This window comes from Azospirillum sp. B510, assembly GCF_000010725.1.
GTDB classification, from domain to species: Bacteria; Pseudomonadota; Alphaproteobacteria; order Azospirillales; family Azospirillaceae; genus Azospirillum; species Azospirillum lipoferum_B.
On record NC_013854.1, the window covers coordinates 3215001 to 3270670 of the forward strand.

Below are 55670 nucleotides of genomic sequence, written 5' to 3' on the forward strand. Positions count from 1 at the left end.
GGCGGGCGGTGTTCTCGTCCTCCAGCATCTTCTGCAGCCTCTCCCGGATGATCATCGCCTTCGGCCGCTGTTGCATCGCGCGTTCGATGGCGACATCGGCTTCGCCGGGCTTCAGGGGTTCAAGGTCTGACATGGCGGGAAATCCCATGCGGATAAGGATGCGTTCGGTCGGCGCGCAGGTAAGGATAGCCCGAACCGCTCCGGCCATCATCAGGCAAAGCGCATCGGCGGCACGACGTCAGCGATATTGACCGACCGTTTCCACCGCCTCGCCGCCGGTGCCGAGCTTGAACTCCGTGACGCCGGGGGCTGTTTCGGGATTGATGCCGCCAAGGTCGAGCGCACGGACGCCGCGCCGCTTCAGCTCCTGCATCGCCCTCCACAGCACCAGCCGCGTGGCGCCGTTCTTGCGGCCGGCTTCGCTGGCCCAGCTGATCTGGCTGGTGGCGCAGACGCCATGGCGGAAGAACAGCCAGCAGGCGTCCGGTGTGCGCCCGTCGAGCGCCGTCACCATCAACGCCCCGTCGTTGTGGCCGCCGCCCTTGACCATGGCGTTGCGCAGGCGGACGGCCAGCGACCCGGTCATGGCGCGAAAGCCTTTGTCGAGCGCCTGGTCATGTTCCCGCTTCATCAACCAGGGGAGATTGTCGGCCTTCCAGTCGACGTCGAGAACAAGGCCGGCCTTCTCCGCCCCCCGCAGACGCTTGCGCCAGTCGCGGGCAAAGCCGGCATGCATCGCCTCCTCGCTGCGGGTCAGGTCCAGCCAGACGGTCCGGTAGCCGGGACCGACCTTGCGGAAACCGCAGCGGGCGAGCAGTGCCTCGTTCTCCGGTCCGGCGGGAAGTTCCGGCAAGACGCTCGCCCGGTTGAGCGGGTTGCGCGGACAGGCGCGGCGCAGCAGGCGGAATACCGACTCCAGCGTGTCGGCATCGGGAATCACCCCGTCCAGCCACAGCGGGCCCCGGTGGCATTGGCGGTCGTGGAACAGCTTCAGCAGACGGCGGTCGAGCGTCTGGAGGAGGCCGATCGCTTCGCCGTCACGGCGGATCACGCCGAGGCGCGGGACATGGCCATGGGTGCGGCCCATGGCGCGGCCATAGGCGAAGCTCTGCAACAGGGTGGAGCGGGGAACGCGGGCGAACAGCGCATCCCAGTCGCCGACCGTGCCCTCGTTCCAGGCGATGTCGATGTCGGGCATTGGAAAACGGACCGGAGGATCAGGCCGGCGGCAGGGCGGAGGTCGCCTCTTCCACCTGGGCGAAGGTCGGGCGGTATTCCGGTTCCAGAACGTTGCGCGCATATTCCACCGAGATGGCCGGCGCATAACCGGAAAGATGGGCGATCAGGCCGGTTTTCATCGCCTGATAATATTTTCCCTCGGCGTGATAGATGTTCTTCAGGCCGCTGGCGATGGGGGCGAGGAAGCCGTAGGCGACCAGAATGCCGGTGAAGGTGCCGACCAGCGCGCCGCCGATCAGCTTGCCCAGCACCTCCGGCGGCTCGGTGATCGAGCCCATGGTGTGAATCACGCCCAGCACCGCCGCCACGATGCCCAGCGCCGGCACCGCATCGGCCACCGCCTGGATGGCGTCGGAGATGCGCTGATGCTCGTGGTGCATCGTCTCGATGTCCTCGTCCATCAGATCGACCAGTTCATGCGGGTTGTCCGCGCCCAGCGACATCAGACGGAGATAGGTACAGAGGAAGGCGATGGCGTGATGATCGCCGTAGAATTTCGGGAACTGCTGGAAAAGCGGCGAGTCCTCAGGTTTTTCGATATGCTGTTCGAGCGCCAACAGGCCCTTGGTCTTCGCGATCTTGAAGACCTGATACATCATGGTGAGGACTTCCAGGAAGTCCTCCTTCTTGTATTTCGGCCCTTTGAACAGGTGGCCCAGCTCCTTGCCGGTGTGGGTGACCACTGATTTTGGATTGGCGATGAAGAAGGCCCCCGCACCCGAACCCAGGATGATCATGAACTCGAACGGCATCCACAGCACGCCCAGGTGGCCACCGCCGAGAATATAGCCACCGAACACGCTGAAGATCACGATGCCGAAGCCGATCATCACGAACATTCGGTCTTTCCCCTTCCGATACCGGTCACGGGCCGCAAGATGCCCCCGGCCGACAGATGGCCGGAATAGGTTGAGTTTCCGTGAATCACCCGAACGGCATACCGCCTTCGCGGCAGGCCGGGCGATCCTACCGGCGCGGGCCGGTCCTGTCACGAAAGGACTGGCCAGTCGGGGTTTCCAACGGCTGCGCGGCGGCACCGCGCGCCGGCGCGCCGAAGGACGCCGTCGGGGTGCGGCGGAAAGGCACAGGATGGTCACGGCCGGAGGGGTCAGGACGGAGTCCGTGGGAAATCGGCCGGAACTCCCATGATCCGGTGGGCCGCGGATTTCGTATCAGTTATCATAGCAGGAAAATCCCCTCAACGCCGAGCCACGCCGATGACCGTCCGAGCCCGCCTTCGCACCGTCGCCCTGGCGGCGGTCCTCTCCTTGATGGGAACCGCCAGCGCCATGGCCGCAAACAGTGCCGCCCCGGGTAGCGCCGCCCCGGGTAGCGCCTACGACTTCACCTTCCAGGGCATCGACGGCAAGCCGCTGCCGCTGTCGCAGTTCAAGGGCAAGGCGATCCTGGTGGTCAACACCGCCTCGCAATGCGGCTTCACCCCGCAATACAAGGGGCTGGAGGCGCTGTGGCAGCGCTACCGCGACCGCGGGCTGGTGGTGGTCGGCGTGCCGTCCGACGATTTCGGCGGGCAGGAGCCGGGAACCGCCGGCCAGATCAAGGATTTCTGCGAGGTCAATTACAGCATCGACTTCCCGATGACCGACAAGACGGTGGTGTCGGGCGATGGCGCCCACCCCTTCTACCGCTGGGCGGCCGACGAGCTGGGCTTCCTCGCCAAACCGCGCTGGAACTTCCACAAATATCTGGTGGGACCGGACGGCAAGCTGGTGTCCTGGTTCTCCACCATGACCGACCCCGAGGCCGACAAGGTGCGCGAGGCGATCGAGACGCTGCTGCCGGAGAAGGCGCCGAAATCGTAGGGGGCGGCGACGCGCTCGCCCCCCTACTCCACCGCCTGGCGCAGGGCGGCGGCGCTGGCCCAGGGGGCGAGCGGCAGGGCGGCGGCGAGGATGCCGGCGAGCAAAAGCAGATGCGGGCGCGGGGTCAGGCCGTTGATGGCGGCGTCGATGGCGCCGGCGCCGAAGATCAGCACCGGGATGTAGAGCGGCAGGATCAGCAGCGACAGCAGCACACCACCGCGCCGCGCCCCCAGCGTCAGCGCCGCCCCGATCGCGCCGATCAGGCTCAGGATCGGCGTGCCGAGCGTCAGCGTCAGCACCAGGACGCCGAATCCCTCCGCATCCATATTCAACAGTACGGCCAAGAGCGGGGCGGCGACGATCAGCGGCACGCCGGTGACCAGCCAATGGGCCAGCGTCTTCGCCAGCACCGCGGCCTCCAGCGGCAGGGAGGACAGCGACAGAAGCTCCAGCGACCCGTCCTCGTAATCGGTCTGGAACAGCCGCTCCAGCGACAGCAGCGAGGCGAGCAGCGCCGCCACCCAGATCACGCCGGCGGCGATGCGGGCGAGGATGTTCGGCTCCGGCCCGACGCCGAAGGGGAACAGCACCACGCACAGCACGAAGAACATGACGGCGATGGTGGCGTCCGACCCCTGGCGCAGCGCCAGACGCAGATCGCGCCCGACAAGGCGCAGGAAACGGTTCATGGCGCGGCCCCCTCCTCCTCATGCTCCTCCTCGTCCTCACCATCGCCGGCATAGGGAGCGAACTCGTCGAGATGGAGCTCCCCGCCACCTGGGGTGGCGATGTCGGTATGGGTGGACAGGACCACCATGCCGCCGCCGGCGCGGTGTTCGGCGATCAGCCCCTCGAACAGGGCGATGGCGGCACGGTCGAGCGCCACGGTCGGCTCGTCGAGCAGCCACAGCGTCGCCGGCGCCGCCAGCAGCCGCGCCAGATTCAGCCGGCGCTTCTGCCCTGCCGACAGATAGCGGCCCGGCACCCCGGCGATGTGCGGCACCCCCAGCCGGTCAAGCGCCGCCCGCGCGTTGGCGGCCGGATCGGCCGCCCCGGCCAGCGCCGCCCAGAAGGCGAGATTCTCCGCCGCCGTCAGCACCGGCTTCACCGCGTCGAGATGGCCGACATATTGCACCCGCGAGCGATGGCCGTCGGGATCCTCGACAACCGGCACGCCGTCCCAGCCCAGCGTCCCGCGCAACGGCTTCAGCAATCCGGCCATCACCCGCAGCAGGCTGGACTTGCCGCTGCCGTTGGGGCCGAGCAGCACCAGGGCGCCGCCCGGAGCGATGCGGAATTCCAACCCGGTGAAGACCAGCCGGTCGCCCCGCAGGCAGGTCAGCTCTGATCCGGCAAAGACGGGCATGGTGACGGGTCGCGTTTCCGGTTGAAGGAGGCGCTGCTATAGCACAGGGCGGCGGAAAAGCCGGAACGAGAATGCCGTCCCCCGTCGCCGCAGCCGCCAGAAAGAAAGTCACCCCGAAGAAAAAGGCCACCGCGAGGGGGTTCTCGCGATGGCCTTGCGTCCGGCCGGGTCCGGCCGGTCGATACCGTATTGAACGGCTTCGTTCATCGCGGCTGTGGCGTAAGGGGGGACGCCTGTGCGCGCGACCTGCGGGGCCGGTTGCTTGGGTTATCGTGTAAGGGAAGAAAGTGGCAAAATTTGGATGGCGTTCGACGCATGGGACGCGTCGCCGAGGGGAGCCGCAAGGGCGGCGGCCCTCCCAAGCGTGCCCCGCGGTTCCGGATAAGTTCCGAATACGGGCCTGTCGCGGCTAAAGGTCGCTCCCTTGTTCTGAATCAACGCCTTGCCCGCCGCCCTGCCGCATCGTGGCGCCGTCATGTCCCCTGTTGGAGGGGGATCGCCGTTCCTTTCCCCCATCCCTCGGGACGGGAACGGCGATGTGCCCGGTTATGTTCAGGAAGCGAGTTCTCCCATGTCGGCTTTCGCAGACATCCTCCAGGCCATGCCGCCGATCGCGCGGGTGGTCCTCATGCTCGGCCTCGTGTCGGCGGCGGGCGTGGCGCTCGGCCATGTCAAGATCCGCGGGGTCGGGCTCGGCATCGGCGGCGTGCTGTTCTCCGGCATCGCCGGCGGCCACATCGCCAAGCAGGCGGGCATCACCTTCAACCCCGAGATGATGGACTTCATCCGCGATTTCGGGCTGATCCTGTTCGTCTACACCATCGGCATCCAGGTCGGCCCCGGCTTCTTCGCGGCACTCCGCCGCACCGGGCTGGCGCTGAACGGGCTGGCCCTGCTGATGGTGGTGTCCAGCATCCTGCTCACCGCGGCGCTGGTGTCGTCGGAGGCGCTGTCGCTGGGATCCTCGCTGGGGGTGTTCGCCGGCGCGGTGACCAACGCCCCGGCGCTCGCCGCCACCCAGCAGGTGCTGACGGAGGTCGGCGCCGACGCGGCGGTGATGGCCCTGCCCGGTCTCGCCTTCGCCGTCACCTACCCGTTCGGCATCGCCGGCAACCTGCTGGCGATGGCCGCCGTCCGCATCCTGTTCCGCATCGACCCGGAGGCCGAGGCCGCGCGCTTCGAGGAATGCCGCCGCGCCGAGGTGTCGACGCTGGAGACCATGGATCTGGCGGTGCGCAATCCGGAGCTGGCCGGTCGGCCGCTCGGCTCGATCGAGCTGCTGTGCGGCCAGGGGGTGGTCGCCTCGCGCCTGCTGTGCGACGGCAGGCTGTGCGTCCCGCATGACGACACCCGCCTGAAGCTGGGCGACGTGCTGCATGTGGTCGGGCCGCGGCCGAAGCTGGAACAGGTCCGGGCCTTGCTGGGGCAGGAGTTCGACCGGCCGCTGACCACCAAGGGCACCGACCTGAAATGGGAACGCATCGTCGTCACCAGCAACGCGGTGCTCGGCAAGTCGATCGCCGCGCTGAACCTGCCGGACGCCCATGACGTGGTGGCCAGCCGGGTCAACCGGTCGGGCGTGGAGCTGGTGCCGACCCCGGCGCTGAAGCTGCAGTTCGGCGACATCCTGACGGTGATCGGCCGACCGGAGAGCCTCGCCGCCGTCGGGCAGGTCTTCGGCAACTCCGCCCGCAAGTTGCAGCAGGTGGAGATGATCCCGATGTTCCTCGGCATCGCGCTGGGGGCGGCGCTCGGCGCCATCCCGATCTTCCTGCCGGGGATGCCGGCGCCGCTGCGCCTTGGCCTGGCCGGCGGGCCGCTGATCGTGGCGCTGATCCTGGGCCGCGTCGGCCATGTCGGGCCGCTGGTCTGGTTCATGCCGCCCGCCGCCAACCTGGCCCTGCGCGAGATCGGCATCGTCCTGTTCCTGGCGGTGCTCGGCATCGCGTCCGGCGACCGCTTCGTCGCCACGCTGGCGAGCGGCGCCGGCTGGCCCTGGATGATGTGGGGCGTGCTGGTGACGCTGGTCCCGCTGCTGCTGGCCGGGCTGGTCGCGCGCGGGCTGATGCGGCTGAATTTCCTGACCATCTGCGGCGTGCTGGCCGGCGCCCAGACCAACCCGCCGGGCCTGGCCTATGCCAACGCGCTGGTCGCGTCGGAGGCTCCGGCGCTGGCCTACGCCACCGTCTACCCGCTGGCGATGTGCCTGCGCATCCTGGGACCGCAGATTCTGGTCCTTTTGTTGTGGTAAGGCGGGATTTTCCGACACAAGAGAGAGAACGTTCATTTCATGTGAAATCTGCGTTGCGGAACGCGCATGCCCCGGTCTAGCCTATGCCCCATTGGTCAGACCACGACCCATCCCCTCCAACCCAGCCGGTTCCTCCGCATGCACCGTCATCCGCCCGTCAGCGACTCCGCATCCGCCGCCGTCATCGTGGAGGGTTTGCACAAGCGGTTCGGCGAGCTGGAGGTGCTGAAGGGCGTGTCGCTGACCGCCCGCGAAGGCGACGTGATCACGCTGATCGGCTCGTCCGGCTCGGGCAAGAGCACGCTGCTGCGCTGCATCAACATGCTGGAGATCCCCGATGACGGCCGCATCGTCATCGGCGGCGAGGCGATCGCGCTGAAGAAGACGCGCGGCGGCACCGTTCCCGCCGACACCCGGCAGGTGGAGCGCATGCGCACCCGGCTCGGCATGGTGTTCCAGAGCTTCAACCTCTGGACCCACATGACGATCCTGGAGAATGTGATCGAGGCGCCGGTGCATGTGCTGGGCGTGCCGAAGGCCGAGGCGGTCGACCGCGCCCGCGTGCTGCTGGACAAGGTCGGCATCCTGGCGAAGGCCGACGCCTATCCGGTCCAGCTGTCGGGCGGCCAGCAGCAGCGCGCGGCCATCGCGCGGGCGCTGGCCATGCAGCCGAAGGTCATGCTGTTCGACGAGCCGACCTCGGCGCTGGACCCCGAGCTGGTCGGCGAGGTTCTGCGCGTCATCCGCCAGCTGGCGGACGAAGGCAACACGATGATCCTGGTGACGCACGAGATGGGCTTCGCCCGCGAGGTGGCGTCCAAGGTGGTTTTCCTGCACCAGGGGCGGATCGAGGAGGAGGGGTCACCCGACAAGGTGCTGACCAACCCCGACTCGGACCGGGTGCGGCAGTTCCTCTCGCGCCATCTGTCCGGCGCGGCGTGAGGGGACGAGGCAGAGGGCGGGACCGGACCGTCACAAACAGCCCGGCCCCGGAAGGGGCAAAGGAACGGGCGAACCGAACAGAGGAGTGTGTTCGTTGAAGAAGATCGTTTCGGCCCTGGCGCTCGGCGCCATGATGGCTGTGGCCGCGGCGGGCGCCGCCAGCGCCAAGGACTGGAAGACGGTCCGCATCGCCAGCGAGGGCGCCTATCCTCCGTGGAACGCCACCGACAGCTCGGGCAAGCTGACCGGCTTCGAAGTCGATCTCGCCAACGACCTGTGCAAGCGCATGAAGGTCACCTGCGAGTTCGTCGCCCAGGATTGGGACGGCATCATCCCGGCCCTGCAACAGGGCAAGTATGACGCCATCATGTCGGCGATGACCATCACCGACGAGCGCAAGAAGGTCATCGACTTCTCGGCTCCCTACGGCACCGAGCCGTCGGTCTTCGCGGTGATGACCAGCTCGCCGCTGGCCAAGGCCCTGAATCTCGGCGCCGAGCGCGTCGACCTGAACGACCAGGGCAAGGCCAAGCCGACGCTCGACAAGCTGGCCGAGGTGCTGAAGGGCAAGTCGGTGGGCGTCCAGGTGTCGACCATCCAGGCCGACTTCATGGACAAGCACCTGCCCAAGGTGACCATGCGCACCTACGAGAAGGTCGACAATGCCGGCAGCGACCTCGACGCCGGCCGCGTCGACGCCATGCTGGGCGACCGCTCGGTCGTCGAGGCCATCGTCAAGGCGACGCCGGGCAAGATGGTCATCGTCGGCCCGAACTTCATCGGCGGCGTGATCGGCGAGGGTATGGGCATCGGCCTGCGCAAGGACAGTGCCGACCTGAAGGCGATGTTCGACAAGGCCATCGCCGAGGCGCTGAAGGACGGCACCGTCAAGAAGCTCAGCACCCAGCATTTCGGCTACGACATCTCCCCGACCAAGTAAGGTTGGCCGGGTGAGCTGGAAAGCCGCCCGTCTCTTCTGATCGGACCGGCGCCCGGGGGCCTTCGCGGCAACCGGGCGCCAGCCGTTCCCCCGATCCCAGTTCGCTGATCCCCGTGCGGGCGGCCCTCCTGCGCCGTGCCCGGCGGGCCTTACCGGGCGTGCCAATGCTGGAACTTCTCTCCTTCGGCCCCAACGGCTGGGGCGGACAATTGCTGATGGGCACCGCGATGACGGTGGCGGTGGCGGTATCGGCCTTCGCCTTCGGCATCCTCGTCGGATCGCTCGGCGCCTCGGCCAAGCTGAGCCAGTCGCTGGCGCTGAGCGTCGCGGCGGACGCCTACACCACCGTGGTTCGCGGCATTCCCGAGCTGCTGGTCATCTATCTGCTGTTCTTCGGCGGCAACAGCATGGCCACCGCGATCGCCGGCGTCTTCGGCTATGACGGCCGGGTGGAGCTGGACGCCTTCATCATCGGCATGCTGTCGGTCGGGCTGATCTCCGGCGCCTATTCGACGGAGGTGATCCGCGGCGCCGTCCAGTCGGTTCCCTTCGGCCAGATCGAGGCGGCACGCGCCTGCGGCATGAGCCGCTGGCTGATCCTGCGCCGGGTGCTGGTGCCTCAGACCATGCGCTTCGCCCTGCCCGGCCTGGGCAATGTCTGGCAGCTGACGCTGAAGGACACAGCACTGGTGTCGGTGACGTCGCTGGCCGAGTTGATGCGGGTCAGCCGTCTGGCCGGCAGCGCCACCCGCGATTACTTCCTTTTCTACGGTGCGGCGGCGGTGCTGTATCTGCTGCTGACCACCCTGTCGACGGCCCTGTTCAGCCGAGCCGAACAGGTCGCCAACCGCGGCGTTCGGAGGGCTTGAGGCGATGAACTGGGAACTGATGTGGGACAGCTTGCCCCGGATGCTCGGCGGATTGTCGCTGACGCTCCAGTTGATCATCGCCTCGCTGGCGCTGGGCGCGCTGGTGGCCTTCGCCGTCGCCCTGCTGCGGCTTTCCGGCAACCGGCTGGTCGAAGGGCTGGCCGGCGCCTATGTCTTCTTCTTCCGCGGCACCCCGCTGCTGGTTCAGATCTTCCTGATCTATTTCGGGCTGGGCCAGTTCGACCTGATCAAGAACAGCATCCTGTGGCCCTTCCTGCGCGAGCCCTACTGGTGCGCCATCCTGGCCTTGACGCTGAACACCGGCGCCTACACCAGCGAGGTGCTGCGCGGCGCCATCCTGTCGGTGCCCCAGGGACAGGTGGAGGCGGCGCGGGCCTGCGGCATGTCGCGGGCGCTCGCCTTCCGCCGCATCGTCCTGCCGGTGGCGATCCGCCAGATGCTGCCGGCCTACGGCAACGAGGTGATCCTGATGGTCAAGGCGACCTCGCTCGCCAGCACCATCACGCTGATGGAGGTCACCGGCATCGCCCGGCGCATGATCGCCCAGACCTTCGCGGTGTTCGAGCTGTTCATCGTCGCCGGCGCGATCTATCTGGTGCTGAACTTCGTCGCCACCCGCCTGATCAAATTCGCCGAATGGCGCCTGACCCCCTACCTGCGGGCGCGGGCGTAAGTCGCGCAGGTAAGGATACCAGTGAAAAGGCCCTCTCCCGGTTCGGGAGAGGGCCTTTTTCAGATCCGTCACTGCCCCAGCATATCGAAGGATGGCGGCGCCGGGTCCACCACACGGGCGCCGGTCGGGGTGATCTCCAGCACCGCCAGACCGCGCTCGACCATGCCGTCGCCGCGCAGGCGGAACAGCCCGTCCAGCCCCTCGAAGCCGTTCGGGTTGGTCATCGCCATCCGGTCGAAGGGAACCGGGCCACCGGCGCGGGTCAGCACCGCGGCGATGGAGGTGGCGTCATAGGCCAGCGTGGCGATGCGCGGCGGCTTGCGGCCATAGAGCTGCTCGAACTGCGACTCGAAGCGGGCGCGGCTCTGCGGCGCCGGGGCGGCATAGAGGGCGCCGACCAGCGCCGGCTCCTGCCCCAGGGCGCCTTGCGACGTGTCGTCCCACAGGCCGGTGCCCAGCAGCTTGACCTGCTGCGGCTGCACGCCGTTGGCGGCCAGCGCCTGGGCGATGCCCTGGGCCCGTTGCCCGCCTTCGGCCAGCATCACCGCCTGCGGCAGCGGGGTTTCCTGCGCCACCTGCTTGGCCGGCACCGACAGGTCGGTGGCCGCCGGGTCATAGCGCTCGACCTGCGTGGCGAGAATGCCGAGACGCGGGGCGATGGCCTGCATGGCGTTGACCACCGCGTCGCCATAGGGTGAGCGCGGCGCCAGCACGGTGAAGCGCGTCGCCCCGCGCGAGCGGGCATAGCCGGCGACGCGGCCGACCTGATCGGCCGGGACGAAGCCCAGCACATAGGTGCCGTTGCCGGCCTGGGCGGCGTCGTTGGTGAAGGCCAGCACATCGACGCCGGCATTCTGGGCGATCGGCCGCACCGCGGCGACGTCGGCGGCGAACAGCGGGCCGATGATCAGCCTGGCGCCTTCGGCCAGCGCCTGGCGCGCGGCGTCGGCGGCGCCGTTCGGCGTGCCCTTGGTGTCGCGCGGCAACAGCTGCAACTGGTCGCCGGCCATGTCGAACAGCGCCATCTGGGCGGCGTCCAGCATGGGCTGTCCGATGGCCGCACTCGGTCCGCTGAGCGGCACCAGCACCGCCACCTTGACCGGGCCCTGCGCCTGCGGCAGGGGAGCCACCGGGGCGGAGGCCGGTTGCGGCGCTTGTGCCACCGGCGGCGGCGCGCTTACAGTCGAACAGGCCGACAACAGGCCGGCGACCAGCAAGGCTGCCACGCCGTGACGTTTCAGACCCTGTGAGAAAGCTGTTGCCAAGCGTGCCACCAATCGTCTCCACATCTGCTGAAACGGCCGCCGATACCGAAGGCGGGACCCAAGGCATGGTCCCCGCCGAGCCGGCCGAAAGTGGCGCTCAAGGTAGCCCCCTCGCCGCGCCAAGTAAACTCGCGGGCGGCTTGTATGTGGTCGCCACCCCCATCGGGAACGCCGCCGACATCACGCTGAGGGCGCTCGACACGCTAAAGCGGGCCGACGCCATCGCCTGCGAGGACACGCGCGTCACCGCCAAGCTGATGGGCATCCACGGCATCCACACCCCCTTCGTCTCCTACCACGAACACAACGCGGCGAAGATGCGTCCGATCCTGATCGGGCGCATGAAAAAGGGCGAGGCGATCGCGCTGGTCACCGATGCCGGCACGCCGCTGGTCTCCGACCCCGGCTACAAGCTGGTGCGGGAGTGCGTGGCCGACGGGGTGGCGGTGACCACCCTGCCCGGCGCGTCGGCCCCGCTGGTGGCGCTGGTGCTGTCCGGCCTGCCGACCGACCGCTTCCTGTTCGCCGGCTTCCTGCCCAACAAGAGCGGCGCGCGCCGCGCGACGGCCGGCGAACTGAAGAGCGTGCCCGCCACCCTGGTCTTCTTCGAATCGCCACAGCGCCTGCCGGAGTCGCTGGCCGACCTCGCCGACATCCTCGGCCCGCGCGAGGCCGCCGTCGCCCGCGAACTGACCAAGCTCTATGAGGAGGTGCGGCGCGGCACCCTGCCCGAGCTGGCCGCCCATTACGCCGAGGCCGGACCGCCGCGCGGCGAGGTCGTGCTGGTGATCGGCCCGCCCGGCGAGGAGGCGACACCGGGCGAAGCCGATGTCGACGCCCTGCTGCGCGAGGCGCTGACCCGCCTGTCGGTGCGCGATGCCGCCGCCGACGTCGCCGCCCGCACCGGCCAGCACAAGCGCGCCGTCTATGCCCGCGCGCTGGAATTGCAGCGGGAGGAGAAGACGAAATGACCGACCTGGATGCGCGGCGCCTGCGCGCCGAAAGCCTGGGCCGCCGGGCGGAGGCGCTGTGCCGCCTGTCGCTGCGGCTGCGCGGCTACCGCATCCTGGCCAGCCGCCTGCGCACGCCGATGGGCGAGATCGATATCGTGGCGAAGCGCGGCAAAACCATCGCCATCGTCGAGGTGAAGGCCAGAGGCGACTGGGACACCGCCAACGAGGCGCTGAACGCCCGCCAGCGCGGCCGGCTGGCCCGCGCCGCCCACGCCTTCCTCGGCGCCAACCCGCGCTACGCCGGCTATGTCTTGCGCTTCGACGTGATGCTGGTTACCCCTTGGGCCTGGCCCCGCCATCTCGCCGATGCCTGGAGGGCATGAGACGGGTGGATGAGGGGACACGCATGAAGGGGCGACAGTCTTGAGCAACCGCGCGGAAGCCCGCGAAATCCTGCGCCGCGTCGGCGACCAGCCGGACGACCGGATCGATCTGGCCGAAGCCGCCCTGGCGCTGGGCGCGCTGGAGCTGCCGACCGCCGATCTCGCCCCCTACCGCGCCCATATCCGCGCCATCGCCGATGATCTGGCCGCCCGCGTCGCCGGCCAGGATTCGGAAGCCGACAGCCTTGAGACGCGCATCGCCCATCTGCATGCGGTGATCGGCGAGCGCCATGGCTATTCCGGCGACCACGACACCTATGACGACCTTCAGAACGCCAATCTGCTGCGGGTGATCGACCGCCGGCGCGGCCTGCCGGTGGCGCTGGGCATCCTCTACATGCATGCCGCCCGTTCGCAGGGCTGGCCGATGGTGGGCCTGAACTTCCCCGGCCATTTCCTGGTCCGCATCGAGAAGGACGGCGCCCGCGCCATCCTCGACCCCTTCAACGAGGGGCGGACCCGCAACGTCGTCGATCTGCGCGACCTGCTGAAGGCCACCGCCGGCAGCGCCGCCGAGCTGGAACCCGGCCATTACCAGCCGGTGTCGAACCGCGACGTGCTGCTGCGCCTTCAGAACAACATCAAGCTGCGCCACCTGTCGGCGCACGAGGTGCCGAAGGCGCTGGAGGTGCTGGAGGCGATGCGCCTGTTCGCCCCGCATGAACCGGCGCTGTGGCGCGAGACCGGCCTGCTGGAGGCCCATGCCGGCAAGCTGAGGGATGCCATCACCGCGCTGGAGACCTTCATGGCGCTGACCGGCGACGACCGCCACCGGCACCAGACCGCCTCGCTGATCCAGCAATTGAAGAACCGCCTGAACTGACCCTGTCGCAGAGGTCCGGAGACCCGTCATGAGCCTCGCCGTCGCCTTCCAGATGGACCCCATCGAGTCGATCAACATCGACACCGATTCCAGCTTCATGATGGCGCTGGAGGCGCAGAAGCGCGGCCATCGCCTGTACCACTATCACCCCCGCGACCTGATCCTGACCGGCAACCGCCTGACCGCCCGCGTGCGCGAGATGACGGTGGTGCGCCAGCGCGGCGCCCATTACACGCTGGGCGAGCCGGTGCCGACCGACCTGTCGACCATGGACGTCATCCTGCTGCGGCAGGACCCGCCCTTCGACATGGCCTATATCACCTCCACCCATCTGCTGGAGCATGTGCAGCCCAAGGTCCTGGTGGTCAACGACCCGGCGGAGGTGCGCAACGCGCCGGAAAAGCTGTTCATCACCAGGTTCCCCGAACTGATGCCGCCGACGCTGATCACCAGCGACAAGCAGGCCATCCTCGACTTCCGGGCCGAGCACAAGGACATCATCGTCAAGCCGCTGTTCGGCAATGGCGGGGCCGGCGTCTTCCACCTGAAGCCGGACGACGAGAATCTGGGATCGCTGCTGGAGCTGTTCACCCAGCTCTACCGCGAGCCGGTGATCGTGCAGAAATACCTGCCGGAGATCCGCCAGGGCGACAAGCGCATCATCCTGGTCGACGGCGAGCCGGTGGGTGCCGTCAGCCGCATGCCGCTGGAGGGCGAGGCCCGCGCCAACTTCCACGCCGGCGGCAGCGCCAGGAAGACCGAGCTGACCGCGCGCGAGCGCGAGATGTGCGCCGCCATCGGCCCGGTGCTGCGCGAGAAGGGGCTGGTCTTCGTCGGCATCGACGTGATCGGCGACTACATGACGGAGATCAACGTCACCTCCCCCACCGGCATCCAGGAGATCAACCGCCTGGACGGCGTGGCTCTGGAAGCCCTGCTGTGGGATGCCATCGAGCGGCGCCGGGCCACAGCGCCGCTCTATGGCAAATAGCCGGCGTGATGTGGCAAACCGCTTTGCATAGAGGCGTCAAAAACGTGACGCCTCTCCGTTCTATTTCTGTCACCACTCTATGAAGCTGCGTGAGTTGTAGATTTCTTCCGAGCACAACCAAAGAGCATATTGACTTTGAATCCGTATTATCATTGATTTATATCCACTATACATGTCTGCCTGTTGAAAAAACTGTTGAAATTGCAGTTATGGAGGACAAAATTGTCATTTCATTCTATTATGGACCGTATCCGATCAAAGCTGGCTCCCGAACTGCGGGCAATGGATGTATTCCAGCAAAGGGTCAATAATTATCTTACTTTGATAAGCCCGGTGCTAATAACAATTTTTGCCAGCGTCGCTCCGAATACGGGAGGAAATATTAAAATTTGTTTATGGACTCTTACTGCCATATTTTCACTAATCCATATTGTTATTTTTCTGCTAGCTCCAGGCTCTAAAGGAGCAGCAGAAAGCGCTGCCCTCGCGATCGAGTTACAGCAGTCTCATGATTCAGAGCCTGACCCGAAAAGAATTGAGTGATTTCAGTCTCTTGTGATTCGATCGATGTTGCGAAGCATGACGAATGACAAGACAATGTGGACTGAAATCACCCGAGCGCAGTATCAGCGAAAAGGATTGAGGTATTCAAGCGACACGACGGACGCGGAGTGGGCGGTGCTCGAACCACTCCTCCCGGCGGCTCGACGCTTGGGACGGCCGCGAACGGTCAACGTGCGCGAGATCGTGAACGGCATCCTCTTTCTGGCGACCTCCGGGTGCCAGTGGCGGCAACTGCCGAAGGATTTCCCGCCGATGACGACGGTCCAGCGCTATTTCTACCGCTGGCGCGACGATGGGACCTGGGAGACGATCAATCACGCCTTGGTGGCGATGGTTCGGGAAAGCATGGGACGGGAGGCCAGCCCGACAGCGGGGGTGATCGACAGCCAGTCGGTCAAGACGACGGAAGCAGGTGGCCCCCGTGGCTACGACGCGGGCAAGTGCATCAAGGGGCGCAAGCGGCATGTGTTGACCGACACCAATGGCTTGCTGGTCGCCGCCATCGTTCATGCCGCCGACATCCAGGACCGTGATGGCGCCCCGGCGCTCCTCGCCTCCGTTCGCACGCTCTTCCCCTGGCTTCGCCACGTCTTCGCGGACGGCGGCTACGCTGGACCCAAGCTGGAAACCGCTTTGGCTCAGATCGGGACATGGACTCTGGAGATCGTCAAGCGGTCCGACGCCGCCAAAGGCTTTGAACTGCTGCCTCGGCGGTGGGTCGTTGAGCGTACAATCGCTTGGCTTAACCGCAATCGCCGCCTCGCCAAGGACTTCGAGGCCACCGTCGAGAGTGCCGTCGCATGGGTCTTCATCGCCAGCGTCAAACTGCTCTCAAGACGGGTGGCTCGAACATAGACACAGCTTTGCCGATTCCGAGTCGGACTCTCAGAGATTTCTGCGTTAAAGGAAGATTCTAATAAAAATCAGAACAAATATCTGGAAGCACAAAGAAATTTGGAGATAGCCAGCCGTTATTTGACATTTAACAAGCTAGGGATAATAACAATATCAGAGTACCTTGAAAAAGAATATATAGAAGAAAATGACCTAAAATCTGCCCTCAAGGTAATACTTAATACAATATCGTGTTATATGGGAGAGGTTTTTGGAATTTCTGAAAGTGAGAGTTGGTGCCTTACCATATATATTCCTAAGGAGGGAGGAGGTTTCCTGAAATGTATATCAGGATGCCGCTCTCGATCTATTGATGATAAATCCGAGTTTCGGGATATCCCTATAGGCCATGGCCATATAGGTATGGTTTATGATCGAGGAATTCCTCTGATTAATGTAGACATGCAGGCGGAACAGCTTCAGGGTATGTTTCAACTTCCTCCTGCTCACCGCAAGAGCTACGATGCCGATCGTTACAGAGCTTTTGCATCTTTTCCGGTACGCTTCCCGGGACGGGACACTGTTTTGGGGGTTGTCGGCATCACGAGCGACGTACCGGGACGCTTCACTTCTGCTAACACGGTTCTGATTGGAATGCTTGAACCTCATATCGGAGTGTTGATTAACAAGTTGAAGCGTCCCATGTTGACGGTACAATCGAACCAGCCCGCCTCATCGGGATCTTCGGATGGGGAGCAAAATTGACGAGGGAACCTTTTCCAGGATATTGTTGCAAAGGCGTGGAGGTGAAAATGAGCAAGATCTTGAAGTTCACCACGGAACTGGGATTCAAGCCGGAAACGCAGAGCAACACACAGCGGGAGATGGTCCGTGCTGTCGCCCAGTTGGAGGCGAAAGGCGGCAAGGACAGTGCGGCGTTTGAAGTTCTTAGGCATGCCATGGATAAGGATACAAAGGAATTGTATGCCCTCCTTGGCGGCACCGGGAACTGACATACACCAATCGGCTCTATTCCGAGGTCAATCCACATTAGAAGAGTGACAACCTTTCCGCTGTTTTGTCATGGGCTTGGAGATTTTCACTCAGGCGCAAGTCCGAACGTTTCCGCCATGGCCATGTCCCGTGCCGGCAATGGCTTCCCTGATATCGATCAGACGACGCACCTGACAACCGCCGCGCCTTGACCGGCGGACTTCGGGGGGCGATAACTGCCGCCTCCCAGAGTTTTCGAGCGAGACCACCCGTGAACCGCATTTTCTCCGGCATGCAGCCGACCCGGCAGCTTCACCTCGGCAACTATCTGGGGGCGCTGCGCAACTGGGTGGAGTTGCAGAACAGCTACGAGTGCATCTTCTGCGTCGTCGACCTGCACGCGCTGACCATCGACCAGGACCCCGAGGTCCTGCGCAACAACATCCGCGAGGTCGCCGCAGCCTATATCGCCGCCGGCATCGACCCGGACAAGAACATCCTGTTCAACCAGTCGGTCGTGCCGGGCCATGCCGAGCTTGGCTGGATCCTGTCCTGCCACACGCCGCTCGGCTGGCTGAACCGCATGACCCAGTTCAAGGAGAAGGCCGGCAAGCAGAAGGACATGGCCAATCTGGGCCTGTACGCCTACCCCACCCTGATGGCCGCCGACATCCTGCTGTACAAGGCGACCCATGTGCCGGTGGGCGAGGACCAGAAGCAGCATCTGGAACTGGCGCGCGACATCGCCGGCGCCTTCAACCGCCGCTACGAGACCGAGTTCTTCCCGCTGCCCGAGCCGCAGATCCTGGGCGAGGCGACGCGGGTGATGAGCCTGCGCGACGGCAAGAAGAAGATGTCGAAGTCGGACGAGTCCGAATATTCGCGCATCAACATGACCGACGACGCCGACACCATCGCCCAGAAGATCCGCAAGGCCAAGACCGACCCGGAACCGCTGCCGGAGACGGTCACCGAGCTGGAGGCCCGTCCGGAGGCCGACAATCTCGTCACCATCTATGGCGCGCTGGCCGGCCAGTCGCGCGAACAGGTGCTGGCGCAGTTCGCCGGTTCCCAATTCTCCGACTTCAAGAAGTCGCTGGTCGATCTGTCGGTGGACAAGCTGGCGCCGATCACCAGCCGCATGAAGGAGCTGCTGGGCGACAAGGCGGAGATCGACCGGCTGTTGAAGAAGGGCGGCGAGCGCGCCGCCGCCATCGCCGAGAAGAACCTGAACGACGTGAAGGACATCATCGGCCTGCTGCGGCCATAAGGATGTGCGAGTAAGGATGCGCCGGTAAGGATGCCATGCCCGTGACGCCCCCCATCCTGATCACCGGCTTCGCGCCGTTCGGGTCCTTCCCGGACGGCGCGTCGGATCAGTCCCCGGACCATATCCAAGACCATCTCCCGGCTCATCCCTGGGCCGCCGATCAGACCGCGCTGCTGATGGAGCGGCTGGCGCGGGAGCCGGGGGTCGTCACCGCGACCCTTCCCCCTGTGTATGATGTCTGCGGCGAGGTCTTCGCCGCCCTGCTGGCGGAACACCGGCCGCTGGCGGCGCTCGGCTTCGCCTGCCTGGAGACGAGCGACTATATCCGGCTCGAGCGTTTGGCCTGGAACCGGGACGAAAGCCCGCTGCCCGACGCGACCGGCACGGTGCGCGAGCATGCCGATATCGTGGCGGACGGGCCGACCGCCTATGGCAGCACCCTGCCGGTGCCCCGCGTGATGCGGGAATTGTCGATGGCCGGTCTGCCGGTGACCTTCGGCGATTTCTCCGGCGGATTCCTCGGCAACCATCTGTTCTACCGGGCGCGTCACATCATCGAGAGCGCCGGGCTGGATGTCCCCTACGGCTTCTTCCACATGCCGCCGCTGCCCGAGCGGGCGGCGGCGCTGCGCCGCTTCGGCGGTCTGTCGCTGGAGCGGCAGGAACTGACGGTGCGCACGCTGGTCGGCATGTTGCGCGGCGCGCTGGACGGGGTCGCCTGACCGCGTCGATCAAGCGGTCCTGGATCAGGCCGTCCTGGCGGGACGGCGCAGGTCGGGCGGGTTCACGATGGCGCGCAGCGCGTCCAGGAACTCACGGCCCTTGTCGGTCAGGGTGACGATCTTGCGGCGGCGCTCGCGCGGGTCTTCCTGCGCCTGCACCAGATCGAGGCCGGCCTTGCCAAAGCTGTGCCAGCGGCTGAGCGCCGCGACGTTGCGCGACGCGGAGGATTGGGCGATGCCCAGGCGTTCCGCCAGTTCGCCGATGGAGATGCCTTCGCTTTGCGCGATGGTCATGAAACTCAGCGCATACTGGATGGGCAGGTCGGGGTCGAGCTTGCGGAACGCCTCAAGCACCTGGACGACGGTAAGGACCTCGTCATGACGAACGCGGGCCGGCATTCAGCGGGCCTCCGCGACGCCGCGCGCTATGCAGCGCGGGAGGGTGGTCCCCAGCGGGCCGGTGTGTAGATGATGTTCAGGCGTCCAAGCCATAGGATGACTTCCCCGTTCTCACGCCGCAGGTCGAAGGACCCGGCCGGCGATGCCCAGCGGGCGTGTTCAACGAAGAGACGATGACCGCAAAAACCCAGGAAGACAGACATAGGATCCTCTCGATATCCGGAATTCACGTTCGAAGGCCGCGGGAAGAAGCCGGGCCGGTTGGGCGTGATTGGCGGCCGGGTTGATAGCTGGGTTGATGGCCATGTCGGCGGCGTTGATGGCCGGATCGCCCGATCGGCGAGTCCAGGCAGTGGCTACGATGGCTTTCATCGAATCTCTCCTGTGGTTGGGTGACGCCGGCGCGGGAGGCCGGCAAGTCCGGTATCGCCGCTCAGCGATACGGTTGCAAGGTCAAAAATGTCCGCGCGTCCGATAGGTTCCGATCGCGGATGCGATAAGGCGCAAGGCGGCGGCCGGACAGCGGATGGCGGTCGACCGCCGTCACGCCACCCGGTCCGTCGCCATCGGCAAGACCGATGTCACGCAGCAGATGGTCGTTCAAACCGCCCAAACGGGCCATTCCGCCGGAATCGAGCCAGCGTCTGCGCATGGCCGTCCACAAACTTCCCATGGGATTCTCCTATATGCGAGGTCGAAGGGCTTCCCGGTTTCCCCTCATGGATAACATCCGATTACGGATATATTCAGTCAAGAGGAAAGCCGACGGATCGCTCCGCCGGCTTTCTCCGGAACGCGCCGGCTCCGGCCCTCAAGCCCGCACGCGGGCCAGGAAGGCGTCGATCTCCGATTCCAGCGACTGGGATTGCGCCGTCAGATCCTGTGCCGCGCTCAGCACGCCATCGGCGCTGTGGCCCACGGTCCGGGCGGCGTCCCGCACGTCACCGATGTTCTGCGACACGCTGTCGGTGGTGGTCGCCGCCTGCTGGATGTTGCGGCTGATCTCGCGGGTGGCGGCGGCCTGCTGCTCCACCGCGGCGGCGATGCCGCCGGCGATGCTGTTCATCTGCTCGATGGTGTGGCTGATGCCGCGGATCGCCGCGACGGACGCCTGGGTCCGTTCCTGGATGGCGCCGATCTGGGCGGAGATCTCCTCGGTGGCCTTGCCGGTCTGGCTGGCGAGGCTCTTGACCTCGCTGGCGACGACGGCGAAGCCCTTGCCCGCCTCCCCCGCCCGCGCCGCCTCGATGGTGGCGTTCAGCGCCAAAAGGTTGGTCTGGCCGGAAATGCCATGGATCATCGCGACGATGTCGCCGATGCGCACGGCCAGTTCCGCCAGTTCGCCGATGGTCGCGTCGGTCGACTTGGCGCGTTCCACCGCCTGCCGGGCGATCGAAGCTGAGCGCTCGACCTGCTGGGCGATCTCGCCGATGGAGGAGGTCATCTCCTCCACCGCGGTGGCGACGGTGGAGACATTGCCGGACATCTCGATCCCGGCCTGGGCGACATCGCTCGACTGCCGGAAGGCGCCGTCGGCGGTCTCCCGCATCACGGCGGCGCTGCTGCGCAGCCCGGAGCAGGCGGAGGCGACCGTGCGCACCACACCCTTGACGCTCGACTCGAAGCCGTCGGCCAGACTGACCATGACCCGGCGCTTCTCAGCCTCGGCTTCGGCCTGGAGACGATCCTGTTCGGCCTGTAGGCGCTGCACCTTGACCGCATTGTCGCGGAAGACGCCGAGCGAGGTGACGATGGCCCCCAACTCGTCCCCCCGTTGGAGCCGGTCGATCTCCACGGCGGTGTCGTTGCCGGCAAGACGCAGCGTGGCGGCGGCGATGCCGGCGATCGACCGTCCGGTGCTGCGCGCCACCATCCAGGCGGTCAGCGCCACCAGCACCGCGCCGACCAGGGTCAGCCCCAGGAAGAAGCGGGTGGTCTCCTGCGCCTCCTCGGCGGAGAGCGCGGCACGGCTGCGCGAATCCTCGGCGACGGCGCCCACCATCCGGCCGATCTGAACCGAAAGCTTGGCGAAATTCTCCTCGAACGGCTCCATGAAGGAGACGACGCTGGCGAAGTCGATCTCCAGCATCGCGGCGACGAAGCTGGTCGCGTCCTTGTACTTCTTCAATTCCGCGACGACGTCGTCGATCTGCTTGGTCTGGTCTCCTGTGGCATAGCCCTTCCGATAGTCGTCCAGGCTGCGGAGAATATCGTCCAGCTTGGTCTGGAGCGCGGCGAAGCGGGGAACAAGGTCGCCGGCGTTTCCGGCGGCCTGCCGGCTCATGATGCGGAACAGCTCGCCATTGGCGGCCTGGACGCGGGACGCGACGTCGGACAGCCGGATCGCCGATTCCAGATTGCGATCGACGATCATGTTGGTCTGGTCGACCTGCCGGTTGAAACCGGTGTTTCCGACATAGGCGAGAACGCACATCAGCGCCATCGCGACGCTGGGCGCGACCAGGAACTTCAGCGTGAAGGGCAGGTTGGACAAGGTCGGTCGTGCGAGGATCATGTGCGTCGCCTCATCGGGATTTCACGCAGGCGGGATTTCATGCGGGCGGGATGTCATGCACGGACGTGGGACGGCAGGCGTGGGACCGGCGCGCACAGGCGCCCCCGGTCCCGGTCATCCGCCACCCCGTTCCCGCTTCGCGGTCAGAACTTGGAGCTGAGCGTCAGGAAGACGCGCCGTTCCTCGGTCCGCAGGGAGCTCGTGCGCTGCTCGCTCTTGTTGACGTTCATGCCGGACAGGGCGACCTGCACGTCCTTGGTGATGTTGTAGCCGACGCGGGCGGACAGGCTGAGATAGTTGGGGACCTGGACGAACCTGTTGAGGTCGCCGCGCAGCATCTCGGTCTCGGAGACGTAGAGGGCGAACAGGTTGGCCTCCCACGGGCCGTTGGTGTAGTTCACCTCGGCGGAAACCTTGTGGCGCGGGGTGCTGTGCTGGAATTCCGCGGTCACCGAAGAGAAGTCATCCTTGATCTTCTCGAAGGCGTAGCCGGCCTTCCAGCTCCAATTCTCATCGATCTTGCCCTTCAGGCTCGCCTCGGCGCCGACCATCCGCGAATTGCCGGCATTGTCGAACATGACCACCGTCGGATTGCCGAGCTGTAGGATTCGGGCGTTATACTTCATGTCCCGGTTGGTCTGGTAATAGACCGACGCGCGGAAGGTCCCGTCGATGGCCGAGATCGCGCGGTCATAGCCAAGCTCGTAGTTGGTGACCAGCGTCGGGTTGATCTTGGGATTGCCGTAGGTCCACAGCGCCCCCTCGCGATTCATGATGCCATATTCGACCAGGCTCGGCGTCTGCACGCCGCGCGCCACCGAAAGCCGCAGCGTATCCAGTTCGGTCGGCTTGTAGACCAGGCTGCTGTTCAAGCTGGGCTGGGTCAGCGAACGGTCGTAATCGGCGTTGGTGAAGGAGATCGGGCCGGCAAAGGTGCCGCTGCGGCTCAATTTCAGATGATCGACCCGCAGGGCGTTGACCAGACTGAGCTTCTCGTTGATCGCCCAGTCCCACATGCCGCCGGCGGAATAGACATCGTAGGAGACCCGGCCACCGCGCTGGTTGGTCGAATCCATCTGATTGCGTCGCCATTCGGCGGACAGCCGGAAGCTGTGGTCGGTGCCGACCTTGAACAGATCCTGCAATTTCGCCACGGTCACGTTGCTGTTCAGGTCGATCTTCGTGTCATGATCGAGATCGGTGTGATAGATCACCGCCTCGATCAGCCCAAGGCTGGTGTTGGCCGTATAGCTGGCTTTGGCCGACCAGGTGTCGAAGTCCGAGGAACCGGATTGGAATCCCGGACTTGCAGCGTTCTGTCGAGTATGAACCTTGGTCAGCTCGGCGCCGAGCTGCGAGTTGTCGGTGAGCTGTATCAATCCGTCGGCGCTGAAGGACCGCCGCATCGGCGTGAACGGCCCACTGCCGTTCGAAGCGATGGTCGGAGTGTCGAACTCATGGAAATTGGACCCGCCGGCCGACAGCCGCAGGCCGGCCTTGTCACCGATCTTGACGGTCTTGACCGCCGACAGCTCGCCGTAATGCTGGGTCCCGCCGCGCACCGTGACGTTGTTCACGTCATCGTAGAGCGGGCTGTAGGTGATGATGTTCACCACGCCGCCCACGGCGTTGAAGCCGAACAGCGCGGTGTTGGGACCCTTCACCACCTCGATCTGGCGAATCTCGCCAAGCTCGACCGGGATGGTGCCCCAGGAGGTCACGCCGAAATGGTCCATGTAGACTTGGCGACCGTTGACCAGCACGAGTAGGCGCGGGCTTGAGGGGCTGTTGTAGCCGCGGACCGCGACATCGGCCGAACTGGTCGACCAGCGCGCCACGTCCAGCCCGACCACCCGTTGCAGGATGTCCGGGAGGTTGGTCACGCCGCTCTTGCGGATGTCGTCGGCGCTGATGATCTCCATGCTGACCGGGGCGTCGCTGGCGCGCTGGGGCTTGCCGGTGGCGCTGGTGGTGACCGGCTCGCCGAACAATTGCTCCAAGGCGCCGTAATCGATGGTCTGGGCCGCGGCCGGCAGGCAAAGCGACAGCAGGGCGGCAGCCGAGCACATGGCCCGGACAATGGATGTCTTCATGGCTATCACCTGAAAATCGTCGGACGTGGAAAGGCGCGGAATGACCGGAGGCGCCGTCAGATCTCGGAAATCATCATGCGGAAGGCGGGGGCGAAGCTGACCGAGGACGCGTCCGCCGCCGACTTGTTGATGACGATCTCCACCTTCGGCTCGCTCTTGATGCCCATCACGCAATGTCCGGACCGGACGCAGGCGGCATCGGGAGAGACGCTGATCAGCTTCTTGGCCTTGGCGGCGGCGAACACCCGCTCCTGTTGCGCCGACAGACCGCTGGTCACCAGGACCAGACCGGTGCCGTTCAGCCCGGCATCGAGCTGGGCGATCGGCACCAGAACCGGCGACAGCGTCGCCGCACCGACGGCCAGCCCTGACCCGAGGATGCCCTTCAGGTCGTCGGCATCCTTCTGCGAGGCGGGAGAGGCGGGATCGAAGACGACCGCCACCTTCACCGCGCCGGTCAGCGGCGGGACGGTGAAGCCCAGCGTCTTCGCGATGACCTGCACATCCTTGGCCGTCATGTCGGCCAGAGCCGGGCTTCCGGTCAGCCCCACCATCGCCGCCAAGGCGATCCCCATCGTCATTTTCATCTATCTGTTCCCCGGTGAAGCGGTTCGCTGGCTGTGTTTTGTGAAAATTGTCAAACCGGTATCAACTTTCCGTTCCGGCGAACGGGCCCGAGTTTCCTCAAGAATCCCTGAACGGTTAATAATAATTAACTATTCAGCCGCCGTATCTACTATGTTTTCCATTATAAATTGGAGATTATTCATAGATGCATAGCTCTTATCGACAATCCTATTTATTGAGACGCTACGCAAATCAGGTCTAACCCTGATGAATTTGTTGAAGGCTGTTAGCTTTTATTTATTATCCCGGAGAGAAATTATGTTTCTCTCTCGGTATATTTCTTGTCATCACGGCCAGGATATTTGAACCGGCTCAAGTGCGCTCTGCCATGGGGGAAGACGCCTCCCGGTCTTGGCGGCGCCTTCGTGGCGCTGCCCCCTGGACAAGCCGGCGCGCCTCGGTCAAACAAGGGGGCCGCAGCAAGACTTCAATCGGATCAAGCCCATGACCGCCCGCAAAGTCCGCGCACAGCCGTTCCGGCTGCCGGCCGCGATTGCGGTCCTGCTTGCTTGCGCCACCATGGCGGGCGGACCGCCCCCGGCGGCGGCGGAGGCGCGCTTCACCCCCGGCCCCTGCTGGTTCACCGTGCCGGACGGTGAAGCCGCCCTGTGCGGAACGGTGACGGTCCCGGAACGGCGGGACCGTCCCAACAGCCGCGGCCTGCGCCTGCCGGTCGCCGTCCTGCTCAGCACCGCCCGCCAGCCGGCCCCCGACCCGGTGCTGTTCCTGGAGGGTGGCCCCGGCGCCTCCCCCTTCGGCAGCGGCGAGGCGACGGAGGAACGGATGGAGGTGTGGTGGGAGCTGTCGGCCCCCTTCCGCCACACGCGCAACCTGATCCTGTTCGACCCGCGCGGTGTCGGCCGGGCGGAGCCGGACACCGATTGCCCGGAGCTGGACGCCGTCGGCGCCACCCGCGGCACCCGCCCCCTGACGCGCGAACAGCGGGCGGCGGCGGAGCGGGCCGCCGTCAGCGCCTGCGCCACGAGGCTGCAAACGGCGGGGCTGGACACCACCCAATTCTCCACCCCGGTCGCCGCGGAAGACGCGCTGGACATCGCCACGGCGCTGGGCGCCCAGCGCGTGAACCTGTTCGCGGTTTCCTACGGCACGCGGGTCGGACTCGAGATCCTGAGGCGGCAGGGCGGGCGTGTCCGCACCGCCGTTCTCGACAGCGTCTATCCGCCCGATGTCAACGCGCAGGAGGAGATGGCCTGGCTGGCCCAACGCAGCTACCGCCGCCTGTTCGACGATTGCGCCGCCAACCGGGCCTGCCGCTCGGCCTTTCCCGATCTGGAAAAGCGCTTCCTCGGCCTGGTCGAGCGACTCGACCGCAACCCTGTCGACATCGTGGTCGGCGACCATGAAACCCGCCGCGTCCTGCGGCTGGCCGGGGGGGCGGCGATCGCCGCCGGGCTGGAGGCGATGGCGGTCAGCGAGGCGGTGCCGGCCGTGCCGGCGATGATCGACCGCGCCGTCCGCAACCAGTATTCCGCCCTCGCCGAATGGGCGCCGACCAATTGGCTGGGCGATCCGGAGGTCGCCGACGGGCTGGCCTTCTCCGTCGAATGCCGGGAGTCGGTGAACACCGCCGACCCGCTGAAGCGCGCCGACGGCGCCCGCCGCAACGCCCCCTACGGCCTGGTCGCCGCCGACGATCCCGGCCAGCGCGTCTGCCGCCTCTGGCCCGCCGGCCATCAGGAGCCGTCGGAACGGCTGCCGGTCGCCAGTCCGGTGCCGGTGCTGCTGCTGTCCGGCGCCTACGACCCCGTCACCCCGCCGGAATGGGGCGACCGTGCCGCCGCCACCCTGCCCAAGAGCCGCCATCTGGTCTTCCGCGCCGCCAGCCACATCGTGACCTCCAGCGAGGATTGCGCCATGGCCGCCGCGGTGACCTTCGTGGAACAGGAGACGGTGCCGGCCACCGTCTGTCCGGGAGCGGCCAAGCCGCCGGTGTTCGAGGGGCCGTGAGAGGGACCCTGGACGGGTGGCCCCGCCCTCGCCAAGGCTTCGCCGCGGTCCCTTTCCCTCCCCCGCCGCACAGGGGAGGTCAGGTCGGGGAGATGACCGCGACGGGAACCAGCTCTCTCACCGCCCCGGCGCGATCCGCCGGTAGCTCAGCGCCTCGGCGATGTGGCGGCGCCTGACCCCCTCCACCCCGTCCAGATCGGCCAGCGTCCGCCCCACCCGCATCACCCGGTGATAGCCGCGGGCCGACAGCTTCAGCCGCTCCGCCGCTTCGGTCAACAGGGCGCGGCCGGGACCGTCGGGCGAGGCCACCCTCTCCAGCAGTTCGCCGTCGGCCTCGGCATTCGTCCGCACCGCCCGGCCAGCCGGGTAGGGACCGAAGCCGCCATAGCGTTCGGCCTGGACGGCGCGGGCGACGGCGACGCGGGCGGCGATGTCGGCACTGCCCTCCGCCGGCGGCGGCAGGCTGAGATCGGCGGGGCTGACCGCCGGCACATCGATATGCAGGTCGATGCGGTCGAACAGCGGCCCGCTGATCTTCGATTGATAGTCGGCGGCGCATTTCGGCGCGCGGGCGCAGGCGAGCGAGGCATCGTCGAGATGGCCGCAACGGCAGGGATTCATCGCCGCCACCAGTTGCACGCGGGCCGGATAGGTCACATGGTGGTTGGCGCGGCTGACCACCGCCTTGCCGGTCTCCAGCGGCTGGCGCAGCGCCTCCAGCAGCGCGCGGGGGAATTCCGGCAGCTCGTCGAGGAAGAGAACGCCCTGATGCGCCAGGGAGATCTCGCCCGGCCTGGCCCGCGTGCCGCCGCCGACCAGCGCCGGCAGGCTGGCCGACTGGTGCGGGGCGCGATAGGGGCGCTGGCGCAGCAGGCGCCCCTCCTCCAGCAGACCGCCGACGCTGTGGATCATCGACACCTCCAGCGCCTCCGCCGGGTCGAGCGGCGGCAGCAGGCCCGGCAGGCGGGCGGCCAGCATCGACTTGCCGGATCCGGGCGGGCCGATCATCAACAGATTGTGCGATCCGGCGGCTGCGACCTCCAGCGCCCGCTTGGCGGTCTCGTTGCCCTTCACGTCGCGCAGGTCGGGCGGCGGCGCGTCCCGTTCCTGCATCCGCGGCTTGGGCGGGGTCAGCACCTGGGTGCCCTTGAAATGGTTGATCAGCGCCAGCAGGTTGGCCGGCGCCAGCACGTCCAGATCGGGACCGGCCCAGGCCGCCTCCCCGCCGCAAGCGGCCGGACAGATCAGCCCGCGGTCGTTGGCCAGCGCATCGATGGCGGCGGGCAGCACGCCGGCCACCGGGGTCAGGGCGCCGTCCAGCGCCAGCTCCCCCAGCGCGACATAGCGGGCGATCTCCGCGTCGGGCAGCACGCCCATCACCGTCAAGAGGCCGAGCGCGATCGGCAGGTCGAAATGGCTGCCTTCCTTCAACACGTCGGCGGGGGCGAGATTGACGGTGATGCGCTTGGCCGGCAGCGCCAGCCCCAGCGCATGCAGGGCGGCACGAACCCGCTCCCGGCTTTCGCCGACCGCCTTGTCGGGCAGGCCGACGACGGTGAAGGCGACGATTCCCCCGGACATCTGGACCTGGACGTCGATCCCCAGCACCTCGATGCCCTGGAACGCGACGGTGTTGATGCGGGCGACCAAGGCGGACCCTCGTTGTGCAACCTCTTTGACTGCGAATGTATGACGGGAGTGGAACGGAACGGTCAATCCCATTTGGCGAGGATGGCCGCGACGGTTTTCATCCCAAGGTGTATTTCCGGGCTCGCATAGGGATTCCCGTTTTAAAATTCATTTATCTAGTAGAGTTATAGAATTTATGTGCATATCTTTATCGTATAAATTTTTAAAACACACAAAGGTTAGAGAGGCCCATGCGTCGTTTCCATCTTTCCGCCATCGCCGGGCTGGTGCTGGCCGCAAGCGTCCCGCACACCGCCGCCGCGACCGACGGCTATTTCACCCATGGGGTGGGAACCCAAGCCAAGGGCATGGCCGGGGCGGCCATCGCCTATCCCAAGGAGGCCCTGTCCATCGCCGTGAACCCGGCCAGCGCGACCGCGCTTGGCAACCGGTTCGATATCGGCGCCGAATATTTCCGCCCGACCCGCAGCAGCACGATCCGCGGCAACGGCTTCGGCCCCGACCAGAGCTTCGGCGGCAACGACAAGGGCGCGTTCTACATTCCGGATCTGGGATATGTCCGCCAGATCGACGACCGGCTGGCGGTCGGGCTGGCGGTCTACGGCAATGGCGGCATGAATACCGACTACCGCGACAATCCCTATGCCCGGTTCGGGGCGACCGGAAAGGCGGGCGTCGATCTTCAGCAGCTGTTCCTGTCGCCGACCGTCGCCTACCGGATCGCCGAGGGCCACAGCCTCGGCATCGCGCTGAACATCGTCAACACGCGCTTCAAGGCCCAGGGCATCGGCGCCTTCGCCCGCTTGTCGGAACAGCCCTCGGCGGTGTCGAACAAGGACCGCGACGATGCCTGGGGCGCCGGGCTGCGGATCGGCTGGCTGGGCCAGCTCACCCCCTGGCTGTCGGTCGGCGCCTCCTGGCAATCGAAGAGCCATGGCGGCAGCTTGCGGAAATACCGGGGCCTGTTCGCCGACCAGGGGGATTTCGACGTTCCCGCCGCCTATGGCGTCGGCATCGCGGTGAAGGCGTCGGAGGCGCTCGACATCGCCGTCGATGTGCGGCGGATCGCCTACAGCGATGTCGGGGCGGTCGGCAACGACTTCCAGCGCCTGTTCACCGGCAAGGCCCTCGGCTCCGACGACGGCCCCGGCTTCGGCTGGAAGGACACCACCTCGATCAAGATCGGCGCGAATTACCGCATCGGGCCGGATTGGCAGGTCCGCGCCGGCTACGGCTACACCACCCAGCCGATCCCGCGCGGCCAGACCTTTCTGAACATCCTGGCGCCGGGCGCCATCCAGCACCAGATCACCGCCGGCGCGACCTGGAGCGCCACCAAGGACATCGATGTCAGCGTCTATGGCCTGTACGGGCTGCCGGCGTCGGTCAAGGGCTCCGGCTCCATTCCCGGCGCGTTCGGCGGAGGCGAGGCCAACATCCGGCTGAGCGAGGTCGCGCTGGGCGGCGGACTAGCCTGGCGGTTCTGACCCCCGCATCCCCGCATCGTCACCAAACGCCTTTATATTAGAAAGTATTTATGCAAGAAAGGCGAGCCATGACGATGCGGGGGCGGCTACAACCGCCGGAACTGGAACCGAGAGGATGCGATGGCGGGTACGATAGCTGGTGCGATCGAGGCGTTGGCCGGTGGCGCGCTGATCGGCGCGGCGGCGGCGGGGTTGCTGCTGGTGAATGGGCGGATCGCCGGGATCAGCGGCATCCTGGCGCGCGCGGTTCGTCCGGGGGCGGCCCCCTGGCAATGGGCCTTCGTCGCCGGCCTGCTCGCCGCCGGGCTGGCCGCCCGTCTGTGGGGGATCGAACCGGCGCCGGCCTTCGCGCTGCTGCCGCTGCCGCTGCTGATCGCCGCCGGTCTGCTCGTCGGCATCGGCACCCGCATCGGCTCGGGCTGCACCAGCGGGCATGGCGTCTGCGGGCTGGCCAACCTGTCGCCGCGCTCGCTGGTCGCCACGCTGACCTTCATGGCCGTCGCCGCCGCGACGGTCTTCGTCACCCGCCATCTGTAGGAGAGCGGCCATGCGCAGCCTCACCGCCATCCTCTTCGGCTTCGTCTTCGGGCTTGGGCTGATCATCGCCGGAATGACCGATCCGGCGCGGGTCCTGGCCTTTCTCGATGTCGCCGGCGCCTGGGATCCGACCCTGGCCTTCGTCATGACCGGCGCCATCGCCGTCGCCGCCCCGGCCTTCGCCATCGCCCGCCGCAAACCGGTCGCGGCGCTGGGCGACCCCATCGCCCTGCCCGACCGCCGGCACATCGATGGCCGTCTGGTCGGCGGGGCCGCCCTGTTCGGGCTGGGCTGGGGGCTGGCCGGCATCTGCCCCGGCCCGGCCCTGGTGCTGCTGGGCAATGACGGGCTGTCGGCCCTGCTGTTCGTGGCGGCCCTGCTCGCCGGCGGCGGCATCGCCGATGTCCTGCTGAGGCTTCCGCACCGGCAGCGGACCTGAGCCCGCCACACCGCGTAAGCGTCCGTCGCATGGCTCCCGCCACGCCGGACGGGGTTGGTGAAGAAAATCCGCCGGCTTATGTTGGTTTGACCAATCACCCCGGCGGGAAGAGGCACGCGTGCAACTGCATCTCAGCACCTGGAGCGAGGTCGAGTCCTATCTGAAGACCTCCAAGGGCATCATCATGCCGATCGGCTCGACCGAGCAGCATGGGCCGAACGGACTGGTCGGCACCGACGCCATCTGCGCCGAGGTGATCGCGCGGGGCGTCGGCGACGCCACCGGCGCGCTGGTCGGCCCGACGATCCCGGTCGGCATGGCGGTCCATCACATGGAATTCCCCGGCTCGATGACGCTGAAGCCGTCCACCCTGATCGCCGTGCTGCGCGACTATGTCGGCTCGCTGGTCGAACACGGGTTCGCGCGCTTCTTCTTCGTCAACGGCCATGGCGGCAACATCGCCACCATCCGCGCCGCCTTCTACGAGATCCATGCGGAGAACCGGGCGCAGCGCGGCCGCGAGGCGCCGGACCTGCGCTGCGCCCTGGTGAACTGGTGGGAGAATGCCGAGGTCGGCCGGCTGTCGCGCGAGCTGTACCAGGGCAAGGAGGGGTCGCACGCCACCCCCAGCGAGGTGGCGCTGACCCAATACGCCTATCCCGACTCGATCAAGACCGTGGCGATGGAGCCGGAACAGGCGCCGGCCGGCGGCTTCCACGACGCCCGCGACTTCCGCCGCCGCTATCCCGACGGCCGCATCGGCTCCGCCCCCGGCCTCGCCCGGCCCGAGCATGGCCGGCGCCTGTACGAGGCGGCGGTCGGCGCCATCGCCGCCCAGTACCGCGGTTTCCTGACGGAAGAATAAGGGGCGGTCACGGCGCCGCGGAGCTTCTTCGCCCCGCAAGTTGATTCGGCGGTCGGACCTGCCTAAATTCGGACCGGTTGACGGACTTCCCCGTCCGCGACCGCCGAGCCCGAACGGAAGCACGACCGCCCTAGTCCATGATCAACGGCCCATGATCAACGAGCTGAACCAGCGATCGCGCGAGATCTTCCGGCTGATCGTCGACGCCTATGTCGCGTCGGGCGAGCCGGTCGGCTCGCGCACGATCTCGCGGCGGCTTGGCATGGCCCTGTCGCCCGCGACCATCCGCAACGTGATGGCCGACCTGGAGGAGCAGGGGCTGCTCTATGCCCCGCACACCTCGGCCGGCCGCATCCCGACCGACGCCGGCCTGCGCATGTTCGTCGACGGCCTGCTGGAGATCGGGTCGCTGACCGAGGACGAGCGCGCCTCGATCGAGGCGAAATGCTCCGCCTCCGGCCGCGCCTTCGCCGACGTGCTGGGCGAGGCGTCGACCATGCTGTCCGGCCTGTCGCACTGCGCCGGCCTGGTGGTGGCGCCCAAGACCGACCGGCCGCTGAAACACATCGAGTTCGTGTCGCTCGGCCCCGGCCGCGCCCTGGTCGTCCTGGTGAACGAGGACGGGCTGGTCGAGAACCGGGTGATCGAGGTGCCGCTGGGGGTTCCGACCTCCACCCTGCAAACGGTGTCGAACTTCCTCAGCGCCAAGCTCGCCGGCCGCACGCTGGACGAGGCCCGGCAGGAGGTCATGCAGGAGATCGAACAGCAGAAGACCCAGCTGGACGAGCTGTCGCGCAAGGTGGTCGCCGCCGGGCTGGCCACCTGGGCCGGCAGCGCCGGAGCCAACGCCGGCCAGCTGATCGTCCGCGGCCAGTCCCGCCTGCTGGAGGACGTCACGGCGCTCTCCGACCTGGAACGCGTGCGCGGCCTGTTCGAGGCGCTGGAGACCAAGGAGACGATGCTGCGCATGCTGGACGCCACCGGGCGCGGCGACGGCGTGCAGATCTTCATCGGCGCGGAGAATGTGCTGTTCAGCCATTCCGGCTGTTCGATGATCATCTCGCCCTTCCAGAACAGCCGCGAGCAGGTGATCGGCGCCATCGGCGTCATCGGCCCGACCCGCCTGAATTACGCCCGCATCATTCCGCTGGTGGATTACACCGCCAAGGTGGTCAGCCGGCTGATCGGCTGACCATCGCTCCCACCCCCCTCCGCCTTTGACCAAGCAAGAATTGAGAAAACCATGAGCGAAGAGCAGAACAAGCCCTCCGACGCCACGGCCGAGCCGACCGAGACCACCGCCGACACCGCCGCCGCCAGCCAGACGGATGCCGGCCAGGCGGGCTCCGGTTCTCCCGAGGACCGCGTCGCCAAGCTGGAGGCCGAAGTCGCCAGCCTGAAGGACCAGCTGCTGCGCGCCATGGCGGAGACGGAGAACACCCGCCGCCGCGCCCAGCGTGACCGCGAGGATGCCACCAAGTTCGCGGTGTCCAGCTTCGCCAAGGAACTGGTGTCGGTCGCCGACAATCTGCGCCGCGCGCTCGACGCCGTGCCGGCCGAAGGCCGCGAGCGGGACGAGATGCTGAAAGGCCTCGCCGTCGGTGTCGAGGCGACCGAACGCCAACTGTTCGCCGCCTTCGACCGCGCCGGCATCAAGAAGCTGGACCCGGCCGGCGAACCGTTCGACCCCAACTTCCATCAGGTGATGTTCGAGATCGAGAATACCGGCAAGGCGGCCGGCACCGTCGTCCAGGTGCTGCAACCCGGCTACACCATCCATGGCCGGCTGCTGCGCGAAGCGATGGTCGGCGTCGCCAAGGGCGGCGACGCCGGCGCGCAACATGTCGATACGAAGGCGTGACAGGTTGATTTCCAACAGCCCCCCGGTTCGACGGCGATGCCGCCGGGCCGGGGGGTTCCGTTATTCGAAATACGGGATACCAGAGGTTGACGGTCGGCGGTAAAGTGCCTAGGCCTGTCCCGTTGATTTCCCGGACCGATTTCCGGGCCGAGCAAGCGGAGCCGCCGACCATGCCCAAGAATGTCCTGACCGTCGACGATTCCAAGACCATCCGCGACATGGTCGGCTTCACGCTGAAAGGCGCCGGCTATGAGGTGGCGGAGGCGCCGGACGGGAATGCCGGTCTGGCCCTGGTCAACCAGCGCAGGTTCGACTGCATCATCACCGACCTGAACATGCCGGGCCTGGACGGGCTGGCCCTGACCCGCGCCATCCGCGCCTCGGCCACCAACCGCGCCACCCCGGTCCTGCTGCTGACCACCGAAGCCGACCCCACCAAGAAGACCGCCGGCCGCGAAGCCGGCGCCACCGGCTGGCTGGTGAAGCCCTTCAACCCGGAAAAGCTGGTCGAGACGGTGCGGAAGGTCTGTCCGTAAGGATGGTTCAGGAAGGCGCCACCCGCCGCGCTACCAGAAATTCCCCATCCGGGTCATGCGCGGCGAAACGCCGCTGCGCCGTCCCGCGATCGGCAACCGCGTAGCAATAGACGCAGCCGTGCGGGCAGCTGTCGTAATCGCCGATGTCGCGGCTTTCGGCGCACAGGCAACCGGGCCGGTTGCCCTTCTCCCGCGCGGCCACCGGATACCCCGCGACATCCGACAGCCGCAACGCATCGACGCAGCGGGCCGGCGCCGTGCCGGGGATGCCCACCAGCTCGGGCTGGGTGCAGAGCGTCAGCGCCATCCCCTCCCCCGCCGCGATCCCGGCCAACTCCGCCAGCAGCGCGCGTTTCTCCGCCGCCGCCGGATCGCGCCAGCCGATGCCGGCGGCGGCGAGGTTGCTCGCGGTCTTGCGGTAGGGCTGGAGAAAGGACACCACCACCTCGTCCGTCACCCCGCGCAGCGCCCGCGCGATCCGGGCGAAACTCCCGCGGTGCCAGTTCGGCGGCGTCGCGTCGGTCAGCAGGATGGGGTCGTAGCGCCAGACCGCGGCGCGCGGCCCCCAACGGTCGCGCACCCGCGCCAGATGACCGACCGCCGTCTCCCAGGCCGGGACCGAGCGCTCCAGCGCGGTCGGCAATCCGGTGACGCTGTACTGCGCGATGAAGGGAAAGCCCCGCTCCGCCACGCTGTCCAGCGCGCCGAGGAACGGCCCCAGATTCTTGGTCCAGAAGATGAACCCATCCACCGCCGGCCGGGTCAGGTCGATGCGATGGGTCTGGCCGCCGTAAGGATTGACCATCCGGCAATGGCCGGCGTCGAGGCGGTTCAGGAACCAGCGCCCGTAGAAGGCGGGGATGTCTGTCTTGTAGCTGGCGGAGATGATCATGCGAGCCAGCATGGGAATGCCGGCCCGCCACATCAAGGGCGGACCGGCATCGGCCCAATATAGCCCCAAAGGCGATCCTTACTGGACGGCGCGGACTTCGACCACTTCGGGAATGTAGTGGCGCAGCATGTTCTCGATGCCGTGCTTCAGCGTGGCGGTGGAGCTGGGGCAGCCGGAGCAGGCCCCCTTCATCGCCAGATAGACGACGCCGCGCTCGAAGCCCTGGAAGGTGATGTCGCCGCCATCCTGGGCGACCGACGGACGGACGCGGGTGTCCAGCAGCTCCTTGATCTGCTCGACGATCTCCTCGTCGTCGGCGCTCGCCGCCGCGGCATGGCCGTCGCCGCCCTCCTCCAGCAGGACCGGACGGTCGGCGGTGAAATGCTCCATGATGACGCCGAGGATCGACGGCTTCAGCAGGAACCAGTCACGGGCGTCGGTCTTGGTGATGGTGATGAAGTCGGCGCCGAGGAAGACGCCGACGACGCCCTCGATTTCGAACAGGCGCTGGGCGAGCGGCGAACGGGCGGCATCCTCGCGGCCGGTGAAGTCGGCGGTGCCGCGTCCGAGCACGTCACGCCCCGGCAGGAACTTGAGAGTCGCCGGGTTGGGCGTCTGCTCGGTCTGAATGAACATGGTCTGGTCCTCCATCGGCGGCGGAATGGAACCGCCGGCGCGCCCGGGATTGGGCCGCGGCACGATTGGGGGAAATCTGGGCCGAAACGCCGGACGGATCAAGGACCCGGACTGTGTGGGTATTCGGCATCCGGCATGCGCCGGCCCTATCCTTACCTGCGTGCCGGAGCCCAGAGTCCGTCTGAACCGATCGCACTCTAGGTGATCGCGTCGAGCGCCTCGTTGCTGAGCCCGCCGGGGACGATGGTCAGCGGGATGCGCAGCCGCCCCAGCCCGCGCCCGGTGTAATAGGAGATCAGCGGGCCGGGGCCTTCCGGGTCGGTGCCGGCGGCCAGCACCAGGATGGAGATGCTCGGCTCCTCGCCGATCAGGGCCAGCACCTCCTCGGTGCGGTTGCCTTCGCGGACATAGAGCGCCGGCAGGGTGCCGGTCAGCTGGTTGACCTCGCGCGCCAGCTTCTGGAGCATCTGCTCGGCCTCGGCGCGCCGTTCCTCGCGGATCAGGTTCTCCACCGCCAGCCAGTGCTGCATCTCGCCCTTTTCCAGAACGGTCAGCAGCGCCACCTTGCCGCCCGACTTGCGGGCGCGCAGGCAGGCGTAGCGCAGCGCCACCTTCAGCTCCGGGCTGTCGTCGACCACCACCAGGAAGATGCGCACCGGCTTGGGCGGTTGCGCCCCGGAACCCGTGGACTGCGTCGCGTCGGTCATCTCGATCCCCTTCTCGGCCTTAGACCCGGCGGAATGCGGCGCCGGCCGCCCAGCCGGCCGCGATGGCGCCGATGACGGCGGCCACCCCGTAGGTGACCGGACGGTTGCGGGCGAAGTCGGAGACTTCGGCGCTGAACCCGATCTTGGACACCACCAGCGGCGTGGTCTGGGCGCTGACCACCTCGCCGTCACGAATCAGCAGGGCCTCGACATTGTACAGCCCGGTCGGGACATTGGCCGGGAAATAGATGTTGGTGCGGAACAGCCGTTCGCCCAGGAAGGCGACCTGTCCCACGGTGATGGCATAGAGGCCCTGGCGCTGCTTGTTGCGGATCAGCGCGCCGCGGTAGGCGGCGAGCTCGTCCGACGGCACCCCGGCGATCAGACCGGGATCGGCCGGCAGTTGCAGATAGGGCAGGCCCAGCTGGTGGCGTTCCAGCACCGGACGGCCGACCAGCTGGTCGAGCGGCCGGCTGACCGCCACCGTGTAGAAGCTGGGGACCTGGTCGAAGCGCAGGCTGTCGGTGTTCATCCACATGCCGGCCACCCGCTGCTTGCGGCGGACGGTGGCGGGCGCGCGCGGGCCGGTGACGACGATGGCGACGTCGCCCGCCCCATCGGTGGTGCCGAACAGCACGACCTCCGTCCCGGTGAAGCCGGTGGTGATGGCGATCAGATGGCTCGACAGGTCGGCGACCAGTTGCTGCGCCCACACCGTCGCCGCCACCAGGCCGCCCAGCAGCAGCCCGGTCAGCGCCGCCGCCCCCTGCGCCAGCCGGCGTTTCGTCCACAGGGGCATCATCCCAGCCCCCCGCTCATCTCAGCCCCATGGTCAGGGTGAACAGGTCGTCGGGACGGGAGAACAGATCCCAGGCCAGCTTCAGCGCCACCGCCACCACGATCAGCGCCAGCGCCAGCCGGGCGGTCTCGCCGCGCAGTCGCGACCCGGCCCGGGTGCCGAACTGGGCGCCGATCACGCCGCCGATCAGCAGCAGCAGCGCCAGCATGGCGTCGACCGTCTGGTTGGTGGCGGCCTGCAACAGGGTGGCCGCCGCGGTGGTGAAGATGATCTGGAACAGCGAGGTGCCGGCGACCAGACCGGCCGGCATGTTCAAGAGATAGATCATCGCCGGCACCAGGAGGAAGCCGCCGCCGATGCCCATGATCGCCACCAGCATGCCGCCGACCGCCCCGATCCCCGCCGGCAGCAGGGCGGAGATGTACAGCTTGGACCGCTGGAACCGCATCTTGAAGGGCAGGCCGTGCAGCCAGATATGGCGGTGCAGCTTGCCCCGCTTGGCCGTCGGCGCCCGCCGGCGCAGGATGGCGCGGCTGCTTTCCACCAGCATCATCCCGCCGATGGTGCCGAGGAAGAAGACGTAGGACAGGGTGATGGCGATGTCGATCTGACCCAGCCGTTGCAGGATGCCGAAGACCCAGACGCCGACCGCCGTGCCGAGCACGCCGCCGCCCAGCATCACCACCCCCAGCTTGACGTCGACATTGCCGCGCCGCCAGTGGGCCAGCACGCCGGACACGCTGGCGGCGACCAGCTGGTTGGCCTGGGTGCCGACGGCGATGGCGGGGGGAACGCCGATGAAGATCAGCAGCGGCGTCATCAGGAAGCCGCCGCCGACGCCGAACATCCCCGACAGGAAACCGACGAGCCAGCCCATGCCGAGCACCAGCAGCGCGTTGACCGACATCTCGGCAATCGGCAGGTAGACTTGCATGGGGGATTGTCTGTCGGGATGTTCGGGATGGGCGGCCGATCGGCAGCTTACCCGAGCCGGCGCGGTGGCGGAAGACCGCAACGCCGGGGTTGGGGACCGGGATGGTCCTCAGGACACCGGGGCGTGGAAGAAGACCTTGTAGCCGCCCTTGTGCGGAAAGACATGCTCGGCCTCCCGCCTCGCGGTGGACAGGTCCAGCGCATGCACCACCATCAGGTTGCCGTACCGCCATGCCGGGTTCACCGGCTTTCCGGCGGCGCGGGCGACGGCGGCGGCGTTGGTGTCGAACTGCGCCTCCGCCCGGAAACCGCGGCGGTTGCCGCCAGGGGTGCCGAGGATGTGCAGGAAAACCGGCGGCTCCTTGTCCAGCGTGTCGATCTGGCGCTGAAGATGGCTGATCCGCTGTTCGGCGGCGGACAGGCGGACCTTCGCCCGCTCCAGCCGGAAGGCGAGGTCGGCCAGCGCCTCGGTTTCCGCAAGCTTACGTTCCTTCAGCGGCAGCACCGACTGGCGCAGCCGGTCCAGCCCGGACACCCGCTCCCAGCTCCGCCGGATGCCGACCCAGCACAGATGGCACAGCACCGCCAGCGCCGCCACCAGCGGCACCGCCGAGTCGAGGATCGTCCGCACCACCTCCATCGCCACGCCGTTCCCTCTATGCCCTGCGCCCGCCCTTGTGGCACGCCCGTTGCTGCATCACGGGCGGAAGGCACTCAGCAAGGAACGTGCCGGAACGGAGGGGGAGGGGATGATGAGCACGCAGACGCCCTTGCTGCTCGTGCTGGAGATGGTGATCCTGATGGCCTGCCTCAGCTGGATCACCGTATCGGTGGTGCGGATCGGCAACCGGATCGCCGCCGTCCAGCGCCGCCGATGCCAGCTCCAGCACGGGCAGACCGAGCTGATCCTGACCACCGAATCGCTGCGGCGCGACCTGCGCCGGAACGAGATCGAGCTGCGCCAGACGGAGGAGGCCATCTCGGTGCGCAACGCCCAGGCGGCGGAGCTTCAAACCCGGCTGAACGATCTGCGCCGCCAGGGTCCGCGGGAATACACGCTGATGAATGAACGCTTCGGCGAGAAGGACAAGCTGTGGCTGCTGAGCGTGCCACGGCCGGACCGGCCCGAGCGCTGGGCGGTCGCCGCCCCCGACAGCGGCACGGCGATGGCGCTGCTGTGCGCCAGGATCACGGTGCCGGAACGGCCGGTGGTGGACGATCAATTGAATTGAGCAGCCGGACCGGCCGCAGTTGCAAAATGCGATGCGGCCGGCAATCTCCTCGCGATCTGATACGCAAATTGCGCTTAGGCGATTCCCTTGGCGGCGACCAGCTCGCGCAGGTTCACCTCGGGCCGGGCGCCGACATGGCTGATGATCTCCGCCGCGGCGACGGCGCCCAGACGGCCGCAGACCGCCGGGGACAGGCCGCGGGTGTGGCCGAACAGGAAGCCGGCGGCATAGAGGTCGCCGGCGCCGGTGGTGTCGACCACCCGCTCCACCGGCTCCGCCACCACCTCGACCACCTCGCCGGCCGACACGATGACGGCACCCTTCTCGCTGCGGGTCAGCGCCGCCGTCTTGCCCAGCCGCTTCACCGCCGCCAGCGCGTCCTCGAAGCGGTCGGTGCCATAGAGGGCGCCAATCTCATGCTCGTTGGCGAACAGGATGTCGACATGGCGTTCCACCAGATCGACGAACTCGGCATGGTGGCGGTGGACGCAGAAGCTGTCGGACAGCGACAGCGACACCTTGCGGCCGGCGGCATGCGCGATCTCGGCCGCCTTGCGGAAGGCCGCCTTGGCGCGGGGCGGATCCCACAGGTAGCCTTCGAGATAGGTCACCTGCGACCCGGCGATCAGCGCCTCGTCGATGTCCTCCGGACCCAGCTCGACGCAGGCGCCGAGATAGGTGTTCATTGAACGCTGGGCGTCCGGCGTGACCAGGATCAGGCAGCGGGCGGTCGGCGCCCCGCCCACCAGGGGCGCGCTGTCGAAGGCGACGCCCGATGCCCGGATGTCGTGGCGGAACACGTCGCCCAGCTGGTCCCTGGCGACCTTGCCGATATAGGCGCCGCGGCCGCCCAGCATGGCGATGCCGGCCATGGTGTTCCCGGCCGAACCGCCGGAAACCTCGACGCCCGGCCCCATCCGGCCATACAGCTCCTCCGCGCGGGCGGCGTCGATCAGCGTCATCGCCCCCTTTTCGATGGTGTTGGCGGCGAGGAAGGCGTCGTCGGCGTGGGCGATCACGTCCACGATGGCGTTGCCGATGCCGGTGACGTCGTAGGCGGCATCATGTGTGGACGGGGCCATGGGCTCTCCTGACGGGTCGAACGGGGAAGGCGAAAGTGCGGCGCGAGTATACGCGCCGCCGCCGACACCACAAGCGCGGGGCCCGAGGGTGCGGTGACCGGAGAGGTGAATTACCGCGGCCGGGACTGGAACCCGGCGCCCGGCCACCGTAGATATGCGGGCGGCCGTTCCCCCTTCCCTCCACCGCCTCACGGACCGCCGATGATCCGCGCCCTCGTGCTTGCCTTCACCCAGCTGTCCGACCCGCGCGTGCGCCGGGTGGTGTGGATCGGGGTGTTCGTCTCGCTGCTCGCCTATGCCCTGCTGGCCGGCGGCGCGTGGTGGGCGCTGTCGGTGACGCCGCTGACCGGCTATGGCTGGGTCGACGCCACCATCGACGTGATGGGCGGGCTGGGGGTGCTGGTGCTCGCCTGGCTGCTGTTCCCGGCCACCGTCGGCACGGTGTCGAGCTTCTTCCTGGACGAGGTGCTGGAACGGGTGGAGGCGCGGCATTATCCCTTCCTGCCCGCCCCGCGCCGGGCCGGCTGGCTGGAGGAGCTGGCGACGGCGCTGCGCTTCCTGCTGCTGGTGCTGGCGGTCAACCTGCTGGCGCTGCCGGTCTACCTGTTCGCCCCCGGCCTGAACCTGATCATCTTCTACACCGTCAACGGCTATCTGCTGGGACGGGAATATTTCGAGATGGTCGCCCATCGGCGGATGGACCGCGCCATGGCGCGGGCGATGCGGCAGGCCAGACCGCTGAAACCTTTTTTGGCCGGCGTCGTCATCGCCTTTCTTTCCACCATCCCCTTCGTCAATTTGCTGGTCCCGGTCGTCGCCAGCGCCTTCATGGTTCATGTCCTACAGTCCATGTCGGCGCCCCTTGCGGCGGGCCGGACGACCGTGATACGCCGCTAGGCGGCACGGCCGACCGCCGTCGCCTGCCCGGCGGCGCGCTTCCGGCACCGGGCCTCTCGACTTCCAGGCCATCCCGCCACCCGTATGTCCAGATTGGGGGAACCGCTCATGCTGTTCGGACGCAAGACACCGCCCGCCGCGCCCAAGGCCGACAGCCCCGCCCCGCCGCAGCCGGCCATCCGTCCGCAGACCCCCGGCGACGCCGGCGCCGTCTCGTCGCCGCTCGCCTCGCTCAACGCCCCCGTCCCGGGGGGGCCGGCGGCCCCGGCCTCCGCCGTCGCGGCCGGAGCGGCCGCCCCCAGCATGGCCCATGCCCTGGCCGAGCACGTCTCTCCGGCCTATCCCGACACGCCTTCCGCCTCGAAGGGACCCGACATGAACAGCATTCCCAAGCCCCCGGCCGCGCCGGCCATGCCCGGCGCCGGTTTCAAGACCGACGTGCCACGCCGGGTCGTCGACATGCCGGGCTCCGCCCCGCGCCAGCCGTCGATCCCCGTCGCCACCCCGGCGGCCCCCCTCGGCCAGGCAGCGGCCCAGGCGCCGGTCCAGGCCCCGGTTTCCCCGCCGGTTCCGGAACAGCGCCGCCTGACCGTGGGCCGCGACATCTCCCTGGCCGGCGAGATCGGCTCCTGCGACGTGCTGGTCGTCGAAGGCACGGTCGAGGCCAAGCTGCGCGAGGGCCGTCTGGTCGAGATCGCCGAAACCGGCCTGTTCAAGGGCTCGGTCGACATCGAGGAGGCCGACATCGCCGGCCGCTTCGAAGGCGACATCGCCGTCCGCGGCCGCCTGACCGTGCGGTCCGGCGGCAAGATCACCGGTTCGATCCGCTTCGGCGAACTGGCGGTCGAGGCCGGCGGCCAGTTGATCGGCGACATCCAGCTGTATGGCAGCAAGCCCGCCGCCGTTCAGGCTCCGGCGGCCGCCCCGGCCGCGGTGGCCCAGGTCCCGGCGGCCGAGACCGTCTGACCGGCGCTTCCGGCCGGCGCTCCCCGCCGGTAAGGAACGCAAGCGAACGCCCGGCTGGCTCCCGCCATGCCGGGCGTCCGCATTCCCGGAAGGACCAAGGGTCCCCGGCCACCGCTCAGGCCCAGCCGCCGCTCAGGCGATGATCTTGTCCTTGAAGCCGCAGAGATCGGCCACCGGGCAGACCGGGCAATCCGGCTTGCGCGCCTTGCAGACATAGCGGCCGTGCAGGATCAGCCAATGGTGGGCGTGGCGGCGGTAGAGCTTCGGCACCGTCTTCAACAGCTTCGCCTCCACCGCGTCCGGCGTCTTGCCGGGGGCCAGCCCGGTGCGGTTGCCGACGCGGAAGATGTGGGTGTCGACCGCGATGGTCTCCTCCCCGAAGGCGACGTTCAGGACGACATTGGCGGTCTTGCGGCCGACGCCGGGAAGCTGCTCCAGCGCCTCGCGGTCGCGCGGCACCTCGCCGCCATGGCGCTCGATCAGCAGTTCCGACAGGCGGATGACGTTCTTGGCCTTGGTGTTGAACAGGCCGATGGTCTTGATGTACCGGCGCAGCCCCTCCTCGCCCAGCGCCACCATCTGCCGGGGCGTGGTGACGATCTGGAACAGCGGGCCGGTGGCCTTGTTCACCCCGACATCGGTCGCCTGGGCCGACAGCACCACGGCGACCAGCAGCGTATAAGGATTGACGTATTCCAGCTCGCTCCGGGGCTCCGGATTGGCGGCGGACAGACGGCGGAAGAATTCCTGGACGGCGGCGGGCTTCATGACGGTCACCATAACCGCAACGGCCCAGCCTGCGCCAGAGGCCGGGCGCGCGAAGACGGCAGGATCGTAACATGACCCGCCAGCTCCCGGAGTTTCCGGGCAAACTGCGGCGTTGCGTCGCAAATTGCGACAAAATTTGGAATAAGTGACGGCAATACAACAGAATTGGTCGCAGGAATACCGCTTTCCCACCCATTCCGCAGTGGCGTATGATTTGCTCACTGCCAAGACACCGTTTGAATGCCTGTAATTGAACCACGGATGATCCTGGTCGTGGCGTTCGGATCGGATAAGGGTGTTTTCGATATGACCGCGTCTTATCTTGTGGAAGTAAAGGACTGGGGACTGCATGTCCGGTTGCAGGGCGCCCTGTCGATGGAGCAGCGCGACGCCGTGGCCCGTCAGGTGGAGCTGCAATGCGCCACCCTTGGCGCCCGTGGCACGCCATGGAGCGGCCTCGTCGAATTCGACCGTTTCCAGGTCGACGAGTTCCGGCCGGAGATCGTCATCGGCCTGATGAAGCTGGCAAGGCGCTGTGGCCAGATCCGCTGCGCGGTGGTGATGACCGACTGGCACTGGGCTTCGGTGATGGCGGAGACGTTGATCGCCGCCGGGGTCGACGATCAGGCGCGCATCTTCGTCCAGGCCGAGGTTCCCGACCCGATCGAGGATCTGGACGGCGGCCCTGCCGGCGATTTCGCCAAGCTGGACGGCGCGATGGCCTGGGTGCTGAACGGCGGCGTGCTGCCGATGGTGTCGAAGGCGGCATAACCCCGCCGTCCTCACGGTTTATTGCCGGGCGGCGCTGGGGTAGGATGGCGTCCATGCCCATCGACAGCAGTGGCCCCCAGCCCGGAGACGGTCCCACCCCCGCGAACGCCCACGGTGGAAACGCCCATGGTGGAAACGCCGAGGTCGGAAAAGCCGAGGTCGGAAACGAGCGCGGCGACAGCGGGTCGGTGCGCGTGTTCTTCGACGCCGTCCTCCACCCGCACCGCAGCCTGGGCCGCTCCGGCTTCCGGGTCGTTATGGCGGTGGTCGTGCTGATGAACCTGATCGTCGCCGGCATCTTCGTCGCGCATGGCGCCTGGCCGGTGGTGCCCTTTTGCGGGCTGGACGTGTTCGCGCTGTGGCTGGCCTTCCGCGTCAGCTATCGCTCCGCCCGTCACTATGAACGGGTGCGGCTGACCGAAACGGCGCTGACGGTCGAGCGGGTCCATTGGAAGACGCCGGAGCGCCGCTGGTCCTTCCATCCCCATTGGCTGCGGATCACCCACACCGAGCCCGCCGCGCATGACCGGCGTGGTCCGCCCGGGCAGGTCACGCTGAGTTCGCATGGCCGGTCGGTCGGGGTCGGCTCCTTCCTGTCGCCGGAGGAGCGCTCCACCTTCGCCCGCGCGCTGGGCGACGCGCTCACCGCCTGGCGCCGCCCGCCCTGCCCGCCGGCTCCCGCCGGATAACGCCGCTCCCCTCAGCGCCGATCCGCCGGTTTCGCCAACCCGCGTTCGTCCAGCTCCTCGTCCAACTCGCGCTCCACTTCGCGCTCCACCGCGCGCCCGACCTTCTCGTCGATGCGGTGGTCCAGGCATTCGGCCGTGCTGGCGAGGCGCTCGAAGCCGCGCTTCACCTTGGCCAGTTCGGTTTCCGGCCTGTCCTCCACGTCGATCATGCCGTTGCGGGCGGAACGGGTGGCGCGGATCAGCTCGTCCAGCTTCAGATGGATGGCCTGGGTGTCGCGGTTCTGGGCATTCTGGATGATGAACACCATCAGGAAGGTGACGATGGTGGTGCCGGTGTTGATCACCAGCTGCCAGGTGTCGGAGAAGTGGAACAGCGGTCCGGTCACGCCCCAGACCAGCACCACCGCGAAGGCGGTGACGAAGGCGCCCGGCCGGCCGGACTGGCGTTCCATCCAGCGGGCGAAACGGGAAAAGGCGTCGCTGAGCATTCTGATGCGGGCTCCCGGTCATCGGACGGACAAAGGGAAACGCCCGGCGAGGCCGGGCGGTTCCCTGTCCGTACGGTCCGGTGCCCGAAGCCCCGATGCCGGAGCCCCCGTCCTTACGACCCCTGGCTCAGCGCCTCCGCCAGCGCGCGGTCGGTCGGGTTCTGGCCGACGACCAGTTGCATCGACTGGGTCGGCATGGAAATGCCCAGCTCGTCGAACTTCTTCTTCAGCAGCCGGTTGAACTCGCGGGTCACGCCCCATTGGCGGGTCGGCCGCGTCTTGAACTGGGCCAGGACGATGATGCCGGTGTCGGACAGCTTGTCGACGCCCAGCACCTCCAGCGGGGTCAGGATGTCGGCGGCGAATTGCGGCTGGGCCTGCACCTCGGCGCCCGTCTCCTTCAGCACGGCGATGACGCGGTCGGGATCCTCGCGGTTGGACACCATGATGTTGAAGGCGGTGACCGAGAAGTCCTTGCTCATGTTCTTCACGGTGGTGACGGCGCTGAAGGGCACGGAATGGACGGCGCCCGCCCCGTCGCGCAGACGGATGGAGCGGATGGAGATCGCCTCCACCGTGCCGGAATGGCCGCCGCCGACATCCACCATGTCGCCGACCGAAACCGTGTCCTCGAACAGGATGAACAGGCCGGTGATGATGTCCTTGACCAGCGTCTGCGACCCGAAACCGATGGCCAGACCGACCACGCCGGCACCGGCCAGCAGCGGCGCGATGTTCACCCCCAGCTCCGACAGGGTGATCAGCGACACCATGGTCACCAGCAGGATCAGGAAGGCGTTGCGCAGCAGCGGCAGCAGCGTGCGCATGCGGGCGCTGCGTTCGATGCGGGTGCCGTTCCGGTCGGTGGCGCGCAGCAGATGCTCGATCAGGGCGCTCACCACCTCCCAGGCGATGACGGCGCCGGCCAGCAGCAGGCCGATGGAGACCACGCTGCCGACGACGCGGCGTCCGGCGGCGGATTCGACCAGCCCCAGCGTGTCGATGCCCCAGCCGTTCAACGCCGCACCCAGCGCCACCAGCCAGATGATGACCTTGCCGATGCGCTGGACGATGGGGAGATAGTGGAAGGCGCGGATGTGCAGCTGCGGCAGGTTGCCGGCAAGCTCGCGGTTCATGGTCAGGCCGCGGCGCAGCGCCCGGTTCAGCCCGGTCACCAGCAGACGCGCCGCCACGACGGCGACGATCGTCACCGCGGTGCCGCGGGCGAGATACTCGAAGCCGCCATAGACGTTCAGCACCCAGACGCCCAGCGTGACCACGACATAGAGGATGGCCAGCACATGCCAGATCTCGGCGAATCGGCGCCGCGCGCTGCGCAGGACGGCCCCCTGCCCCTCCGCCTCGCGCCGCGCGGTCGCCAGCGGGTCACCGTCGCCCGACAGCGGGTTGCCGCGCATCCAGTCGGCGACGCCAGCGCGGTTCTGTAGGATCAGCGCGATCAGCATGCCGGCGATCACCACCCCCAGCAGCTTCAGCAGCGCGCCATAGGCGCCGAGCGGCAGGCCCAGCACATAGGCCCCCTCCGCCATGAAATAGCCGTAGACCGCCACCGCGATCAGGCGGCGCGACCAGATGTAGCAGCGCCGCGCCCCGTTCTCGCTGGTGTGGACCAGCCGCAGGTTGGGGGCGTCGGGCGCGAACAGCATGCGCACCAGGATCAGCAGCGCCTGGAAGATGACGGTGGCGTTCACCGCCGCCAGCGCCGCCAGCCGCACGCGCGGCGCCGGCTCGCTCACCGACAGGATGGTGTAGGCGACGACGATGAAGCCGACGATCGGCGCCAGTTCCAGCAGCGCCCGGCCCAGCAGCATCGGGATGCGCAGCAGGGGGGAACCGACCGGACGGGCGGCCAGCGCCCGGCGCGGCCGGCCGAGCAGCCAGGCGATGCCGCGGGCGGCCACCGCGCCGATGCCGAGGATCAGCGCCAGCTGGATGCCGATCTGGACCCAGCGTTCGCGCGCCATGTCATCCTCAACCTGCCGCTGCACCCAGGAGAGCGCCCCCGGCAGGTCGGAGAAGATATTGGCGACCTGGACGAGCTGGCGGCTGACCACGTCCATCCGCGCCGCCAGGAAGGCCAGCGCGCGGGCGCCGATGGTCTGCGGCAGCGCTGATTCCCCCTCCGCCTGCTTGGCCTGGGCGAGGCCGCGCTGGGCGGTGATCAGGTTGCGCAGCTGGGTGACCAGCTGGCCGCGGGCGTCCTGGTTCTCCAGCGTGCCGACCAGCGCCTCCAGCTGCTGCACGGTCGCCTCGTCCACCACCACCGGAGCGGCGGCCTGACCGGCGGCGGCAGGGGCAGGGGTGGCGGCCGGCGCCGGAGAGGCGGCGGGAGCGGCGGCGGCGGCGGCCGGTCCCGCCGTCCCGGAGGCGAGCAGAGCCGCCAGCAGCAGGACGGCCAGGCCGCCGGACAGGAACAAACGCCAGGCGCGTGCGACCGGGTTTGCGGCGGGCGTTGCGGACCGGATCATCGGCAATTCACTCGGGTGGTCTCGGGAACGGGATCGGGGGGCGGGATGGGAAACAGGATCGGCGGGAACGGGCGAAGCCTTCGGCCGGCACCCTGGCGCACAAGTGTGGCTGAACCATGCCCGGTTTTGCGAAGTTAGTTCTCCGGCTTGCGCTTGCCAACCCGACTGTCTGTTCCTTTTTTAAGCGGGACCCATGCCGGAACAGCTGCCGGAACAGCCGGAAACACGGAAAAGGACGGACCATGAGCGACACATCCTCCAAAGCGGACGGTCCCGAAGCTGAGGGGCCCGAAGCGGACGGGCGGGCCGGGTTGGAACCGGATCAGGGGATCGGCCGGGACGGCGGCCTCCGCGACAAGCTGGTCGCCACCAAGGAGCAATGGGCGCGCGACGGCCGCGCGCTCACCGGGGTGACCGCCGACCCGGCGCGCGAGCGGCTGCCGCCCGGCCAGCGTCTGGTCACCGACTGGCCGGTGCTGGATCTCGGCATCACGCCGAAGGTGACGACCGCCAACTGGACGCTCTCGGTCGACGGGCTGGTCGAGAACCCGCTGTCCTGGAGCTGGGCGGATTTCCAGGCCCAGCCGCAGGAGAGCTTCGTCTCCGACATCCATTGCGTCACCACCTGGTCACGCTACGACAACCGGTGGGAGGGGATCAGCGCCCGCCGCCTGCTGGACTTGGCCCGGCCGAAGCCGGAGGCGCGCTTCGTCGTCTTCCATTCCTTCGACGGCTACACCACCAACGTCGCCCTGTCGGATTTCGACGATGACGGCGTGCTGCTCGCCACCAGCTGGGAGGGCCAGCCGATCAGCCGCGACCATGGCGGCCCGGTGCGCGTCGTGCTGCCCAAGCTGTATTTCTGGAAGAGCGCCAAGTGGGTGAAGCGGATCGAGCTGCTGGCCGGCGACCGCAAGGGCTATTGGGAGGTCCGCGGCTACAACAACCACGCCGACCCCTGGCTGGAGGAGCGCTATTCCGACTGAGGGTGAAGCGGCGCATCCGCCAAAAGCCCCTTTCACCTTGCCGGCGAAACCGTTAAGGTGCGGCGCAAGTGGCCCCGTAGCTCATCAGGATAGAGCGCGAGTTTCCTAAACTTGAGGCAGCAGGTTCGAGTCCTGCCGGGGTCACCACCAGCGCCCGCACCCTATTTCGGCACCTGACAGTCCGGTCAGTGCGCGACGATGGCGCAGACCGCCGCCTTCGTCGCCTTGGCCAGATCGGCTGGCGCCAGCACGATCTGCAAACCGCGCCGGCCGCCATTCACCACCATTTCCGGCAGCGCCTCGGCGCTCACGTCGATGAAGGTCGGCAGCGCCTTCTTCTGGCCCAGCGGGCTGATGCCGCCGACCAGGAAACCGGTGGTCTTCTCCGCCAGCGCCGGGTCGGCCAGATCGGCCTTCTTCGCCCTGGCCGCCGCGGCGATGGCCTTCAGGTCCAACTTGGCCGCGACCGGGATGACGGCGCAGGCCAGCGCCTTCGGCTCCAGCTGGACGATCAGGGTCTTGTAGACGATGGCCGGGTCGAGCCCGAGCGATTCGGCCGCATGCAGGCCGATGGCGTCGGCCGACGGGTCGTATTCATATTCCATCAGCCGGAAGGCGACACCCGCCGCCTTCGCCGCGTTGACCGCCGGTGTCACCTTCGCCGCCATGCTCCGCACCGCTCACTGGAAAAAGCGGCGGGAGCTTGGCAGGCGATACCGGGGGTGTAAAGCCCTCTCCCGCAGTCCGGGAAAGGGGGAAGGCTCACTCCCCGCCGCGCGAGGACGGGTTGCCGATCATCGTCAGGAATTCGCGGCGGGTCGACGGGTCGCTGCGGAAGGCGCCCAGCATGCGGCTGGTCACCATGGTCACGCCGGTCTTGTGGACGCCGCGGGTGGTCATGCACTGGTGCTGCGCCTCGATCACCACGGCCACGCCCTCGGGCTGCAACACCTCGTCGATGGTGTTGGCGATCTGCGCCGTCATCTTCTCCTGGATCTGCAAGCGCTTGCCATAGGCCTCGACCAGCCGGGCCAGCTTGGAGATGCCGACAACGCGGCGGCGCGGCAGATAGGCGACATGGGCCTTGCCGATGATCGGCACCATGTGGTGCTCGCAGTAGGATTCGACCCGGATGTCGCGCAGCACGACCATCTCGTCGTAGCCGTCGGTCTCCTCGAAGGTGCGCGACAGGATTTCGACCGGATCGATGCCATAGCCGGCGAAGAATTCATCATAGGAGCGGACGACGCGGTCCGGCGTGCCGACCAGCCCCTCGCGCGTCGGGTCGTCGCCGGCCCAGCGGATCAGGGTGCGCACGGCCTCCTCCGCCTCGGCGCGGGACGGGCGGGCGGCATCGGCGGTGGCATCCGGCCGCGACAGGCCGGGTCCGCGGAACACATTGTCGAGAACCGGGGGCTTGGCCGGGGTCTTGGTAGCCGTCACGGGAACATCCTTTCCATTACCGGGAAACGCCCTGCGCGAAACCGCCGTGGGCCACGCAACACGCCCATCGTGTCTGGCATCAGTACGGAACCGGAGCCTCGGCGGATCAACCGAACGGCCGACAAGACGACAGGACCCTCCGTCCACACGGAGGCATGACGCCCATCCCGTTTCCGTCGCCTGACACCCTTCGGAAACCCCCGGAAGGGTCGCCTCCTATGGCCTTCAATCTCGAGGACAAGGTAGGGCCGGCCATGCGGCTTGTCAAAGCCGCCTGTTGAATCTTTCCAATATTCACACGAATTCTATTGTATTATTTGCCCGCGTCCGGCTTTGCCGGTTCAGTTCAGGCGCATCGGCTGATGCGGGCTGTCGAGCGAGAAGGCGGGGATCGTCACGTCGAAGGCGCGGCCGTCCGCCCCTTCCATCCCATAGCTGCCGGCCATGATGCCCGACGGCGTGCCGAGCGGCGTGCCGCTGGTGTATTCGAAATGCTCCCCCGGTTCGAGCACCGGCTGTTCGCCGACGACGCCGGGTCCACGCACCTCCTGCACGCGGCCCATGGCATCGGTGATGCGCCAATGGCGGGTGCGCAGCTGCACCGTCTCCCTGCCCTCGTTCTCGATGCGGACGTGATAGGCCCAGACGAAGCGCCCCTCGGCCGGAGCCGACTGGTCCTCCAGGAACACGGGCTGGACGGTGACGCGGATGTCGCGGGTGACGGCGGTGTACATGGCGGAAAATCCGATGACCGGCCCGACGAACGGCACCGGCCGAAGACGGGCCGGCGGCTGAGGGTCCGGAGATGCGGTTCCGGGCGGCCGGGCGGCGCTGGCGTTCAGAATAAAGCCCCCCCTCCGCACTGTCCAGAACCGGGCCCGACAATCCCGCGGCGCCGCCGCGCGATGACCGCGCCGGGCCTGCCTTGAGCCCGCATCGAACTGGAGACAGTCATGCATTGGATCAGGGTCTTCCTGGTCTTGCGACGGGGGGGGGACGATGATATATGCGCAAGTCCCAGCAACGGCCGATGAGCCTTGTCCATGTCTCGTTCGCACGCCCTTCGCATCCGACGACGGAGCCACGCACCGCGCATCGCGGTTGCGGCCGTCATTGGATCGCGTGCGGACGCCAAGGGCGCGACGGGGAGCTGACACCCCCCGGCCCTTCCGGCGGCGGCGCGATCCGCCCCTCAGAAGACTTCTGAGAAGACCTTCTTCCCGCCGGGAGCCCAACGCATGATCATCACCGTCGAAGAGCCCAAGCACGCCGCCGCCATCGAAGCCCTGCTGGACGTCTCCTTCGGTCCCGACCGTTTCGCCAAGACCGCCTACCAGCTGCGCGACGGCGTCGATGCCATCGCCGCCCTCAACCTCGTCGCCATCGACCATGACGAGCATGGGCGCGAGGTGGTGGTGGGCACCATCCGCTACTGGCCGATCCTGGTCGGCGGCACCACCCGGTCGATCCTGCTCGGCCCCATCGCGGTGGCCGCCCATCTGCAAGGCAGCGGGCTGGGCAGCAAGCTGATCCGGATGAGCCTGAACAAGGCGGTGGCGCTGGGCCACCAGTCGGTGATCCTGGTCGGCGACGCCCCCTATTACGAGCGGTTCGGCTTCTCCCGCGCCCTGACGCTGGGCATGGAGATGCCGGGTCCGGTCGACATGAACCGGTTCCTGGCCTTGGAACTGGTCGAGGGTGCGCTTGCCGGCGCCTCCGGCATGATCGGCAAGCCGGAAGCGGCGGACATGACGGATGCCGGCTTCGGCGCGACGCCGGTGCTGGCGGGCGAGCCCCCCGCCCCGTTCGGTTCCCTGTTCGGCCGGACGGCGGCGGAGCGGCTGTGGACCGACCGCGTGCGCCGGACCGACTGGTTCCGGCGCGGCGGTCTTCAGGCCGGGACCGCCTGACGATTTCGGATCGCGGAAAGCGTCCGGTTGCAAACATGGGTGGGGCGAAGCGGGATTGACTCGATTCGCCCCACACGCGATACCATCTTTCCAGGAGCGACGCCGGACCGACGGCGTGCCGCGCGCCACGCAGCATCGTGAGCGCGCTATTCGTCTTTGTTCAATGCGGAAGAATGCGGAAGGGTGCGGGTTGACCAAGAAGCTGTTCATCAAGACCTGGGGCTGCCAGATGAACGTGTACGACTCCGCCCGGATGGCGGACGTCCTGGCACCGCTGGGCTACCAACCGGTCGATGAGCCGGATGGCGCCGACATGGTGATCCTCAACACCTGCCACATCCGCGAGAAGGCGGCCGAGAAGGTCTTCTCCGAGCTGGGCCGGCTACGCCAGATGAAGGACCGCAAGGCGGAGGCCGAGGACGGCCGGATGATCCTGGCGGTCGCCGGCTGCGTCGCCCAGGCGGAGGGCGAGGAGATCGTCGCCCGCGCCCCCTTCGTCGACATGGTCTTCGGCCCGCAGACCTACCATACCCTGCCGGAGATGGTGGCGAAGGCCAGCCGCGCCGCCGGCAGCGTGCTGAACACCGACTTCCCGGCCGAATCCAAGTTCGACCTCCTGCCGGAGGAAGCGGGGTCCCAAGGCGTCTCCGCCTTCCTGGCGGTGCAGGAGGGCTGCGACAAGTTCTGCACCTTCTGCGTGGTGCCCTACACCCGCGGCGCCGAATTCTCCCGCCCCGCCGGCCAGATCCTGGCCGAGGCGAAGCGGCTGGTCGCCGGCGGCACGCGCGAGATCACCCTGCTGGGCCAGAACGTCAACGCCTGGCACGGCGACGGGCCGGACGGCGCCACCTGGGGCCTCGGCCGGCTGATCCGGCAATTGGCGGAGATCGACGGGCTGGAGCGCATCCGCTACACCACCTCGCACCCGCGCGACATGGCCGACGACCTGATCCGCGCCCATGCCGAGGTGCCGCAGCTGATGCCCTATCTGCATCTGCCGGTACAGGCGGGCTCCGACCGCATCCTGGCGGCGATGAACCGCAAGCACAGCGCCGACGACTACCGCCGTCTGGTCGACCGGCTGCGCGACGCCAAGCCCGATCTGGCGATGTCCGGCGACTTCATCGTCGGCTTCCCCGGCGAGAGCGACGCCGATTTCGCGGCGACGCTGAAGCTGGTCACCGACATCGGCTATGCCCAGGCCTACTCCTTCAAATACAGCCCGCGTCCCGGTACCCCGGCCTCGGTCGAGGGATCCCAGGTTCCGGACGAGGTGAAGGAGTCCCGGCTGGCGGCGTTGCATCAACTGCTGAACGCCCAGCAGGTCGCCTTCAACCATGGCTTCGTCGGTCGCAGCGTGCCGGTGCTGTTCGACCGGGTCGGCCGCCGCGGCGGCCAGCTGCTCGGCCGCAGCCCCTGGATGCAGTCGGTCCATGCCGAGGCGAACGAGCGGCTGCTCGGCCGCATCGTCGAGGTGCGGATCGGCGCCGCCCTGCCCAACAGCCTCGCCGGCACCGTGGTGACCACGGAAACCACCACCGGCGCGCCCCCCGCCGCCTCTCCCTTCCAGCCCGCCGTAACCCTGGAGGCAAGCGCTTGAACGGTCTGCCCGAACGGCGCATCGACGTCCAATTCGATGACAACCGGCTTCTGCCGATGCTGTACGGGGAGCATGACCGCCACCTCGCCCGCATCGAATCCCTTCTCGGCGTCTCGCTGATCTCCCGCGGCAACACCCTGACCATCTCCGGCCCGCCCGAGGCCGCCGAGACGGCGCAGACGGCGCTCAACGGCCTGTACCAGCGGCTGACCCGTGGCCAGACCATCGATGGCGGCGAGGTCGACGGCGCCATCCGCATGGCGACCGCGGTCCCCGCTTTCGCCGCCCCCGCTTTCGCCGCCACGGCGGGTGGCGAGGAGCAGCCGCGCGCCGCCGGCCAGCCGGCGACCGTCGCCCGCGCCGAGATCGCCTTGCGCACCCGTCGGCGCGGCCCGATCACCCCGCGCTCGCCCACCCAGGCCGCTTATCTGCAAGCACTCGCCGAGAGCGAACTGGTGTTCGGTCTCGGCCCCGCCGGCACCGGCAAGACCTATCTGGCGGTGGCCCAGGCGGTGGCTCTGCTGACCACCGGCCAGGTCGACCGCATCGTGCTGTCACGCCCGGCGGTCGAGGCCGGGGAGCGGTTGGGCTTCCTGCCCGGCGACCTGAAGGAGAAGGTCGATCCCTACCTGCGCCCGCTCTATGACGCGCTGCATGACATGCTGCCGGCGGAACAGGTGAAGAAGCGGCTGGAGTCCGGCGAGATCGAGATCGCACCGCTCGCCTTCATGCGCGGCCGGACGCTTGGCAACGCCTTCGTCATCCTGGACGAGGCGCAGAACACCACGCCGATGCAGATGAAGATGTTCCTCACCCGTCTCGGCGAGGGCGGGCGGATGGTCGTCACCGGCGACATCTCGCAGATCGACCTGCCGACGGGCACCCGCTCGGGCCTGCGCGACGCGCTGGACATCCTGCGCGGGGTGGAGGGCGTGCGCTTCGTCCGCTTCACCGACGCCGATGTCGTCCGTCACCCGATGGTGGCCCGCATCATCCGCGCCTATGATCAGGCCGACGCCCGCGAAGCGGTGCGCAAGCAGGCCCGCCGCACTAGTTACGATACCGAAACGACAATCAACAGCAGTGCGACTGTTGGGGAACCGGAATGACGACCGCCGTCGATATCACTGTTTCACGTGAAGCCGGCGATTGGGCCGGGGATGCCGAATGGCTGGCCGAGCGCGCGGCGCTCGCGGCGCTCGCCGCCACCTATGACGACGAGGAAGGCCCGGCCGAGCTGTCGGTCGTGCTGGCCGACGACGCGCTGGTCCATCAGCTGAACCGCGACTATCGCGGCAAGGACAAGCCGACCAACGTCCTGTCCTTCGCCCTGACCGAGGCGGAGGAGCCGGAGCCGGAAGAGGGCATGCCGGTGATGCTGGGCGACGTCATCCTCGCCTTTGAGACGGTCGTGCGCGAGGCCTCCGAACAGGGGAAAAGCCTCGAAGACCACCTGACCCACCTTGTGATGCATGGTGTTCTGCATCTGCTGGGGTATGATCACGAGACGGACGACGAGGCCGAGGAGATGGAGGCGCTGGAAACCCGGCTTCTCGCCAGCTTCGGCATCGCCGATCCCTATGCCGCCAACCACCAACCGCCGGACCGATGAGCGAGATATCCGACAGTCGCACGCCCCGTGATGACAACGGGGCCGAAGACCATTCCCTGGGCCACCTGTTCAAGGGGTGGCTCCGCACCGTGTGGGGCGGCCGCGAGGACAATTCCCTGCGCGGCACGATCGAAGAGCTGATCGCCGGCCTGGACGATGCCGCGAGCGCCGACGGCGAGGATTCGCTGGGCACCGGCGAGCGCGCGCTGCTGACCAACATCCTGAAGCTGCGCGACCGCACCGTCGCCGACGTCATGGTGCCGCGCGCCGACATCATCGCCGTCGACATCGACACCCCCTTCCCCGCCCTGGTCCAGCGCGTCGCCGAGGAAGGCCATTCCCGCCTGCCGGTGTTCCGCGAGACGCTGGACGACGTCGTCGGCATCATCCACATCAAGGACGTCATGACCCTGCTGGCGAAGCAGGCCGTCTCCGCCGAGGGTCTGAGCCGGAACCCGGACCTGTCCGGCATCATCCGCGAGGCGAAGATCGTCGCTCCCTCGATGCATGTGCTCGATCTGCTGGTCCAGATGCGCCAGACCCGCCAGCACATGGCCCTGGTGGTGGACGAGTTCGGCGGCATCGACGGCCTCGTCACCATCGAGGATCTGGTGGAGGAGATCGTCGGCGAGATCGAGGACGAGCATGACGAGACCGAAGCGCCGCGGCTGCTCGAACGTCCCGACGGCAGCCTGATCGCCGACGCCCGCCTGCCGATCGAGGATTTCGAGGACCGTGTCGGCCCGGTGCTGACCGAGGAGGAGCGCGAGGACATCGACACGCTGGGCGGCCTGGTGGTTTCCATCGCCGG

The 55670-nt window shown here is 67.6% G+C and carries 60 protein-coding genes and 1 tRNA gene (2 of these 61 cut by a window edge); 35 read left to right on the forward strand and 26 right to left on the reverse strand.

Features of this window, described 5'->3' with window-relative positions; translation table 11 throughout:
• The 3 genes from AZL_RS36325 to motA all read right to left on the reverse strand — a co-directional run.
• Window positions 1-133, reverse strand: the 5' portion of a protein-coding gene (locus AZL_RS36325) for a hypothetical protein (protein ID WP_158305981.1). 41 nt of this gene lie to the left of the window's left edge; the window shows 133 of its 174 coding nt (coding positions 1-133); the start codon lies at window positions 131-133; its stop codon lies beyond the left edge, outside the window.
• A 105-nt stretch (window positions 134-238) separates the two neighbouring features.
• Window positions 239-1198, reverse strand: a complete 960-nt coding sequence (locus tag AZL_RS14940) for a lipid II:glycine glycyltransferase FemX (RefSeq protein ID WP_012975337.1) — start codon at window positions 1196-1198, stop codon at window positions 239-241.
• 19 nt (window positions 1199-1217) lie between these two features.
• Window positions 1218-2078 carry a flagellar motor stator protein MotA gene (gene motA, locus AZL_RS14945; protein WP_012975338.1) on the reverse strand — a complete coding sequence of 287 codons (861 nt, stop codon included), beginning with the start codon at window positions 2076-2078 and terminating at the stop codon, window positions 1218-1220.
• 378 nt (window positions 2079-2456) lie between these two features.
• Here motA and AZL_RS14950 point away from each other — a divergent pair, with 378 nt between their 5' ends.
• Window positions 2457-3062 carry a glutathione peroxidase gene (locus AZL_RS14950; RefSeq protein WP_012975339.1) on the forward strand — a complete coding sequence of 202 codons (606 nt, stop codon included), beginning with the start codon at window positions 2457-2459 and terminating at the stop codon, window positions 3060-3062.
• Window positions 3063-3085: 23 nt separating this feature from the next.
• Here the strand turns inward: AZL_RS14950 and ccmB are convergent, their stop codons facing one another.
• Window positions 3086-3751, reverse strand: a complete 666-nt coding sequence (ccmB, locus tag AZL_RS14955) for a heme exporter protein CcmB (RefSeq protein WP_012975340.1) — start codon at window positions 3749-3751, stop codon at window positions 3086-3088.
• Window positions 3748-4428 carry a heme ABC exporter ATP-binding protein CcmA gene (gene ccmA / locus AZL_RS14960; RefSeq protein ID WP_012975341.1) on the reverse strand — a complete coding sequence of 227 codons (681 nt, stop codon included), beginning with the start codon at window positions 4426-4428 and terminating at the stop codon, window positions 3748-3750. Before ccmA ends, ccmB begins: the two co-directional genes overlap by 4 nt.
• Before the next feature lie 571 nt (window positions 4429-4999).
• Here ccmA and AZL_RS14965 point away from each other — a divergent pair.
• The 5 genes from AZL_RS14965 (at window position 5000) to AZL_RS14985 (ending at window position 10124) form a co-directional block, all read left to right on the forward strand.
• Window positions 5000-6679, forward strand: a complete 1680-nt coding sequence (locus AZL_RS14965) for a putative transporter (RefSeq protein ID WP_211114167.1) — start codon at window positions 5000-5002, stop codon at window positions 6677-6679.
• Between the two features lie 138 nt (window positions 6680-6817).
• A complete protein-coding gene (locus AZL_RS14970; RefSeq protein ID WP_042443275.1) occupies window positions 6818-7621 on the forward strand; it encodes an ABC transporter ATP-binding protein in 804 nt (267 codons plus the stop codon).
• An 85-nt stretch (window positions 7622-7706) separates the two neighbouring features.
• Window positions 7707-8561 carry a lysine/arginine/ornithine ABC transporter substrate-binding protein gene (locus AZL_RS14975; RefSeq protein ID WP_012975344.1) on the forward strand — a complete coding sequence of 285 codons (855 nt, stop codon included), beginning with the start codon at window positions 7707-7709 and terminating at the stop codon, window positions 8559-8561.
• A 164-nt stretch (window positions 8562-8725) separates the two neighbouring features.
• Window positions 8726-9430, forward strand: coding sequence for an ABC transporter permease (locus AZL_RS14980; protein ID WP_086935374.1), 705 nt, complete (start codon window positions 8726-8728; stop codon window positions 9428-9430).
• 4 nt (window positions 9431-9434) lie between these two features.
• Entirely contained in the window at window positions 9435-10124 is a 690-nt protein-coding gene (locus tag AZL_RS14985; RefSeq protein WP_012975346.1) for an ABC transporter permease, read from the forward strand.
• A 68-nt stretch (window positions 10125-10192) separates the two neighbouring features.
• Here the strand turns inward: AZL_RS14985 and AZL_RS14990 are convergent, their stop codons facing one another.
• Window positions 10193-11350: a penicillin-binding protein activator gene (locus AZL_RS14990; protein ID WP_148219335.1), complete on the reverse strand. Its 1158-nt coding sequence runs from the start codon at window positions 11348-11350 to the stop codon at window positions 10193-10195.
• Between the two features lie 104 nt (window positions 11351-11454).
• Here AZL_RS14990 and rsmI point away from each other — a divergent pair, with 104 nt between their 5' ends.
• The 9 genes from rsmI (at window position 11455) to AZL_RS15030 (ending at window position 18982) form a co-directional block, all read left to right on the forward strand.
• Window positions 11455-12360, forward strand: coding sequence for a 16S rRNA (cytidine(1402)-2'-O)-methyltransferase (rsmI, locus tag AZL_RS14995; RefSeq protein ID WP_042443278.1), 906 nt, complete (start codon window positions 11455-11457; stop codon window positions 12358-12360).
• Complete coding sequence (locus AZL_RS15000) at window positions 12357-12725, forward strand: YraN family protein (protein WP_012975349.1); 369 nt, start codon at window positions 12357-12359, stop codon at window positions 12723-12725. The genes rsmI and AZL_RS15000 overlap by 4 nt, the downstream gene beginning before the upstream one ends.
• Window positions 12726-12765: 40 nt before the next feature.
• Window positions 12766-13608 carry a SirB1 family protein gene (locus AZL_RS15005; RefSeq protein WP_042443280.1) on the forward strand — a complete coding sequence of 281 codons (843 nt, stop codon included), beginning with the start codon at window positions 12766-12768 and terminating at the stop codon, window positions 13606-13608.
• A gap of 28 nt (window positions 13609-13636) precedes the next feature.
• Window positions 13637-14599: a glutathione synthase gene (gene gshB / locus AZL_RS15010; RefSeq protein ID WP_012975351.1), complete on the forward strand. Its 963-nt coding sequence runs from the start codon at window positions 13637-13639 to the stop codon at window positions 14597-14599.
• 597 nt (window positions 14600-15196) lie between these two features.
• A complete protein-coding gene (locus AZL_RS15015; RefSeq protein ID WP_012976163.1) occupies window positions 15197-16018 on the forward strand; it encodes an IS5-like element ISAli1 family transposase in 822 nt (273 codons plus the stop codon).
• A gap of 99 nt (window positions 16019-16117) precedes the next feature.
• Window positions 16118-16762, forward strand: a complete 645-nt coding sequence (locus AZL_RS35565; protein ID WP_148219336.1) for a GAF domain-containing protein — start codon at window positions 16118-16120, stop codon at window positions 16760-16762.
• Window positions 16763-16809: 47 nt separating this feature from the next.
• Window positions 16810-17010: a hypothetical protein gene (locus AZL_RS15020; protein WP_148219337.1), complete on the forward strand. Its 201-nt coding sequence runs from the start codon at window positions 16810-16812 to the stop codon at window positions 17008-17010.
• 251 nt (window positions 17011-17261) lie between these two features.
• Entirely contained in the window at window positions 17262-18260 is a 999-nt protein-coding gene (gene trpS, locus AZL_RS15025) for a tryptophan--tRNA ligase (RefSeq protein WP_012975353.1), read from the forward strand.
• A gap of 35 nt (window positions 18261-18295) precedes the next feature.
• Window positions 18296-18982 (forward strand): pyrrolidone-carboxylate peptidase, encoded by a 687-nt coding sequence (locus tag AZL_RS15030; protein ID WP_012975354.1) that lies wholly within the window; start codon window positions 18296-18298, stop codon window positions 18980-18982.
• Window positions 18983-19006: 24 nt separating this feature from the next.
• Here AZL_RS15030 and AZL_RS15035 read toward each other — a convergent pair whose 3' ends face one another.
• From AZL_RS15035 to AZL_RS15055, 6 genes are all read right to left on the reverse strand, one after another.
• Window positions 19007-19381: a MarR family winged helix-turn-helix transcriptional regulator gene (locus tag AZL_RS15035; protein ID WP_012975355.1), complete on the reverse strand. Its 375-nt coding sequence runs from the start codon at window positions 19379-19381 to the stop codon at window positions 19007-19009.
• A gap of 159 nt (window positions 19382-19540) precedes the next feature.
• Complete coding sequence (locus tag AZL_RS35570) at window positions 19541-19753, reverse strand: hypothetical protein (RefSeq protein WP_148219339.1); 213 nt, start codon at window positions 19751-19753, stop codon at window positions 19541-19543.
• A 61-nt stretch (window positions 19754-19814) separates the two neighbouring features.
• On the reverse strand, window positions 19815-20054 hold the full coding sequence (locus AZL_RS15040; protein ID WP_148219340.1) for a hypothetical protein: 240 nt from the start codon (window positions 20052-20054) through the stop codon (window positions 19815-19817).
• 138 nt (window positions 20055-20192) lie between these two features.
• Window positions 20193-21896: a methyl-accepting chemotaxis protein gene (locus AZL_RS15045; RefSeq protein WP_012975356.1), complete on the reverse strand. Its 1704-nt coding sequence runs from the start codon at window positions 21894-21896 to the stop codon at window positions 20193-20195.
• 143 nt (window positions 21897-22039) lie between these two features.
• Complete coding sequence (locus tag AZL_RS15050; protein ID WP_042443283.1) at window positions 22040-23989, reverse strand: TonB-dependent receptor plug domain-containing protein; 1950 nt, start codon at window positions 23987-23989, stop codon at window positions 22040-22042.
• A 56-nt stretch (window positions 23990-24045) separates the two neighbouring features.
• Entirely contained in the window at window positions 24046-24576 is a 531-nt protein-coding gene (locus AZL_RS15055; protein WP_012975358.1) for a hypothetical protein, read from the reverse strand.
• Between the two features lie 484 nt (window positions 24577-25060).
• On the opposite strand from AZL_RS15055, the gene AZL_RS15060 reads away from it, so the two are divergent.
• A complete protein-coding gene (locus tag AZL_RS15060; protein ID WP_012975359.1) occupies window positions 25061-26584 on the forward strand; it encodes an alpha/beta fold hydrolase in 1524 nt (507 codons plus the stop codon).
• 117 nt (window positions 26585-26701) lie between these two features.
• Here the strand turns inward: AZL_RS15060 and AZL_RS15065 are convergent, their stop codons facing one another.
• Window positions 26702-28234: a YifB family Mg chelatase-like AAA ATPase gene (locus AZL_RS15065; protein WP_012975360.1), complete on the reverse strand. Its 1533-nt coding sequence runs from the start codon at window positions 28232-28234 to the stop codon at window positions 26702-26704.
• A 230-nt stretch (window positions 28235-28464) separates the two neighbouring features.
• On the opposite strand from AZL_RS15065, the gene AZL_RS15070 reads away from it, so the two are divergent.
• From AZL_RS15070 to AZL_RS15100, 7 genes are all read left to right on the forward strand, one after another.
• Window positions 28465-29721 carry an OmpP1/FadL family transporter gene (locus AZL_RS15070; RefSeq protein WP_012975361.1) on the forward strand — a complete coding sequence of 419 codons (1257 nt, stop codon included), beginning with the start codon at window positions 28465-28467 and terminating at the stop codon, window positions 29719-29721.
• A 120-nt stretch (window positions 29722-29841) separates the two neighbouring features.
• Window positions 29842-30258, forward strand: coding sequence for a YeeE/YedE family protein (locus tag AZL_RS15075; protein ID WP_012975362.1), 417 nt, complete (start codon window positions 29842-29844; stop codon window positions 30256-30258).
• Between the two features lie 10 nt (window positions 30259-30268).
• Window positions 30269-30697, forward strand: a complete 429-nt coding sequence (locus AZL_RS15080; RefSeq protein ID WP_012975363.1) for a DUF6691 family protein — start codon at window positions 30269-30271, stop codon at window positions 30695-30697.
• Between the two features lie 118 nt (window positions 30698-30815).
• Window positions 30816-31562 carry a creatininase family protein gene (locus AZL_RS15085; protein WP_012975364.1) on the forward strand — a complete coding sequence of 249 codons (747 nt, stop codon included), beginning with the start codon at window positions 30816-30818 and terminating at the stop codon, window positions 31560-31562.
• Between the two features lie 151 nt (window positions 31563-31713).
• Window positions 31714-32754 carry a heat-inducible transcriptional repressor HrcA gene (hrcA, locus tag AZL_RS15090; protein WP_012975365.1) on the forward strand — a complete coding sequence of 347 codons (1041 nt, stop codon included), beginning with the start codon at window positions 31714-31716 and terminating at the stop codon, window positions 32752-32754.
• Between the two features lie 51 nt (window positions 32755-32805).
• A complete protein-coding gene (grpE, locus tag AZL_RS15095) occupies window positions 32806-33423 on the forward strand; it encodes a nucleotide exchange factor GrpE (RefSeq protein ID WP_012975366.1) in 618 nt (205 codons plus the stop codon).
• Between the two features lie 170 nt (window positions 33424-33593).
• On the forward strand, window positions 33594-33959 hold the full coding sequence (locus tag AZL_RS15100; protein ID WP_012975367.1) for a response regulator: 366 nt from the start codon (window positions 33594-33596) through the stop codon (window positions 33957-33959).
• Between the two features lie 7 nt (window positions 33960-33966).
• On the opposite strand, the gene AZL_RS15105 is transcribed toward AZL_RS15100, so the two are convergent.
• From AZL_RS15105 to AZL_RS15130, 6 genes are all read right to left on the reverse strand, one after another.
• Window positions 33967-34851, reverse strand: coding sequence for a DUF1848 domain-containing protein (locus AZL_RS15105; protein ID WP_012975368.1), 885 nt, complete (start codon window positions 34849-34851; stop codon window positions 33967-33969).
• Window positions 34852-34929: 78 nt separating this feature from the next.
• Window positions 34930-35487: a NifU family protein gene (locus AZL_RS15110; protein WP_012975369.1), complete on the reverse strand. Its 558-nt coding sequence runs from the start codon at window positions 35485-35487 to the stop codon at window positions 34930-34932.
• Window positions 35488-35684: 197 nt separating this feature from the next.
• On the reverse strand, window positions 35685-36194 hold the full coding sequence (locus tag AZL_RS15115; RefSeq protein WP_012975370.1) for a universal stress protein: 510 nt from the start codon (window positions 36192-36194) through the stop codon (window positions 35685-35687).
• Between the two features lie 19 nt (window positions 36195-36213).
• Window positions 36214-36996: a TIGR02186 family protein gene (locus AZL_RS15120; protein ID WP_012975371.1), complete on the reverse strand. Its 783-nt coding sequence runs from the start codon at window positions 36994-36996 to the stop codon at window positions 36214-36216.
• Between the two features lie 13 nt (window positions 36997-37009).
• A complete protein-coding gene (locus tag AZL_RS15125; RefSeq protein WP_012975372.1) occupies window positions 37010-37927 on the reverse strand; it encodes a sulfite exporter TauE/SafE family protein in 918 nt (305 codons plus the stop codon).
• A 108-nt stretch (window positions 37928-38035) separates the two neighbouring features.
• Window positions 38036-38566, reverse strand: a complete 531-nt coding sequence (locus AZL_RS15130; protein WP_042443285.1) for a hypothetical protein — start codon at window positions 38564-38566, stop codon at window positions 38036-38038.
• A 109-nt stretch (window positions 38567-38675) separates the two neighbouring features.
• On the opposite strand from AZL_RS15130, the gene AZL_RS15135 reads away from it, so the two are divergent.
• Complete coding sequence (locus tag AZL_RS15135) at window positions 38676-39158, forward strand: hypothetical protein (RefSeq protein ID WP_247894231.1); 483 nt, start codon at window positions 38676-38678, stop codon at window positions 39156-39158.
• A 74-nt stretch (window positions 39159-39232) separates the two neighbouring features.
• Here AZL_RS15135 and AZL_RS15140 read toward each other — a convergent pair whose 3' ends face one another.
• Window positions 39233-40240: an adenosine kinase gene (locus tag AZL_RS15140; RefSeq protein ID WP_012975375.1), complete on the reverse strand. Its 1008-nt coding sequence runs from the start codon at window positions 40238-40240 to the stop codon at window positions 39233-39235.
• A 201-nt stretch (window positions 40241-40441) separates the two neighbouring features.
• On the opposite strand from AZL_RS15140, the gene AZL_RS15145 reads away from it, so the two are divergent.
• The gene (locus AZL_RS15145) at window positions 40442-41137 is read left to right on the forward strand and encodes an EI24 domain-containing protein (protein WP_012975376.1); all 696 of its coding nucleotides are present in this window, start codon (window positions 40442-40444) and stop codon (window positions 41135-41137) included.
• A 108-nt stretch (window positions 41138-41245) separates the two neighbouring features.
• Complete coding sequence (locus AZL_RS15150; RefSeq protein WP_042443287.1) at window positions 41246-42103, forward strand: bactofilin family protein; 858 nt, start codon at window positions 41246-41248, stop codon at window positions 42101-42103.
• A gap of 132 nt (window positions 42104-42235) precedes the next feature.
• Here the strand turns inward: AZL_RS15150 and nth are convergent, their stop codons facing one another.
• Window positions 42236-42871 (reverse strand): endonuclease III, encoded by a 636-nt coding sequence (gene nth / locus AZL_RS15155; RefSeq protein WP_042443920.1) that lies wholly within the window; start codon window positions 42869-42871, stop codon window positions 42236-42238.
• Window positions 42872-43177: 306 nt separating this feature from the next.
• On the opposite strand from nth, the gene AZL_RS15160 reads away from it, so the two are divergent.
• Window positions 43178-43642: a hypothetical protein gene (locus AZL_RS15160; RefSeq protein ID WP_148219341.1), complete on the forward strand. Its 465-nt coding sequence runs from the start codon at window positions 43178-43180 to the stop codon at window positions 43640-43642.
• 53 nt (window positions 43643-43695) lie between these two features.
• Window positions 43696-44331, forward strand: a complete 636-nt coding sequence (locus tag AZL_RS15165) for a DUF2244 domain-containing protein (protein WP_086935375.1) — start codon at window positions 43696-43698, stop codon at window positions 44329-44331.
• An 11-nt stretch (window positions 44332-44342) separates the two neighbouring features.
• On the opposite strand, the gene AZL_RS15170 is transcribed toward AZL_RS15165, so the two are convergent.
• Both AZL_RS15170 and AZL_RS15175 read right to left on the reverse strand, forming a co-directional pair.
• Window positions 44343-44819, reverse strand: a complete 477-nt coding sequence (locus AZL_RS15170) for a low affinity iron permease family protein (protein ID WP_012975381.1) — start codon at window positions 44817-44819, stop codon at window positions 44343-44345.
• 113 nt (window positions 44820-44932) lie between these two features.
• On the reverse strand, window positions 44933-47308 hold the full coding sequence (locus AZL_RS15175) for a mechanosensitive ion channel domain-containing protein (protein ID WP_012975382.1): 2376 nt from the start codon (window positions 47306-47308) through the stop codon (window positions 44933-44935).
• A 242-nt stretch (window positions 47309-47550) separates the two neighbouring features.
• Between AZL_RS15175 and AZL_RS15180 the strand changes: the two genes are divergently transcribed.
• Together AZL_RS15180 and AZL_RS15185 are read left to right on the forward strand one after the other, a co-directional pair.
• Window positions 47551-48294 carry a sulfite oxidase-like oxidoreductase gene (locus tag AZL_RS15180; RefSeq protein ID WP_247894232.1) on the forward strand — a complete coding sequence of 248 codons (744 nt, stop codon included), beginning with the start codon at window positions 47551-47553 and terminating at the stop codon, window positions 48292-48294.
• Between the two features lie 70 nt (window positions 48295-48364).
• Window positions 48365-48441 (forward strand) — tRNA-Arg (locus AZL_RS15185).
• A 38-nt stretch (window positions 48442-48479) separates the two neighbouring features.
• Here AZL_RS15185 and ybaK read toward each other — a convergent pair.
• The 3 genes from ybaK to apaG form a co-directional block, all read right to left on the reverse strand.
• Complete coding sequence (ybaK, locus tag AZL_RS15190) at window positions 48480-48962, reverse strand: Cys-tRNA(Pro) deacylase (protein WP_173380484.1); 483 nt, start codon at window positions 48960-48962, stop codon at window positions 48480-48482.
• 94 nt (window positions 48963-49056) lie between these two features.
• Entirely contained in the window at window positions 49057-49692 is a 636-nt protein-coding gene (gene folE / locus AZL_RS15195) for a GTP cyclohydrolase I FolE (protein ID WP_012975385.1), read from the reverse strand.
• A 386-nt stretch (window positions 49693-50078) separates the two neighbouring features.
• A complete protein-coding gene (apaG, locus tag AZL_RS15200) occupies window positions 50079-50471 on the reverse strand; it encodes a Co2+/Mg2+ efflux protein ApaG (protein ID WP_012975386.1) in 393 nt (130 codons plus the stop codon).
• Window positions 50472-50975: 504 nt separating this feature from the next.
• Here apaG and AZL_RS15205 point away from each other — a divergent pair.
• The 5 genes from AZL_RS15205 to AZL_RS15225 all read left to right on the forward strand — a co-directional run.
• Entirely contained in the window at window positions 50976-51647 is a 672-nt protein-coding gene (locus tag AZL_RS15205) for a GNAT family N-acetyltransferase (protein WP_012975387.1), read from the forward strand.
• 190 nt (window positions 51648-51837) lie between these two features.
• Entirely contained in the window at window positions 51838-53247 is a 1410-nt protein-coding gene (gene miaB / locus AZL_RS15210; RefSeq protein WP_086935376.1) for a tRNA (N6-isopentenyl adenosine(37)-C2)-methylthiotransferase MiaB, read from the forward strand.
• Window positions 53244-54356 carry a PhoH family protein gene (locus AZL_RS15215; RefSeq protein WP_052293680.1) on the forward strand — a complete coding sequence of 371 codons (1113 nt, stop codon included), beginning with the start codon at window positions 53244-53246 and terminating at the stop codon, window positions 54354-54356. The genes miaB and AZL_RS15215 overlap by 4 nt, the downstream gene beginning before the upstream one ends.
• A complete protein-coding gene (gene ybeY / locus AZL_RS15220) occupies window positions 54353-54859 on the forward strand; it encodes an rRNA maturation RNase YbeY (protein WP_012975390.1) in 507 nt (168 codons plus the stop codon). Before AZL_RS15215 ends, ybeY begins: the two co-directional genes overlap by 4 nt.
• Window positions 54856-55670, forward strand: partial view of a hemolysin family protein gene (locus tag AZL_RS15225; RefSeq protein WP_012975391.1) — the 5' portion only. The gene runs 142 nt beyond the window's last position; only the first 815 of its 957 coding nucleotides appear in the window; it begins with the start codon at window positions 54856-54858; the stop codon falls past the right edge of the window. Before ybeY ends, AZL_RS15225 begins: the two co-directional genes overlap by 4 nt.

Bases quoted from the DNA above. Each gene is read 5' to 3' on its own strand.
- AZL_RS15100 (WP_012975367.1), top strand. From the start codon at position 33,594: ATGCCCAAGAATGTCCTGACCGTCGACGATTCCAAGACCATCCGCGAC.
- AZL_RS15130 (WP_042443285.1), bottom strand. From the start codon at position 38,566: ATGGAGGTGGTGCGGACGATCCTCGACTCGGCGGTGCCGCTGGTGGCG.
- AZL_RS15160 (WP_148219341.1), top strand. From the start codon at position 43,178: ATGACCGCGTCTTATCTTGTGGAAGTAAAGGACTGGGGACTGCATGTC.
- AZL_RS15050 (WP_042443283.1), bottom strand. From the start codon at position 23,989: ATGAAGACATCCATTGTCCGGGCCATGTGCTCGGCTGCCGCCCTGCTG.
- AZL_RS15060 (WP_012975359.1), top strand. From the start codon at position 25,061: ATGACCGCCCGCAAAGTCCGCGCACAGCCGTTCCGGCTGCCGGCCGCG.
- AZL_RS15125 (WP_012975372.1), bottom strand. From the start codon at position 37,927: ATGCAAGTCTACCTGCCGATTGCCGAGATGTCGGTCAACGCGCTGCTG.
- AZL_RS15135 (WP_247894231.1), top strand. From the start codon at position 38,676: ATGATGAGCACGCAGACGCCCTTGCTGCTCGTGCTGGAGATGGTGATC.
- AZL_RS14965 (WP_211114167.1), top strand. From the start codon at position 5,000: ATGTCGGCTTTCGCAGACATCCTCCAGGCCATGCCGCCGATCGCGCGG.
- AZL_RS14980 (WP_086935374.1), top strand. From the start codon at position 8,726: ATGCTGGAACTTCTCTCCTTCGGCCCCAACGGCTGGGGCGGACAATTG.
- hrcA (WP_012975365.1), top strand. From the start codon at position 31,714: ATGATCAACGAGCTGAACCAGCGATCGCGCGAGATCTTCCGGCTGATC.
- AZL_RS14940 (WP_012975337.1), bottom strand. From the start codon at position 1,198: ATGCCCGACATCGACATCGCCTGGAACGAGGGCACGGTCGGCGACTGG.
- AZL_RS14950 (WP_012975339.1), top strand. From the start codon at position 2,457: ATGACCGTCCGAGCCCGCCTTCGCACCGTCGCCCTGGCGGCGGTCCTC.
- ccmB (WP_012975340.1), bottom strand. From the start codon at position 3,751: ATGAACCGTTTCCTGCGCCTTGTCGGGCGCGATCTGCGTCTGGCGCTG.
- AZL_RS15175 (WP_012975382.1), bottom strand. From the start codon at position 47,308: ATGATCCGGTCCGCAACGCCCGCCGCAAACCCGGTCGCACGCGCCTGG.
- AZL_RS15110 (WP_012975369.1), bottom strand. From the start codon at position 35,487: ATGTTCATTCAGACCGAGCAGACGCCCAACCCGGCGACTCTCAAGTTC.
- grpE (WP_012975366.1), top strand. From the start codon at position 32,806: ATGAGCGAAGAGCAGAACAAGCCCTCCGACGCCACGGCCGAGCCGACC.
- AZL_RS15205 (WP_012975387.1), top strand. From the start codon at position 50,976: ATGATCATCACCGTCGAAGAGCCCAAGCACGCCGCCGCCATCGAAGCC.
- AZL_RS15115 (WP_012975370.1), bottom strand. From the start codon at position 36,194: ATGACCGACGCGACGCAGTCCACGGGTTCCGGGGCGCAACCGCCCAAG.
- AZL_RS15145 (WP_012975376.1), top strand. From the start codon at position 40,442: ATGATCCGCGCCCTCGTGCTTGCCTTCACCCAGCTGTCCGACCCGCGC.
- AZL_RS15150 (WP_042443287.1), top strand. From the start codon at position 41,246: ATGCTGTTCGGACGCAAGACACCGCCCGCCGCGCCCAAGGCCGACAGC.
- AZL_RS15105 (WP_012975368.1), bottom strand. From the start codon at position 34,851: ATGATCATCTCCGCCAGCTACAAGACAGACATCCCCGCCTTCTACGGG.
- motA (WP_012975338.1), bottom strand. From the start codon at position 2,078: ATGTTCGTGATGATCGGCTTCGGCATCGTGATCTTCAGCGTGTTCGGT.
- AZL_RS15070 (WP_012975361.1), top strand. From the start codon at position 28,465: ATGCGTCGTTTCCATCTTTCCGCCATCGCCGGGCTGGTGCTGGCCGCA.
- AZL_RS15000 (WP_012975349.1), top strand. From the start codon at position 12,357: ATGACCGACCTGGATGCGCGGCGCCTGCGCGCCGAAAGCCTGGGCCGC.
- AZL_RS14985 (WP_012975346.1), top strand. From the start codon at position 9,435: ATGAACTGGGAACTGATGTGGGACAGCTTGCCCCGGATGCTCGGCGGA.
- AZL_RS14970 (WP_042443275.1), top strand. From the start codon at position 6,818: ATGCACCGTCATCCGCCCGTCAGCGACTCCGCATCCGCCGCCGTCATC.
- apaG (WP_012975386.1), bottom strand. From the start codon at position 50,471: ATGTACACCGCCGTCACCCGCGACATCCGCGTCACCGTCCAGCCCGTG.
- AZL_RS15080 (WP_012975363.1), top strand. From the start codon at position 30,269: ATGCGCAGCCTCACCGCCATCCTCTTCGGCTTCGTCTTCGGGCTTGGG.
- AZL_RS15015 (WP_012976163.1), top strand. From the start codon at position 15,197: ATGTGGACTGAAATCACCCGAGCGCAGTATCAGCGAAAAGGATTGAGG.
- nth (WP_042443920.1), bottom strand. From the start codon at position 42,871: ATGAAGCCCGCCGCCGTCCAGGAATTCTTCCGCCGTCTGTCCGCCGCC.
- ccmA (WP_012975341.1), bottom strand. From the start codon at position 4,428: ATGCCCGTCTTTGCCGGATCAGAGCTGACCTGCCTGCGGGGCGACCGG.
- AZL_RS15120 (WP_012975371.1), bottom strand. From the start codon at position 36,996: ATGATGCCCCTGTGGACGAAACGCCGGCTGGCGCAGGGGGCGGCGGCG.
- AZL_RS15165 (WP_086935375.1), top strand. From the start codon at position 43,696: ATGCCCATCGACAGCAGTGGCCCCCAGCCCGGAGACGGTCCCACCCCC.
- AZL_RS15040 (WP_148219340.1), bottom strand. From the start codon at position 20,054: ATGGGAAGTTTGTGGACGGCCATGCGCAGACGCTGGCTCGATTCCGGC.
- AZL_RS15020 (WP_148219337.1), top strand. From the start codon at position 16,810: ATGAGCAAGATCTTGAAGTTCACCACGGAACTGGGATTCAAGCCGGAA.
- ybaK (WP_173380484.1), bottom strand. From the start codon at position 48,962: ATGGCGGCGAAGGTGACACCGGCGGTCAACGCGGCGAAGGCGGCGGGT.
- AZL_RS35570 (WP_148219339.1), bottom strand. From the start codon at position 19,753: ATGAAAGCCATCGTAGCCACTGCCTGGACTCGCCGATCGGGCGATCCG.
- AZL_RS15030 (WP_012975354.1), top strand. From the start codon at position 18,296: ATGCCCGTGACGCCCCCCATCCTGATCACCGGCTTCGCGCCGTTCGGG.
- rsmI (WP_042443278.1), top strand. From the start codon at position 11,455: ATGGTCCCCGCCGAGCCGGCCGAAAGTGGCGCTCAAGGTAGCCCCCTC.
- AZL_RS15180 (WP_247894232.1), top strand. From the start codon at position 47,551: ATGAGCGACACATCCTCCAAAGCGGACGGTCCCGAAGCTGAGGGGCCC.
- AZL_RS15045 (WP_012975356.1), bottom strand. From the start codon at position 21,896: ATGATCCTCGCACGACCGACCTTGTCCAACCTGCCCTTCACGCTGAAG.
- AZL_RS15140 (WP_012975375.1), bottom strand. From the start codon at position 40,240: ATGGCCCCGTCCACACATGATGCCGCCTACGACGTCACCGGCATCGGC.
- gshB (WP_012975351.1), top strand. From the start codon at position 13,637: ATGAGCCTCGCCGTCGCCTTCCAGATGGACCCCATCGAGTCGATCAAC.
- AZL_RS15035 (WP_012975355.1), bottom strand. From the start codon at position 19,381: ATGCCGGCCCGCGTTCGTCATGACGAGGTCCTTACCGTCGTCCAGGTG.
- AZL_RS15055 (WP_012975358.1), bottom strand. From the start codon at position 24,576: ATGAAAATGACGATGGGGATCGCCTTGGCGGCGATGGTGGGGCTGACC.
- AZL_RS15075 (WP_012975362.1), top strand. From the start codon at position 29,842: ATGGCGGGTACGATAGCTGGTGCGATCGAGGCGTTGGCCGGTGGCGCG.
- ybeY (WP_012975390.1), top strand. From the start codon at position 54,353: ATGACGACCGCCGTCGATATCACTGTTTCACGTGAAGCCGGCGATTGG.
- AZL_RS15170 (WP_012975381.1), bottom strand. From the start codon at position 44,819: ATGCTCAGCGACGCCTTTTCCCGTTTCGCCCGCTGGATGGAACGCCAG.